This is a genomic window from Treponema sp. UBA7567, assembly GCF_002476655.1.
Classification (GTDB): domain Bacteria; phylum Spirochaetota; class Spirochaetia; order Treponematales; family Treponemataceae; genus Treponema_D.
The window spans coordinates 1-57,671 of record NZ_DLLH01000027.1; the positions used below are offsets into that span (position 1 = coordinate 1).

Below are 57,671 nucleotides of genomic sequence, written 5' to 3' on the forward strand. Positions count from 1 at the left end.
CTTGCTTACCGAGTTTTCCCTGCGGAAAACTCGCGCATATTATTTCTCAACCTCAGTACATTTTAGATGCAAGTCGTCCAATTGGCTTTGGTCAACTGCGCTTGGACACTCGTCCATAGGAGAAGCCGCCAGATTGTTCTTCGGGAAGGCGATTACCTCGTGGATGCTTTCCTCGTGGCACATGAGCATGATAAGGCGGTCGAGTCCCGGTGCGATTCCTCCGTGCGGCGGCGCGCCGAACTTGAATGCCTGTACCAAGAAGCCGAACGCTTTTTCTGCGCGCTCGCGGCTGTAGCCTACGATTTCAAAAATGCGCTCCTGCAATGCAGGGTCGTTGATACGCATTGAGCCTGAAGCAAGCTCGTAGCCGTTCAAAACAAGGTCGTAAAGGTCGCCTTTTACAGCTCCCGGGTCGCTTTCCAAAGAGTCCCAGTATTTTTTCTGCGGAAGCGTGAACATGTGGTGCTCTGTTTCCCACTTGTTTTCTTCCTCGTTCCATGCAAAGTACGGGAAGTCGATAATCCAGGCAAAGTGGAACTCGTCCTTTGGATTGTAAAGGTTCAAGTCTTTTCCAAGCTGCTTGCGCACTGCTCCGAGCGCGACGCACGCTGTCTGCCATTTTTCGTCGCTTACAAACAGAAGAAGGTCGTTCTTTTCTGCTCCGAGCTTTGAGCAGATTTCCGCTTCTTTTCCGGCAAAGAACTTAGAGATTCCGCCTTCAAATTTTCCTTCCGCGTCAACCTTCATCCAGGCAAGGCCTTTCGCATGGTTGATTTTTGCGACTGCTTCCAAAGCTTCAATGTGCTTTCTTGAATATTTGTCCGCCGCGTTCTTTACAACAAGGGCTTTGAGTCCACTTCTCTTGTGGCGTTCGATGTTCTTGTCTGCGTTTGCGGCTCCTGCCTTGAATGCGTTAAAGTCGCTCAAATCCGCCATAAATGCCGCATCCTGCATCTTCATGTCAAAGCGCAAGTCCGGCTTGTCGCTTCCGTAAAGGTCAAAAGCGTCGTCCCAGCTGATTCTGTCAAAGTGAACTGGAAGTTCGTAGTTCAAGGTTTTCTTGAAAATATGGCGCATAAGCTCTTCGGTTGTCTCAAGAACTTCCTCGCGGTTTGTGAATGACATTTCCATATCAATCTGAGTGAATTCCGGCTGGCGGTCTCCGCGTGCGTCCTCATCGCGGTAGCAGCGCGCAATCTGAAAATACTTGTCAAAGCCCGAAACCATCAGAAGCTGCTTGTAAAGCTGTGGCGACTGCGGCAAGGAATAGAATTTTCCCGGGTGAACACGGCTTGGAACAAGGTAGTCGCGCGCGCCTTCCGGAGTTGATTTAATAAAAGTAGGAGTTTCAATTTCCAAAAATCCCTTTGAAGTCAAGAATTCGCGTGTCGCAAAAGTTACCGCTGAGCGCAAAATAATGTTGTGCTGCATAGGCTCGCGGCGAAGGTCAAGGTAGCGGTATTTTAGGCGCAAATCCTCGTTTGGAAGAACAACTGTTCCGTCCTTCTGGCGAACTTCCTCAATAGAAAAAGGAAGCTCCTGCGATGTTGTGAAGATTTCAATGTCGCTTGCCTCAACTTCAATCTCGCCGGTCGCCATGTCCTTGTTCACGTCTTTTTCCGCGCGGGCCGCAACAATTCCTTCAACAGCGATACAATATTCTGACTTTAATGAAGCGGCGATTTTTTTTACCTCGTCCGAAGCATTGTCGCCGACCATCACCTGTGTGATTCCATAGCGGTCGCGAAGACGGATAAAAACAAGTCCGCCCAAGTCGCGCGTGCGGCTGACCCAGCCGTTCAATACAACTTTCTTGCCGACGTCAGCCTTAGTAAGCTCGCCGCAAGTTACTGTTCTTTTACTGTTTTCCATAAATATGCCTTTCGCGCCAAAAAAACAGCGCACATTTTAAGATTTTTTTATTTTAATGACTAAACCATTTTTGAGCAATTCAAAAACACGGGTGGCTCGCCAACAAGTTGCCGCCGGCAGTTCCGCAGTTCGCTCACGCTCTAAGTCCTCACCGTGCAAAAAAACACGGTTGCGGTCTTCGGCTTTGGCTGTTAAAACAACCGTCGCCGCTGCTCCATTGCCTGCCACAAAACCTAGCCCCGATTGGAACAGCGCCGGAGGCGTTCGGCTTTGCCGAATGCAGCGTATAGCGGAACTGTGGAAAGCGGGTTTGCGGGCAAATTGCGCTCCGGCCTCTTAAAACAAAATTTTTTTGAGTTTTTTATATTAAATTAACGGCTTTTTTGCTATAACTTTTGTTAATATTCGTTTTTTGAGTTAGTTTTATGAAATTCGTTAAACAATTCGCAATTTTTGTAACAATCTGCTTTATTGGCGAGGTTTTGCACAAAATTATTCCGCTGCCTGTCCCGGCTTCGATTTACGGCCTTGTGCTCATGTTCTGCGCGTTAAAGTTTAAAATTATGCCGTTGCAGGAAGTCGAAGTTTTTTCTGATTTTCTTTTGGAAATTATGCCTCTTCTTTTTATTCCTTCGACCGTTGGTTTAATCGTTGCCTGGCCAATTATTCAAAAACACTGGGTTCCGATTTTAATTATAACTTTGCTCGGCACAACTTTTATTTTTTTTGTTGTCGGCCACGTAACTCAATTTTTTGCAAAACTTGCGCGTTCCCGAAATAACAAAAAATCTTCCGGCAATTTAGAATCTCAGCCGTCAAATTCTATGGCAGACAATAAGGATTAAAAAATGGAGCATATTTCAACTTTTTTAACAAATTCTGTTTCGTTTGGATTTTCAATAACGCTTATAAGTTTTTTGGCGGCAACCTGGCTTTATAAAAAAACACATTTTGTTCTTTTTTCGCCGCTTTTTGTTTCCAGCGCAATTGTAATCGCTGTTTTGATTATTTTTAAAATTCCTTATTCCGAATACTTAAAAAGCGCCAATTTTTTGTATTATCTTATGACGCCGGTAACAGTCGCTCTCGCAATTCCTCTTTACCGTCAATTCCAAAAACTTCGTGAAAATGCGCTTGCAATCGTGCTTGGAATAGTAAGCGGAATTATTTCCAACGCTTTTTTTGTTCTTGGAGTTTGCCTTATTTTTAAAATCGGGCACGAAGAATACGTTTCTCTTCTTCCAAAATCAATTACAACGCCAATCGCAATTGCAATCACCGAACAGAACGGCGGCCTTGCAGCCCTTACAATTATGATGGTCAGCGTGGCAGGAATTTTTTGCAACACTTTTGCCCTAATTCTCTGCCGTCTTTTTAAAATTGCAGAACCTGTAGCCCGCGGTGTCGCATGCGGAACTTGCGGGCACGCAATGGGAACTTCAAAAGCTCTGGAAATGGGCGATGTTGAAGGCGCAATGAGCGGTCTGAGCATTGCTGTCTGCGGAGTTCTTTCCGTAATAATTCTTCCGTTTTTTATGGGATTGAATTAGTTTTTTGGCAAACTTCGGTTCATTATTTTTATAAATTTTTCTATAAAAAATGCTCATTGTAGTGCTATAATAGAAAAACTATGAACCAAGGAATTGCAAAACGCCGCGCTTTTTTAACTCAACGCAAAAATCAGGGAAACCGTGTTACTGTCGGTTTTACAGGAATTGCCGATTTCCGTTCATTTATCGGTCAAGAATACATTGCCGGCATGATGAAGGCCGCCTCTGATTACGATTTAAATTTCATCAACTTTGCAGGAGCAATCAAATATTCGCTTTTTGACGATATTGATTTTATTTCACACTATCTGAAAACTTTCCGTTTTATGAAAGCTCCTCTCGTTGACGGACTTGTAACCTGGACTTCTTCGCTCTGCTCTTTTTTAGACACAAAAACCATAGTTCAAACTTTTAATGCTTTAAAACCGCTTCCAATGGTAGACATCGGTTATCTTGATATTGAAGGAATTCCGTGTATCCGCATAGACAACAATTCTTCAATCGCGCTGATAATGGATCATCTTATAAATAAGCACGGCTACAAGCACTTTGTCTTTATTGGTTCAAAAATTTCAGAACCACATATCCGCCGTCTTAACGCTTTTCAAAACGAACTTAAAAAATACGGAATTTCAGAACTGCCTGATTCAATCTATATGACAAAAACGATGGATTCGATCGACATTGCCATGGCAGTTAACAAACTTTGTTCTGCTTACAACTTAAAAGACCGCTCAGAAATCGACTGCATTATAACGTCTTCGGACATTATTGCGGCCACTGTAATCGAAGAATTAGACAAACAAAATATCTGCGTTCCGAAAGATGTTGCCGTAACAGGCTTTAACAACCAATACAATGGAATTACCGCGCGGTCTCCAGTTACAACGATGAATCTTGAGTATTTTAAGCGCGGTTATGCTGCTGTTGAACTTTTAATCGACAGAATTATGGCTCCGGAAGAAAAATTCAAGACGCGTCTTGTTCCTACAACCCTTCTTATCCGCCAGTCGTGCGGTTGTTTTGAACAGAGCATTGAAGATGCCGGCGAAGAAATAAACACATCGAACTCTATGCATGGCTCAAATCTGTCCGAAGAAGAAGTTAGAAACTATCTTTTTAAATTAACCCGAAATATTTTTTCAGGACGCTCGGAAGCAGAAATCAAAAATCTTATTGATGCTATTTTTGATGATATTTATGAACAAAAAAGTCCTAGCTCAATATTGCGATGGTTTCAAAATCTCTTGCAAAATATCCGGAAAGATTCTGTCCTTGTAAATAGCGAGCTCCAGCAAAATATTACAAACTTGCGAAAAATCATTCTTCCAATGGTAAAAGACGATGAAAAACAGTTTTCTCATATCGAAAATATTTTTCATCAGCTACGTTCACTTGTTTCAGTTTTTATTGAATACGACACTCTCTCAACCCGCGAAAATTCTTATTTAATGAACAATTTGTCTCAAATTGCCATGAATTTTGCAAGCGCGACGACTGGAAAACAAATTCAAGACGTTTTGCGTTATCAGCTTTCAGAAATGGAAATTCCTGGAATTGTGCTTTGCCTTTCCGACAATATGACAATTGATTTGACTTCTTCAAACATCGAATTGATTTTGCCGGAGCCGCCTCTCGACATAAAGGAAAAACTGCCTTTCAAAGTTTACGATCCAGCCTGTATTCCAAAAACTTTTTTTCCGCATGGCAGACGCTACAGTCTTATGCTCGAAATTCTTTATCACGCTGACAGATACTTTGGCTATGCTTTTTTGGAAATCGGCACTCAGAACATTTCTGTTTACGACACTGTGCGAATGCTTTTGAGCAATGCGCTTCATTCTGTCTACTTAAAAGAAGGCCGCACAAAAGAACGGTCAATGCTGCTTTCAAGCGAGCAGCTTGTTGGAATTTTGCATTTAAAATCCGAAAATTCGCAGGAAAACCGGAATGGAATTACTGTCCGGCAAATTACAAATTATCTGGTTGAACATCTAAGTGAAATGACAAATCTCGACAAAATGGCAGATGAGCTTATGGTAAGTAAATCTCATCTTGTACGCAGAGCAAAGGAACTGACGGGCTTTACAATTCAAACCTTGCACGAAAAATTAAAAATTGAGCAGGCAAAAAATCTTCTCCAGGTTGAATCTATAAAACTTGCAGAAATTGCTTCGCGCCTTGGTTTTCAAAATCAGAATTACTTTAGCTCAGTATTCAAAAAAAATACCGGCATGAGCCCGCGCGCATGGGCACACCGGTATCATTAAAAACTAAAATCCTGCTTTTAATCCGACGTAAGCGGCAAAACCTGTTACGCCGAAACTTCTTGAAAAGTCCGCGCCCCGAGTTTGAACTCCGGCGTCAATTTCAAGAATATGGGCATTTATTATAAAGCCCATAGAATGTTTGAAGATAAGATTTTCGTATCCTGTTGCAAATTTCAAGCCAACAACGTTCAGCAACCTGAAGTCTGCGGATAAATTGTATTCACCGTAAACCATGCAGTCGCTTGAATAAGGATTCCGCACTGCAAGATCAACTTTCGGACAAATTTCGCACCACGCTCCAAAAGGTCTCCAGGTAGCTTCCAAACCGAAAATAAACGGCCTGTGCACTTTTTTTGTTTCCTTGCTGTAAACGGTATCATCTTCACCATAATCTTTTGTATAAGAATTTGTCTCGTCAAAAATACCAAAGGCATTCTGCTGCTCAAAAACTCCCCAGAAGCGTTTATAAGCCTTGTATTTTAAGCGTCCTGGAACAACTGGTATTCTTGTAAAAATTCCAAGATCAAGTCTTTTTCCAAACGATTTTTCAACTTCGCCCGAAAAGTCAAAACCGGCGCTTTTTACAAGTTCAGAGAGAGATTCCTGAATAAATGCAGAATCAATTGTCTTGTCGTCAATTCCATCCAAATCAATTGCAGAATAAACATTTAACGGCAAATCTGCTTCTGCGCGCATTAAACCGTCTTCGTTCGATGTGTATTTTGCTGTTCCTTTTGTTTCCATAATATGAATTACAGGAGCAAAAATTGCCGGCGTAAAATGCACTCCATAATCTTTTATCTTTGTCTTGAATGTTGCTCCAGTCTGAACATAAACATCGCTAAAAATCTTTAGATCAATCGTTTCGCTCGAATTTACTTCAAAACCTTTGCAAAAAAGATCAAAAAAGTTTTTTGAAATGCCTGTATATCCTGAGCCGCCAATTCCCCAGAAAAAATTAAGCCTGAACTTTTCGTTAAAATTAAGCGCAAACCAGCTTTTTACGTTGGCATTAAAATCTATTATAAAACCGTCATCGGAAAGCTCATTTGAAAATTCGTCCAAGTCGATAACAAGGTCTTTTACAAGCAAGTCCGTTAAGCGGACAAAATTGTTAGAAGCTCCGGCTTCTGTTTCAATCCCAAGTTCAATTTTACGGTCGTAACGTTTCAATTCTGCAAACGAAAGAGAAGCGCAAATAAAAGTCAAAAAACAAACAAGAAGTTTTTTCATTTTAGTTTTCCTCCTTTTCGTTTTTGTTCCAGATTTCAACCTGCCCGCTAAGTTTTACTTGAACATATCCTGACATTCCAAACTCCGCATTGCGAGGAATTTGCCTTAACTGTCCGTCAGCCTTTATTTTGACCGGAATTTTTGGTGTAAAAGGATAATTGTCAAAAACATTTTTTATTTCTTCGCCAGTCAGTCCAATTTTTTTGAACTTTGCGCCTGGTTCGCTTTGTTCAAACGAAAGAGTTTTTTCTTCTATAAGATTTCTGTCATCTTTTATACTTCCCGAAATTTCCAGCTGAGTAGAATTTGTTGTCTTGTAATAAATCGAAACCGAATCTACAAGATCAAAATAATCTGTAACATCCTCAAAATCTTCTTCACTGTCGCGTTTTAAGAGGTCTTCGTTTTCGTCAAAGTCATCGTCGCCGTTTATTGTATTTATAAGATGACGAATGTCAGAAACCGTCACATAACCGTCTGCTTCATGATAATCAAGCGGAAAATCAACCTTGTCTGTCAAAGTAAACTGCAGCGGAACTTTAAGAAGAATAAAAATCTGAACCGACTTTAATTCAGTCAATTTTTCAAAATCTTCGCCAGTTAATTCGAGTTCATTTGTCGCATTTGAAAAACCGCTCAATTCGTATTTGATTTTTAAACTGTCCGGCATATCGTTCAAAAGCTCGCAAACCGCAGAATCTTTCGTCTTTACAGAATAGTTTTCTGGAGAAAAAATCGAAGAATCTGTAATCATATAATCTTCGTCGGCAAGCGCATCCAAATCAATTTGAGTTTCTTTAAGGCCAAGACTGCCATTTACAAGCTCTGAAGTTTTACTAATTCCGTCAGTTTCGTAAACAGCTTCCAGTTTACAGTTCGAATAATTGACTCCGTTAAAAACCTTAATTCCCGGCTGAATCGCAAAAACATAGCCTTCAACTCCAGAAAACTGAATATTTTTTATAAGGTCGCTCGCATCTCCAAGATTGTCCTTTAACAAATTGGAGAAATTCAAACCGGTGTCAACTTCGCCAGTCAAATCCGAAGCCTCGCTCAAAGCGGAAATGTCGACTTTAAGGCTTTTGATTTTATCAATCTTACAAGAACCGCCGATTTCTACTTCGGGATTGGCAGTTGCTTCATCAAAAATAAGGGTTGCATTTTCAAAACTGACAGAAACCTGTCCGCTTACCTTGACGTTTCCTGCATCATCGGAAGGTTTTATAGTCTGATTTTCGAGAATTGCGGTTTTATTGAAAAGATATTTTGCGGCGTCTTCGGCAGATAATGTTTCGTCAGAAAATTCATTTTCAGAAACCTTAAAACCGTCTCCCTGCGAAACATTTATTTTTTCAATGCCGGCAGTAATTCCGCTCCAGCCATCTGGAATTGTGCTGAACACGTTCAATTTTCCAGATTCGATTTCCGCGCTGATTAAATAATCGTTTATACCGCTAAAATCAAAGTCGCTCTCAAAAGAAACACAGCCGTCAGGAGTCTCTGGATTATCGTCCAAGTCTCCAATTTCTTCGGCAGTCATGGTTAAACCAGCAACCTGCTTTATCTTGAAAGAATCTGCCTGCATAGAAACTTTAAAATTATGAACGGTGCCTGCTGTTCCGCCCTTCATTGTTCCAGAAAGCTTAAATCTCATTTCAGGCTGCAAAATTTTTCCGCTCAGGTCGAGCACAAGGGGAGAATCTCCTGTTCCAGAAGCAATATTGCGCTCTTCGCTCGAAGCAATTTCATTTCCAATTTCGTCACACAAAATTACTTTTGCGTTCAATTCAAAATCTTCGGAAACAGCGTTTTCTGGATTTACAGAGATTTTAAAACTTCCGGCAGAAAGCTTAATTCTTGAAAAAGAAGGTGCCGTAATATTAAAAGGGATTCCCTTGTTTTCTGGAATTACCGAATCAGTGCCAGTTTCTATAATTGGATAAGATTTTTCTTCGATTTTGAGGGCCTCTCCGATATTTTCGTTCAAATTTGAAATTTCAATTTTTGTCGAAAAATTCATATCGTTTGTGCCGTCAGCAGAAAGCCCAAGAGATACTTCCTTAATCGGATATTTTATTAAATATTGAAGCACATCGTCGTCGCATTTGGTCGGATTGTAATCGTAAACTTTTATTTCTTCCGAACCTTCTGAAAGATTTTCGCTAAAATTCTTGCGCAGCTCGCTTGCGCTCATCTTGTCGCGAATCAAAAAAGAGCCGCTGCCAAGCGGAAATTCGTAATTTGTTCCGCTCGTCTTTATGGAAATTCTTTCTGGAGCTTCCAAGTCGCATGAGAAAAAATTAAAACCTGCAAATAGTCCGCTAAGGACTAAAAAAAATTGCCATTTCTGTTTCATACCACAAGTATAAAGCAAAAATGGCAAATTCCAATAATTTTAGCGTTATTTTCCTATAAAATAACGCTTTTTTCGATTATTTCTGATTATTGAAGAACGCTGCAAACGGATTGTATGACAAGCCGTCATCGCTTCCACGGTTTGCGCCCGGACGCTTAGAACCGGCAAATGTGGCTTCGCGAGGTTTTTCGCCTCCCTTTTTAACAACGACAACCTTGCGTCTTGGAGCGCTTCCGTCCATAGCCTTTGGCTTTTTGCCTTCATTTGTCTGTCCAAGACGAGTGTGAGCGTCGCTCTTTAACGAAAGAGAAATGCGCTTGCGGTCTTTGTCCAGGTCGATAATCGTAAATTCTTTTACATCGCCAACTTTTACAACGTCCATTGGGTCAGAAACAAAATTGTCGCTCAATTCAGAAACGTGAATCAAAGCTGTTTCGTGCAAGCCAATGTCAACAAATGCACCAAAGTCAACAACATTCTTGATTTTTCCGGTAACTTTCATTCCGACGGTCAAATCTTCAAAATTTACAACGCCCTTCTGCATGATTGGAGCCGGATAGCCGTCGCGAGGGTCGCGGTTTGGTTTTCCAAGTTCTTCTATTATATCGTTCAAAGTTGTTTCGCCGACGCTGTATTTTTCGCAGAGAGATTTTTTTACATCTGCAGGAACTGTCTTTTTCTGCTGAACGTAAGACAATACTTCGCGGGCAACTTCGTAGTTTTCCGGGTGAACCCAAGTATTGTCGAGCGGATCGGAACTTTCTGCAATTTTAAGGAAGCCTGCGCACTGCTCAAAAGCCTTCGGTCCAATTCCAGGAACTTTTTTAAGCTCTTCGCGGCTCTTGATTTTTCCGTTTGTGTCGCGATAAGCAACGATTTTTTTTGCTGTTGAAAGGTTGATTCCAGAAACGTATTTTAAAAGCATATAAGAGGCAGTGTTCAGATTAACACCGACATTGTTTACAACTGACGAAACTACTTCATCAAGCTGTTCAGCAAGTTTTTTCTGATTTACGTCGTGCTGATAAAGTCCAACGCCAATTGCTTTTGGATCGATCTTTACAAGTTCGGCAAGAGGATCCTGAAGACGGCGGCCCATCGAAATTGCGCCACGAACCATAACATCAAGTTCCGGAAATTCCTCTGTCGCAACAGGAGAAGCAGAATAAACAGAAGCTCCGCTTTCATCAACAACAGTGTATTTTACATCAGAATCAGAATAATTCTCAGAAAGAACTTTAGAAACAATCGCCTGTACTTCCTGAGAACCAGTTCCGTTACCAACTGCAATTACCTGAATGTCGTATTTGTCGATTGCATTGTTAATTTGCTCGTAAGCGTCCTGCGGATTCTGCTCCTGAAAGATTTTGAAAAATCCGAGGAATTTTCCAGTTTCGTCGAGAGCGGCGCATTTTGTTCCGTTTCTGTAGCCAGGGTCAACGCCAAGAACGCGGCTTCCCTTGATTGGCTGTGTCATAAGAAGATTTTTTAAGTTTTCTGAGAAAAGCTCGATTCCGTGGTCGTCAGCTTCGTCAGTCTCGTTGCTGCGAATTTCGCGGACTACGGCAGGAGAAAGAAGGCGGACAAGTCCATCTTCAACCGCATCATTGTGGTACTTATTAGAAGGTTTTGCTTTTTTCTGCAAAAGAGCGATTGCACCGTCAACCGGCACATTGATATTTACAGAAAGCGCGCCTTCACGCTCTGCGCGGTTCATTGCAAGAATTCTGTGCGGCTTAACCTGATTCAAACTTTCGGAATAATCCCAGTACATTTTATATGTAGAAGTTTTTTCCGCAGTTTCGGCATCAGCTCCTTCAGGAACAATTCCTTTTGTTTCGATTGCGCCTTCCGCCATGTAAAGATCATGGACATCCGAGCGGTTCTGAGGATTTTGGGAAGTTCTCTCGGCAATAATATCCTGCGCTCCGGCAATTGCGTCCATAAACGACTCAACATTCAAAGCGGCATCTTCGTTATCAGTCTTGATGAATTTTTGCGCTTCGGCTTCGACTGCGGCATCGTCGTTCTGTCCTTCAATAAAATCTGCCAAAGGCTCAAGACCTTTTTCTATTGCAACCATTCCGCGGGTTTTCTTTTTTTTCTTGAACGGCGCCCACAAATCTTCAAGCTCTGTCAAAGTTTTTGCGCCCATAACAGCATTGTAAAGGCTTTCGGTTAGTTTTCCCTGGCCAAAAATTCCGCGGACAATTTCCAGACGGCGTTCTTCAAGATTTTTATATGATTTAAACTTGTGATCACATTCAGCAACTTCAACTTCGTTAAGATTGTCAGTTTTGTCTTTGCGGTAACGCGAAATAAAGGCAATTGTACAGTCTTCGTTAATCAAACTTATAACAGCGCTAACCTGACTTACACGGATATTAAGCTCTTCCGCAATTTTTTTCATAATGTCCACTTCGTTGACAACGAGGGCGTCGATAGATTCTTGTGTAAATTCCATAGTTTTTTTATTTTACAAAAAAAAAGGCTCATATTCAATTTAATTTTTTTCCAGACAGATGAACTCAAATTCTTTTCATAAAATTTAATTATAACCTTGAAAAGTTACCGATTGTTCGATATATTTTAGTTACCGATTGTTCGGTAGTTTTTTTTACAAGGAAGTTGTCGTGTCTCAAAAAACTTCAACAAAGCAGCTTATTTTAGACGCAGCATTCTCTTTTTACGAACAGCCATATTTTAAGGATTTTTCGATGAGCCAGCTAGCGGCAAAAGTCGGAATTTCAAAAACGGCAATCTATCGTCATTTTAAAAACAGAGATGCTATTGTAGAAAGTATGCAGAAACAGTTTTTTGATATTCTTTACTCTCAGCTATCGGCAATTCAAAACAAAAATTCTGATTCAGAAAACCTAAATGAACAAATTGCAAGAATAATCAGCTTTTTTACAGAAAATTCTCAATATATAAACTACTTTATAATTATTCATGCGCAGATAAAAGATTTTGAAAAAAAAGTTTGTGATGAATTTCGTTCAAGAGGCCTGAAAAACGATTTTGACAAATCTTATCAAAAAAACACGCTGGCAAAATATTCACGCATTTATTTTTGCGCAGTTACAATTTTGTATTTTATAAAATTACGTGAAAAAGCAATTATCTGCGAAAAAAAAACGGATTCACCCGGTGATTTTTCAAAAAAAATGGTGAATTTTATTCAAAAAGGAATTGTCGGTACAATCGGAGAATCTAATCAGACTTCAAAAATTTCAAAAGAGCGTTTTGCGCAACTCGATGAAATTTGCAAAATTAACGAAGAAGATTTGCCAAAAGAAGATAAAATTTTTACCGCTTTTTCAAATGTGATTGCAAAATATGGAATAAACAACGTTACAGTCGAACATATTGCCGACGAGCTCAACTTGGCAAAAAGCAGCCTGTATTTTTATTTTGAAAACAAAAACAAAATGCTTCTTCATCTTGTTGCAAAGGAAATTTCGCTTTTAGGAACAATTTGCGAAGAAAACTGCGCCGAAGCCAAAACTTACACGGAATTCATCTATATCAATATGAAAACCGAGATTTCGTATTTTTCCACACGGTCTTCGATTTTGTCACTTTGCTGCTGGCTTTTGCAAAATGGAGCAGAACACACTGTCGATGACGAAAAAGAGTTTTTAGGCCCAAATAATGTCTGGGAAACGAGAATGACCGAGATTGCCCAAAAAGTTGACCTTGGATTTTCGGTTCGTCCGGAACATATTACGATTTGGTCAGGTCTTTTGCCTGTTTCGCTTATAATTCTAAAAATAAAACACGAGTTTTCGGACGAAGAAACTAACCAGGCCTTGAATTATATGTTTGATTTTTTGATGTATGGAGCAAAATTTTAAACTAAGGAACTGAAATTTGGACTAAAAAATGAAGCCTTTCAGGATTTTGAATTTTTTGACAGTCCTAAAATAAAAGTAAAAAATATTGGAGGTAAAGAAACAAAATGAAAAAATTACTTGTTGCATTCAGTTTAACTCTTTTTATTTCTGCTGGTTTTGCCCAGGAACAAAAAGAAAAAACCGTTACTTTAACGATAGACCAGGCTGTTGAATACGCATTAAAAAACAGCCGCACCTTAAAAAGCAACGACATTGATTTAGAAATGAAAAAACGCGCTTCGGACGTAAGCTGGAACGTTTTTTTGCCAAATGTTTCTGTAAACGGAACAATGAAACGCTCAAACGAAATCAGTCCTTCTTACGCCCAATATGGCATCACAGATTATCCAGATGAGGAATCTCGCTGGGATGTAATCGGAGGCGCTTCTGTAAGCTGGAATTTTACACCTGCATACATTGCAAAAATTCAAATTGCAAAGGCAAATTACGAGGCAGGAAAAATAAGCTGGGAACAAAGCCAGAATGAAACTCTCGTAAATGTCAAAAAAATTTATTACGGGCTTCTTCTTCAGCAGGAAAGCTTAAAAATTCAAAAAACGACTCTCGAAAATGCTCGTCGGCGAATGATTCAGGCGGAAGCAAACTTTAAAAGCGGCCTTGTTCCAGAAATCAGCCTTTTGCAAACTCAGGTAAACTACGAAAATACAAAACCGACAGTTGATTCTGCAGAACAGACTTTGAACCAGCAGTTCGACACTTTTGCTTTTTTAATCGGACTTCCAGTCGGCACAAAAATTGAGCTTACAAGTTCTATCGAGCCGCAATATGTCGATGTAACGACAGAAGGCTTGCTAAATGAATACGCAGACAACGACCTTCAGATTCAGTCAATGAAGAAAAATATGGAAACCGCAAAATTAGGAATTACCGCCCTCGACCTTTCAACCTGGGTTCCGACATTTGCATTAAGCTATGGCTGGACTCCGATGTACACAGACGGTTCTGCGCTGGGACTTCCACAAAACGCTAAGGCATTCGGTTTTGCAGGAGATTTGGGAAAAAATGACAAATGGTACGATTCAGGAAGTTTAACCTTAACGCTTGCCTGGAACCTTACAAATATGCTCCCGTGGTCTTCAAACAGACAGCAGGTAAAAGATTACCGACAGCAGCTTGCCCAGCTTGAACTTGCAGTTGAAAGCCTTAAAGAAAACCAGAAGGTTCAGGTTCGCAAAGCCGTGGATACGTTAAACCAGGCAAAACAGCAGATTGAAAATATGAACCGCTCAGTTCAGCTTGCTCAAAAAGCCTATGATATGCAGCTGCGCTCTTACCGCAGCGGAACTACAGAACTCCTGGACTTGCGCGATTCTGAAAATTCTTTGAATCAGGCAAAGCTTGGCCAGTTGAACCAAAAATACCAGTATATTTCCGCTCTTATGGATTTGGAAAATACTCTGAATGTAAAACTAACAGGCGGATCTAATTCTGCCATAACAAAATAAATATCATATCTAAAACTGGAGGAAACTTATGAAACTTAAAAAATTGATTTTTACAATTGGCGCTCTTGCAATAACATTACCTTTGGCAATAAGTTGCGGAGGCAAAAAAAACGACGCTGCCGCAGAAGCAAACTCGGAAGCTGAACAGGTTTTTGCAGTAAGCACTTTGACAACCGCAGCCGGAAATCTCGACGATTATCTTGAATTTGGCGGAGACATCAGTTCTGTAAACTCAGTTGCCGTTTTGCCGGATCAGGGAGGAAAAATTACAAATATTCTCGTAAACGTTGGCGACATGGTAAATAAAGGTCAGGTAATCGCTTATGTAAACCCGCTTCGCGCAGGAGCAGTTTACAACGACAGCCCGGTTCACTCACCAATTACAGGAAGAATCACTTCTCTTCCAACTACAATCGGCTCGACAGTAAGCCAGTCTTCTCCTATTGCAAATGTTGCGCGCACAGACGACCTCGAAATCAAAATCAACATTGCAGAACGCTTTATCAGCAGAATTTCTGACAAGCAAAAAGCAACTGTAACTTTCGATGCTTATCCAAATGTTGTATTTCCGGCAACTGTTTTTGAAATCAGCCCGGTTCTCGACACAGCAACACGCACAATGGGCGTAAAGCTTCATTTTGACAAAAAAGACAGCCGCGTAAAAGTCGGAATGTACGGCCGCGTAAGGCTCGTAACAGAATCTGTAAAAGACGCAATCGTAATTCCTTCGACAGCAGTTGTAACACGCGATTCAGCAAATTACGTTTTCGTAGTTGAGCCTCATTCAGACAAACGCTCAACCGTAAAACTTGTTCCTGTAACAGCCGGACTTTCTGTCGATAACAAAACTGAAATTGCAAAAGGCCTTAAAGCCGGAGATGAAATCGTAATAAAAGGCATGTCGCTTTTGAATGATGGCGTAAAAGTAAACATCACTTCAAATTCAACTTCAAACTAAGCCGAAAAAAACAGTATCTGGAGATTTATATGACATTTTCTGAAAAGTGTGTAAATAAACCCGTAACAACCCAACTTCTTTTTGTACTGGCAGTTATTCTTGGAATTTTCTGTACAACCCAGCTTCCAATTGATATGTTCCCGGAAATGGATTTGCCGTACATGATTGTATTTACTTCTTACGACAATGCAGGTCCGGAAGAAGTTGAGCAAAGCGTTACATCAACCCTCGAAACTTCCCTTTCCGGTCTTTCGGGCTTAAAAAAGATGCAGTCCCGCTCAATGTCAGGACTTTCTATCGTATTCCTCGAATTCAATTACGGTACAAATCTTGACGCCGCAGGAGGAGATGTCCGGGACAAAATCGATATGGTGCGCGGTTATTTGCCAGATGATGCCGATTCACCTATTACAATCAAAATGGATCCTTCAATGATGCCAATTTTGAATCTGGCAGTGCGAGGAAACCGTACTCCAGAAGAATTGAGGACTATGGCCGAAGACGTAATCAAACCCCGCCTTGAACAGCTTGACGGAATCGCTTCCGCAACAGTTTCTGGCGGACGAGAAGAATCAATCAACGTAGACATTCCGCGAGACCGGCTTGAAGCCTATGGGCTTACAATCAGCACAGTTGCGCAGATGATTGGAGTTCAGAACATTCAGTCTTCTGGCGGTACAATCACTTCTGGAGATATAAATTATACAATCAAAAACGATGGTAAATACAAAAGCATAGAAGACCTTAAAAACACTGTAATTTCTTACAAAGCAGGCTCAGACTACGAAGTTCGTACAATCCGTCTCCGCGACATTGCAGACGTTTACGATGGATACAAGGACGAATCCACACTTGCATATCTTGACGGCAGTCCTTGTGTAATGATTATGCTTACAAAACAGTCAGGCAAAAACTCTGTTCAGGCTGCAAAAAACGTACGCAAACAGCTTCCAAAGATTCAGACGGAACTTCCTGCAGACGTTGAAATTCTCGAAACTTCAAACACTGTAGACATCATCTCTCAGACAATCAACGAAGTTGTAAATTCGGTAGTTCAGGGTGCTTTGCTAGCAATTGCAGTCCTTTTCATCTTCCTTCGAAGCTTAAAATCAACGCTTATCGTAGGACTTTCAATTCCGCTTTCTGTTTTGATTACACTCGTCTGTATGTACTTAAAAGGAATTACAATCAATATGATTTCTATGGCAGGACTTTTGCTAGGTATTGGTATGCTTGTAGATAACTCGATTGTAGTTCTTGAAAATATTTACTCTTATATTCAGCGCGATGCAAAACCAAAGGTTGCAGCGATTCTTGGTTCACAGGAAATGGTTACTTCAATCATGGGTTCAACCTTGACTTCTGTTTGTATCTTCCTTCCAATGCTTGTTTTTCAGAAAAAATTGGGCATGATGGGACAGATGTTCAACGATTTGGCATACACAATCATTTTCTCGCTTATGTCTTCTCTTGTCGTTGCCATTGCCTTGGTTCCGGTTTTGTGTTCAAAATATGTATCTAAAGTCGGCGGAACAAGAAACGAAGGCAGAGGTTTTGCTTATGCCATAAACAAGTTTTTTAACAACTTCTTTGACAAACTTGATGAAAAATATGCGTCAGGAGTTGCATTTGTACTTCACCACAGAAAAACATTTATTGCGGCAATTGTTGTTCTCTTCTTTGTTTCAATGGGCGCAATTAAACTAGTTGGATTCGTCTTTATGCCGGCCTCTGCTGCTAACAGCGTTGAAGTGGACTTTAAACTTGCGCAAGGAACAAAACTTTCAATTACGGAAGATGTTATCCGCGAATTTGAAACAATGGCTCTCGAAGAATTAAAAGGCATTAAATATTCAAGCGTAACAGTCGGCGGAACAAGCATGATTTCTTCATCATCAGAAACAAATACAGGTTCTGTAACATTCAGCTTGTACGAACCAAAAGACCGTCTGCCAGGATACGACAACGAAAAAACAGCAAAAGCAAAGCTCAGAAAATACTTTACAATGTTCCCAGGAGCAACCTTGAGTTTTGCCGCAAATGCAAACAGCGCTTCAAGTTCTTCCGGTGTATCTGTAAACATTAAATCAGACGATCTGGATCTTGTAATGGAAACTTCACGCCAAGTTCGCAAAGTTCTCGAAGAAAAAGGAAAAGACTGGGTAAGCGAAGTAGATTCAGACCTTGAAGACGGACTTCCACAGGCAAATATTATTTTTGACCGCGACAGAATGCAGGAATTCGGACTTAACGTTTATACAGTCGGTTCAGAAATAGCAGGCGTAATCAACGGAAAAACCGCAAGCCGGTTTACAAAAAACGGAGACGATATTGATGTTGTTGTCCGCGTTTCGGAAAAAGACCGCGAACGACTTGGCGATCTCGACTCAATTTCCATGGTAACTTCAAGCGGAAAGAGAATTCCTCTTTCAAGTTTTGCGCATTATGAAGAATCAACCGCTCCTGTTACAATTTTCCGCGAAAATCAGTCGCGAATCATTCACGTAACTGCAAAGCCAAACGAAGGACTTTCTATCGGCGATGTTCAAAAAGAAGTTGTAAAACTTATCGAACAGAACATTACAAAAGAAGACGGCGTAATTATCAGTTATTCTGGCGACCTCGAAGACATGATGGAAGCAGTGTTTAACTTCGGCCTTGTTATCATTCTTGCAGCCTTCCTCGTATTCGTAGTAATGGCATCTCAGTTTGAATCAATGCTCGACCCGTTCATTGTAATTCTTACAATTCCATTGTCGTTTATCGGCGTAATGACAATTTATGCGCTCACTGGAAACCAACTTAACGTAATTACAATCATGGGCGTTCTGGTTCTTGTCGGAACAATTGTAAACAACGGTATTGTTCTTGTTGACTACACAAACCTTCTTAGAAAACGTGGCTACGAACTCGAAGAAGCATGTATTCAGGCAGCACGCAACCGCCTGCGCCCAATTCTTATGTCAACATTGACAACCGTAATCTCGCTTGCTCCAATGGCATTCTTCCCAGGAGAAGGCTCGTCTTCAATGCAACCAATTTCACTCACAGTATTCGGAGGAATGACATTCGGTTCGTTAATGACGCTCTTTATTATGCCGTCAATTTACTATATCTTTAATAGCCGACGGCTTAAAAAGGCCGCAAAAAAAGCCGCAAAGCAAAAGGCAATTGAAACAAAACAGTCCGGCAATAAATAAAAACAAAAGTCGGAGAGGAGGTCTTTATGGAGAATAAAATGTCATATATCGAAAATATCAGAAAACACGCCGGAAAATTGACACGGCTGGAAATTATTACTTCCCAGGCGCTCGAAGAAGACTTTATGGAAGAATTTAAGGAACAGAAAGTCGCCGCCCGTTACACAAAACTGGCAAACGTAATGGGAGCCGGCTATTCAAATCCACGCCTCGGAGACGCAATTTGGCCACAGCTCAACATAATGTACATAATTTACTGTCAGGAAGAAGAGGCTGAAAAAATAATCGCAATCTGCCAAAAGCTCCGCGAAAAATACATGGCCGAAGGCATTGCCTGCTTTAAGAGCAGCGCCGAAGAAGTCTAACTGTCCGCTAGCAACCAGCTAACAATTTGCAGCCACAAAATATAATTTTCTAAAAAGCGATGGATAATAAATCTGTCGCTTTTTTTATTTTGGGCGTTTCCTGTAACTGCTCAAAAAAATCAAAAACGGCATTGCCCGCCAGCCAAATGGCGGCAAAAACATAAAAAAAACACAATTCCGCACTAAAAAACACACAGGCCGCGCTTTCCGTGGCTACGGCGTCTAACGCGCCTCCGGTGCTTCGCACTTGCCAGACAACCACTGCAATCGCTAACGCATAAAATATCTGTTTTGCATTTAAATTTTTCATAAAAAAACCCTTCGATTGCAAAACCGAAGGGCTTTTCAAATTATTGCATTACTGCTTACTTAGGCTGTTTTCCGATGTATGCAAGGATTCCGCCGTCTACGTAAAGGATGTGTCCGTTTACTGCGTTTGAAGCGTCAGAAGCCAAGAATACAGCTGGTCCTGCGAGTTCCTCTGCGTCAAGCCAGCGTCCAGCCGGTGTGCGTCCGCAGATGAACTGGTCGAACGGATGGCGTGAGCCGTCAGGCTGCTTCTCGCGGAGAGGAGCTGTCTGCGGTGTCGCAATGTATCCAGGTCCGATTCCGTTGCACTGGATGTTGTCTGCGCCGTACTCAGAACAGATGTTCTTTGTGAGCATTTTAAGTCCGCCCTTTGCAGCAGCGTATGCAGATACAGTCTCGCGTCCAAGTTCAGACATCATAGAACAGATGTTGATGATTTTTCCGTGTCCCTTTTTAATCATTCCAGGAATTACTGCTTTTGAAACGATGAATGGAGCGTTAAGGTCTACATCGATTACAGCGCGGAAGTCCTCTGCAGACATTTCTGTCATCGGGATTCTCTTGATAATTCCAGCATTGTTTACAAGAATATCTACAACGCCAACATCTTTTTCGATTTTTTTAACAGTTTCAATAACCTGATCTTCTTTTGTAACATCGCAGATATATCCGTGTACGTCGTTGATTCCGTTTTCTTTGTAGTTTGCAAAACCTTTTTCCAACTGTTCCTGTCCACGGTCGTTAAAAACGATTTTTGCGCCAGCAGCATGGAATGCTTTTGCAATTGCAAAACCGATGCCATAAGAAGCGCCTGTAATCCAAGCTACTTTGCCAGTAAGGTCAAAGTCTTTCATTTCAAATGCTTTTGCCATTTTTTTATAGCCTCCAATAATTATTACTTTAAAGATATAAAAATGACTTTGTAAGGTCAATAAAATTACGCCGTCATATTTAACAAAATTATTTCGCCTTAAAAAGCGCTCGTTGAATTCTGACAAATTATTTACAAATCTTCAAGACCAAGAATAAAAATATTTTTATCTTCGAATTTCAAGATTTTTTTAATATTTTCTTTAGGGATTGAACTTTTGCATTTTGACTCAACATCATCTTCTTCTTCAAGATTCTGCACGTCCAAAACTTGGTCTGCAACCAAACCATAAAGCGTTATTTTTTCGCTCTCTTCTTCCTCTTTTTTTACGGAAATAACGATAATTTTAGTACTTTTGTCCGGCTCTTTTTCTTTTAAGCCGAATTTTTTTCTCAAATTGATAACCGTAATTCCCTGCTCGCGAGAATAAATCAGTCCTTCAATATAATTTTTTGCACCAGGAATTATCGTAAAATTTCCATAATTCAGAACTTCGAGAACATTTGTAATTTCTACTGCGCAAATATTTGAATCTAATAAAAACGTTAAAAATGAATTTTTCATCTGCGTTTAAAATTCCTCAAAATCTGCGTCTTTTATTAAATCGGCAGTTGTTTTTCGAACAACAGTTCCCGAAATCGGATTGTCTTTCGGTTTTTCAGAAATTTTTTCTTCTTTTTTTTCTTCAACTACCTTTTTTTCAGCAGAATTTTCAAATTCAGTTTTGTCTTCCTTTTTCTGTTTTTTTTGCTCTTCCGTTTTTTCTACAGAATTTTTAAGTATTTCTTCGGTTTCTGCCACATTTTGATTAAACTCGTCCGGAGTTTTAAAGAATGCAATCGTCTGAACAAGTTTATGCGCTTCAGAACTGAGTTCTTCCGCCATAGCAGCCATTTCTTCGGCAGCACTTGCATTTTGCTGAACAACGCTGTCAAGCTGAACAATTGCCGTAGAAACCTGCTGCGCTCCGTTATCCTGCTCACGGCTTGCTGTAGCAATTTCCTGAATAAGCATTGAAGTTTCTTCGATTGAAGGAACCAGCCCGCCAATCATTTTTCCTGCGTTTTCTGCAGTTGCCAAAGTATGAACAGAAATTTCACTGATTTCTGCAGCAGATGCCTGTGTGCGTTCTGCAAGCTTTCTAACCTCGCTTGCAACAACCGCAAAGCCTTTTCCAGCATCTCCTGCTCTAGCAGCTTCAATTGCAGCGTTAAGAGCAAGCATATTTGTCTGTCCGGCAATGTCTTCGATTACCCCGATTTTTTCAGAAATTGTTTTTACAGCTTCTACAGCCTCGTTTACGGCAAGACCTCCAGCCTCACTGTCTGCATTCGTTTTTGCGGCAATTTGGCTTGTTTTTGTCGCGTTATCAGCCGTCTGACGAATATTGCTCGTCATCTGCTCCATTGTTGCGCTCATTTCTTCAGTAGAAGCGGCCTGTTCACTTGCCCCGGAAGAAACAGCCTGGCTCGAAGAAGAAAGCTGTTCACCGCCTGCACGAACGTTCATTGCGGCTTCGCGCACAGACTGAATAGTTTTTATAAGCGAGGTAACCATGTTCGAAAGCGCAATGCTCATATCACAAAGTTCATCTTTACGCTTTCTGAGTTTTTCAACAAGCTTTAAATCTTTTTCCTTTATAACAAGATCTCCGTTCGAAATGCTTGCAAGCGCATCACGTATGCTATTGAGCGGTTTTGAAATTGATGAGGCGTAAATCCATGAAATAACCACTGAACCTACAACAAAAATCAGAGTTACTACAAACATAAGGATTTTCATCATATCAACGGAACTCATAAACGCTTTTTCTGGAACCATAATTGAAAATGCCCAGTCTGTCGAAATTTTTTCATCTCCAATTGAAGAGTAAGCGGTGTAATACTTTTGGCCGTGAAATTTTATTTTTTCAATATCAGATTCACCATTCATCATCTTTTTGCTAATAGTGGCAAGACTTTTAAAAATGTTATTTTCCACTGAAAGCGCTTCGAAAGTTGAGTTGCTGCCTTTTGCGGCCGCAATGGTATTTGCAATCAAAATTCCGTCTTTTCTGTTGATTATAAAAGATTCTGTCCCCTTAACAAAATCCATATCTTCCGTAAACTCGTCCAAAAGACTTGTATCTGTCTTCATTGCAAGAATTCCAGAAATATTGTCTTTTTCGTCACGCAGAGGAACTGCAAAATAAAGCGCAAGCGCGCCCGTCGTTTTTGCAATTACAGGACCGTCAACTGAAGGCTTTCCGTTTATAGCCTGTTTAAAATACTCGCGTTCACTAATCTCGCATCTGTTTCCGTTCGATGTATATCCGTGTCCATCCTTGTCTGCCAAAACAAAATAATTTGCCCCAGAAAAATTCTTTTCAGAACCTTTTAAAATAAGAGCTTTTTCCCTTATAGAGAGGTTTGAGCGTAAATCTTCGCGGGTTGCAAGAGCCTTTACAACATCAAGATTTGCTTGAATTTCTTCAACTATAAGTTCTTTTGTCGTATAAATAAGAGCGCTTATTCCATGATTTGATGTAATATCTACTGCATCGCTGGCAAAAAATATTGAAATTCCAGCTAACGAAATTCCTAAAAATACTGAAACAAGTGCTACAAATCCGGTAACTGCATGGCGAATACTTTTCATAAAGACCTCTCACTAAAAGACATTTTCTATCCGATTATTTTTTTGACTATGGCAATAAGTTTTTCTGAAGTAAATGGCTTTACAATCCAGCCTGTAGCTCCTGCAGCCTTGCCTTCTTCCATTTTTGACGATTGATTTTCTGTTGTAAGGGCGATTATCGGCGTAAATTTATAACCGTTGGTATTTCTGAGTTCTTTTGTAAACTCAATTCCGTCCATATTCGGCATATTTATATCTGTGATGATTAAATTGAATTTATCAGCCTTTGCTTTTGCCAGTCCGTCAACTCCATCCTCGGCTTCTACAATTTCATAGCCTTCCTGACCCAAAATAAAAGAAATACTCTTCCTTATAGAAACAGAATCATCAACTGCAAGAATTTTTTTCGACATATTTAGTTCATCTCCTTAAGTTGCAATACAAACTTATTTACATTCTACCATTTAATTACTCATTTTCTGTTTTAATAACACGTTTTTATATGATTAAAATTCATATGCATAATTTTTGCTTTTGTGCAGACTTCTTCCGCGATTTTGTCCAAAGGCAGCACTTTATCGACGGCTCCGGCTTTTACGGCTTCGCCCGGCATTCCCCAGACAATGCTTGTTTTTTCGTCCTGGGCAATATTGTAGGCTCCGGCGTCGTGCATTTCCTTCATTCCGTGAGAACCATCGTCTCCCATTCCGGTCATTATTACGCCGATTGCATTTTTTCCGGCATATCGCGCAGCAGAACGAAAAAGAACATCGACAGAAGGCCTGTGCCTTGTTACAAGGGGACCATCTTTTATTTCAACAAAGTATGAATTTCCTTCTCTCTTTAAAAGCAGATGACTGTTTCCTGGAGCAATCAAAACCGTTCCAACTTTTACAACATCGCCGTTTGCAGCTTCTTTTACGGTGACTTTTGAAAGTCTGTCCAATCTTTCGGCAAAAGCCTGTGTAAAGTGCTCTGGCATATGCTGAACAACGACCATTCCAGGACAATCTTCCGGCAAAGCGCCCAAAAAGTCTTTTAAAGCCTCAGTTCCGCCTGTACTTGCGCCAACCACGACAACTGGCTCAGAAACTCCGAGAGAATTTGCAATCTGAATATCAGGCTTTTTCATAATAACATCGGCAGTATACTTCGGTTCAACAGACCGCCTTTGAATGTCGTTTTCTGCAAGGTTAAAAACTTCCTCGTTTTTTTGAACAGATGATTTTTTTACAGCAGAAGAATGTGACATCGCCTGAGAAGGAATCAGCTGCTTGATTTTTCCAGTGCAGCTGTATGCAGATTTTACCGCATCGCAAAGACGAATTTTTGACTCTTCGAGAAACTGTTTTGTTTGAAAAGACGGCTTTAAAATAACTTTGCATGCACCTAGATCATAGGCCTTTAACTCTTCCGGAGAATTATTTTTTACGAGTGCAGAACAGATTACGATTGGAATCGGGTCAATTGTTTCATTCATCTTTCGCAAAAAAGTAAGTCCGTCCATCCGGGCCATTTCAATGTCGGAAATAATTACGTCTGGGCGTTCATTTTGAAGCATGTGAACAGCAACAATCGGATCAGTAGCTGTTCCAATTACATGAATTTCTGGATCTGTTTCAAGAACCTGCGACAAGGTCTGTCTTACGAGCGAAGAATCGTCAATTACCAAAACTTTTATAATCATTTTTTTTGTCCGTTTTTTGTCAGGAAAAAATTCAAATTCTGCGCTTATTCACAAAACCGAATTTAAGCCCGCCTATTTTTACTTTTTTTACTCTTTTTTAAAAATTGTCGGTCCAACCGTTTTTAACGGCAACTCCATTCCGAAAACCGTCTCCGAATGTCCGAGAAATAAGTATCCTCCCGGAACTAAATGCTGCAAAAGTTTGCGGATTACGCTCTCCTGAGTTGCTTTGTCAAAATAAATCAACACATTCCGGCAGAAAATCGCATTTTTTTGAGTGGTTTTTGGATAAACCGAATCCATAAAATTCAGCCTTTCAAAAACAACTTTTTCACGAATTTGCGGTTTTAAACGCACGCAAGGATTTGTTAAATCTTTGCTTTTAAAAAAATATCGTTTTTTTAAGTCATAGCTCAAACTTTCTACTTCCGACATCGGATAAACCGCATCAAGCGCCTTATCCAAAACTTTTGACGAAATATCCGTTGCAAGAATTGAATAATCTTCTATTTTGCCTGGATTTTTTCTCATAAACTCCTGCAAAACAATAGAAAGCGTGTAAGGTTCCTGTCCGCTTGAACATCCCGCCGACCAAAGTTCAATTTTTTTTTCATTTTTTTGTGCAAGTTCTGGAAGAACAACATTGGTTAAATACTCAAAATGCACATTTTCCCTAAAAAAATTTGTCAGGTTCGTCGTAACCGCATTTATCATAAGAGCAATTTCTTCATTTCCTTCCGGAGTGTTTGAAAAAGCAAATTTTAAATAGTCGTCAAAATTGTTCATTTTTAGGCTTTTTAAGCGGCTTGCAAGGCGGGACTGAACCATAAGCCGTTTTTCGTCCGGCATTTTTATCCCAACATTTGTATGAATAAATTTGGAAAGTTTATGAAACTGAGAATCTGTCAGCTCTGCAGGAGCAAAAAATCCAATTTCGCACATTATTTTTTTCCTGTTTCTTTTGAATTGACTAAATCAGCCAATTTATAGACATCGAGAATTAGAGCTACAGAACCATCTCCCAAAATTGTCGAATTGCTTATTCCAAGACAATTCTGGTAAAGTTTTCCAAGAGGCTTGATTACGGTCTGATGACTTCCCAAAATTTTATCGACAATAATTCCGACCTGCCCTTCTTGAGAATTTATTGTAACAACTTCTTTCTTCTTTAAATATGATTCTGGAATCTTAAAAAATTTCCGCAAATCAATGCAAGGAATGTCTTTTCCGTGAACAAGCGTATGAGGAAAAAGAGTTTCGGCTTTTTTGCCAGTCTGTTCAAAAAAAAGACATTCAGAAATCGTACTTACAGGAATTATATACTTTGTGTTTCCTACTTGAGTGAGCATTCCGTCGATAATTGCAAGCGTAAGCGGAATTTTTAGAATAAAACTTGTGCCTTTGTTCGGTTTTGACTCAATCGAAACAGAGCCTCCAAGCGAGAGCACGTCTTTTTTTACAACATCAAGGCCGACGCCACGGCCTGATATATTTGAAACCTGTTTTGCAGTCGAAAATCCCGGCTGAAAAATAAGATGAAAAATTTCCGATTCAGAGATTTTCTCCTCTTCCGAAATCAATTTTTTTTCTATTGCTTTTTTCCTGATCGCCTCTTTATCCAGGCCTTTTCCATCGTCAGAAATAGTAATTACTACCGCTCCAGTCTGATGTTTTGCTGAAAGAGTTACAGTTCCCTTAGGATTTTTTTTGTTTGCAATTCTCTCAACAGGAAGTTCAATTCCGTGGTCTACAGAATTTCGGATTAAATGAAGAAGCGGATCGTTGAGTTTTTCAACAACAGTCTTATCAAGTTCAGTTTCTGCTCCTTCAATAACCAAATCAATCTGTTTTCCGAGCTGTTCAGCAAGATCACGAACAGTGCGGCGGAATCTTGTAAAGAGCGTTCCAATTGGCAGCATCCGAATCTCGAGGGAAGTGTCTCGCAAAGAAACCGCAAGCCGCGAGCTCTGCTCGCTCAAATTTTTTAAAACAGGCAAATCTTTTTCTATTGCAAGCTGCTCAAGACGCGCATTAAAAGTTACAAGTTCGCCAATTAAATCTACGAGAGAATCCAGTTTTTCAGAACTTACACGAATTGAACTCTGAGAAGGCGATGAGCCTGACACAGGATTTTCGCCGTTCATTGCCTTAAAATGCTGCTGTTCTGCCAAAGCCGACTTAATCTGCTGGTTAGAAACAAGCTGCTTTTCTACGAGAATCTGCCCAAGCTGCTTGTGTTCCTGCATAACCGAATCAATCTGGTTTTTAGAAACATCGTTTCGGTCAATGAGAATTTCACCAATTCTGTGATTTTCGCCCGGATTCAATTCGATTTTTTCGACGGTGAATGAAGATTCATTGTCCAAAAAAATAAAAACATCTTTAATATCATTTTCCGTTTTTTGTGTCGTAAGAATTATATCCCACGAAAAATAACATTCTTCTGCGTTAAGCTTTGAAAGTTCCGGCAAAGAATCATAAAAAGAAACGACAGTCGCATTTCCCATTTCTGAAAGTTCTTTGACCAAAAGCTCAGGGCGAGTTCCGTTCTGCATAACTTTTTTGCTTGGTCTAAATTTTATTCGGTAAGTCGAATCCGGTTCTTTTGGTTTTGCGGCAGGATTTTGCTTTTGGGAAGGATTTCCGGTCAAATTTGCCGCATCTTCTGAAACAGTTCCGCCATTTCTAGCAACGTAAGTTTTAAAAGCAAGAATTAAAGTTTGCGAGGTCTGCATGATTTCCGGCGTAATTTCCTGACCGGCATCGAGCATAAAGCGAATATGATCGCGAGCTTTGAGCAGCAAATCTATAAGTTCATTTGAAACAGGAACAATCCCGTTTCGAACCTGATCCATTGCGGACTCGGCTTCGTGCGTAAATTCAGAAATTGAATTAAATCCGAACATTGCCGATGAGCCTTTTATTGTGTGCATCGCCCTAAAAACAGCGCTTATTGTTTCTGAATCGGCAGGATTTTCCTCAAGCGTCAAAAGCTGTTCTTCGAGATTGTCCAAAAGTTCATTTGCCTCTTCAAGAAAAACTGAGCTGATTTGTTCAAGCATTTTTACTCTCCTCCGATTTTGATTCTGTTTTGTCGATTAAATCTTCAAAAGAAACTCCGCAGCCACAAACGTATTCTAAAATTGCAGGAGGAATATTGTCCTTTAACAAAAATTTTTTCTTCTTGGCATCAGCTTCTTTTTTTGCGGCCAAAATCAATTGAATTCCCGAAAGATCAATATCTTCAAGCTCACTTAAATCAATAAAAACAAGCGGATTTTCGTCTATCGCTTTTTGCAGTTCGATCTTTAGCTTCTCAGCAGATTCAATTCCGGCGGTTTCCGTCCATTTTATAATATTTGATTTTTTTTCTTTTTTTGCAGCCAAACTAAGCTCCCCAAAGCAATTTCTATCATTTGCAAGAGAATTCTAAAAATTTCAAATTTTGCAAATTTTCTTGTATAATAATTCTATCGTCAGTTTTAGGAGACGTCAAATTATGAATGAAAGTCATTTTTCTACAGAATCGTTTTTTTCGTTCAATTTAAAAGATGAAATGTTTTCTCTTCCAGTCAAGTATGTAAAAGAAGTTTTTGAATTTGAAACAATCACTCCAATTCCAAATTCCTTGCCTTACTTAAAAGGCGTGATGAATGTGCGTGGCGGAGTGGTTTCAATTGCCGATTTGCGTAAGTTATTTGGTTTTGAAGTTTCTGACGATTTAACGGGAACTCAGGTAATCATAATGGAAATTCCTCAAAAAAACGAAAAACCGGTCTTGCTTGGAATTCTCGCCGACAAAGTTGATGTCGTGAGCCGGCTCAACATAATTCAAGCCGACTCAAAAGACTATGGAATAAAAGAAGGGCAGGATTTTGTAAAATCGGTTGCGCGCCGTGAAGAATCTTTTATTTTGATTTTAAATCCAGAAAAAATTCTTTCATATATCGAGGCCGATGTCGAAAAAGCATTTGAAGAAGTTTCTAAAAAAGCTAATTTTTAGCTTTAAAATTTTACAAGCCTTTTGCAAGACGGTTTAATTCTGCAAGGTATTCTAGATATTTTTGCTCTTTAGATTTTATGGAATCCTCATCGTCCGGATTGTGCGAATCTATGTGCTTTAAAAATACTTTTGAGTTAACCGGATCAAAAAAAATCTTCCGTGGCAAATTTCCGCCAGTGTCAGAACTTTTTATCTCAACGTTGTGAGATTTTAAATATTCGAATGCAAAATCAATATTTGCAGCCCCGACAAGAGATCTTCCGCTCTGAGGCTCAGAAGAATTAAATATATTTCCTCCGCCAAATACTTTTGCAAAGCATCTTTTTAACAATGCGCCTTTTTTTTCCATGTCGGCAACAAGCATCTCAACTGCGTATTCTCCAAAACGGCCCAAACGTCTGTCCTGAGAACCGTCAATATCCAAATTAGAGTCCCTTGCAAGCATAAAATGATTCATTCCGCCGACTTTTGCAATCGGATCAAAAAGGGCAATGCTTACACATGACCCCAAAACAGTGGAGATCATCTCAGGGCCTGTCGAAGACCAATATTCTCCAGGATAAAGAGTAACAATATTTCTATTAAAATGAAGGTCAAAATAGCGGTTCATGTAAAAAATTAGAAGAAAGTGATTTCTCCCTGCTCTGCTCCATGTTCAATTTCAAAACCGCCGATCTTTCCGGCTGTTTCTTTATGAGCCGTAATCGTAAAATGATTTATAATTTCGCTAAATTTTGAATTTTTTATGTTCCATTCAGAAATATTTTTCGCTGCAAAAAGTCTTGAACGCACAGACGAAAGCTCTTTTACCTGCTCAGACAAATCGTCGCGGCATTTTTTTAATTTAAGGTTCAGATTGTTTATTCCAGAAAGATCTTCCGCCACGAGTCTGCATTTTTCGTCAAAACCTTCAGGGAAAACATCAAAATGAGCGATTATTTCGTAAAGATTTTTCTGTGTAATCTGAAGCTCATCAAAAAACTCAGTTTTTTCTTTGCGCAAATCCATCATGCTCTGATTGTCTTTTGTAATAGAATTGTTAAATTCAACAAGAAGATTCGATGCTTCGTGAATAAATACAGACAAAAGTTTTTCCATAGAATCGAGAGACAAGTTTGAAGAGTTAATCAAGTTGTCCATGTCCGTTACAGAATCTTTTACCTGTTTTATCGCTTCGTTTTTTGCAACTTCAATCTGCTGCAAAATGCGCACGTGATGCAGTCTGCTCATAACAGGGCGAAGATTTCCAAAAACCGTGTACATTGTGCGAGCTTTTTCGTTTATGCTCTGAGTTACGTGGAGCAAATCTTTCTGAACAAGATGATAACTGTTAAAACCGTCCATCATCTCCTTAAACCTGCCGATTACCGCAGAAAGGCGAGCTGCAATATTTTCTTCGCTTCCAGAAGTTTCGTCCAAAAAACGGGCCGAAAAATTATTTTTTTGAGATTTAATTGATTCAAGTTTTTCTGTTACATCGTTCCATTTTTCGTCAAACTCGACAAAGCCTTTAGAAACATAATTTATAATATCGCTCAAAACATCGACGCAAAGTTCATAAAGCGCAATGTTAAAGCAAACCGAATCAAGTTCTTCATCGCTTCCAGGAACTTCTGTCTGAGTTTTTACTTCCTTAAGGCAGGCTGTCACGTGTTCAAGTCCCTGGCGAATAATATCCTGAAGCTGCAAATTTTCCATCGCTTTCTGAATCGGAGGATAAATCAACTCAATGTCGCCGTCCATTGCCGAAAGAGGAGCAGAAATCGAACTGATGATTGACTCAATTTTCTGAGAACCTGCGTTTCCGCTTGTCGAAACATTTTCCTGCGAAGCCAAAATTCCAGAAAAAATATCCTTAAGTTTATTTATGTGTTCAATAAGCTGTTTTTCTTCCGCCAAAAGCTGGTCAGAATACTGGAACATATCGTTAGAAAGACGCTGCAAATTTTCCGTAATACGGCTGAATGCCTGGCCTTTTTCGCCTGATTTTATCGAAATTACCATTGCATTCAAGGCAATAAGCTCCATTTGTTCAGAATCTTCTTTTACGCCGGCAATAAATTTGTCGAGCTCCGAGAGAGTTTCGATTTTGCTGTTGAGCTGGTCGAGAAAAGGTTTGTATTTATCTTGTGAATTGCTAAAAACTTCTTTTTCTGCCGCAGTCGATTTTTCGTTATTTTCGCTTAATTCTTTAATAACCGCCTGTAAATTTCTAAGCGAAGGGCTTATTTCTTTATTCAAAAGCGATGGAAATAAATTTCCCAAATCCAAAAAATATTTTTGAGATAAATCGCTGGTTTCTTTTACTGAATCTAAAATAAGCTGTAAATCCATTTGTTTTGCTCCCATTAAAATTACCGCGTCAGCATCTATTTTTCTGCCGATGCAGCCGTAAATTCTTTATCAAGAATCTTTAAATCCTTATCTTTCGAAATATCATCTGCTTCAAAACCGTTGAGTTCGTTGTATCTGTAAGAGTGAATCATAATTCTTTCCGCAGAAGTTTCAATTCCCCTCACAAAACCAGAACCCGGATTTGCAAGTGCCAGAGGCTTTCTCAAGGCAACTGAAAAACTCACCTGTTCGTCTTTTGGCAAAAAACCGACAAAATCCATATTTATGCCAAGTTTTTTTTGAATAAGCGAACGCAATCTCTTTGCCATTTCTAAATCGGCAGAATTTTGTCCTTGGTTGAATATAACTTGCGGTCTATATTTTAAAAGCTCTGTTTTTGCAGATTTTCCGGTCTCTGGAAAATTTTTGCAGATTTTTTTGACAAGTTCAACAAAATCCGCATCGCTGCCAGTTTCCGCACTTTTCAAATACCCGTTTATAAATTCCCTTTCCGGACTCTTTGCCTTAAACTGCCTCATAAAGAACCGGAAAACCGCCGCCTTCAAAAAACTGTACGCATTCAAAATCGAAGTCAATTCGGGCGTTGTTACCAAAAGCGAATTATATGTGAGCAGAAAAAAGTCCAGAGTGTTATAAGTTGTTCCAGCTCCCAAATCCAAAATTACATAATCTGCTTCCTGAGCGTTAAGAGCCTTTATGATCCTGCGTTTTGACGAATTGTCCATATTTGCAGTTCCTGGATACATACAGTCGCCCGCAATAAACTTCAAACCGGGAATCTGCGTTCCTTGCAAAAGAGAAGAAAAATCTTCAGTCTGACGATAAATAAAATTGCCAAGACCGGCGCGATTGTTTTTTAAGCCGAGCAAAGTATGCAAATTCGCTCCGCCAAAATCCAAATCCGCAAGAATAACATTTTTTCCTTTTTGAGCCAGAACTGTCGCAAGGTTTACAGCATAGGAACTTTTTCCGACACCACCTTTTCCGCTGGCAATTGGTAACAAATTAGTCATTTCATTCAATTATAAAGTGCCGATGTTGATTTTACAATTGCAAAACTGTTATTCTTACCTTATGTTAAAAAAATTAAGAAAAATTTTTATTTCAAGCGCTATTCTTTTTAGTCCTGTTTTATTTTTTTCGTGCACAAAGCCTGGAGATTCAAGCGTACAGCAGGCAGTCACCGCTTACGGAGCCGGAAAATATGACCAGGCGCTCGAACTTTTTAACGAAGCTCTCGAAAAACAGACCCGCTATTCCGATGAATTGATTTTTGCCTTTATTTCAAACATTTATTCAGCTAAAGAGGATTTTGAGAACGCGGCAATCTGGATGGAAAAATCACTCGAAAAAAAACCGGATTACCGGAATTACGTTACACTCGGAATGGACTGGCAAACCTTAAAAAATTACCAAAAAGCCGAAGAAGCCTACAAAAACGCCATCAAAATGAACGAACAAAAAGGCGAAGGATGGGCAAGTCTGGGCATGCTCTACCTCGAAGAAGGAAACTCCCTCGAAAAATCAATCGAAAGCCTTAAAAAAGGCGCAGAGTTCGCGCCGAAAATCGCCGTAATCCACGCATATCTCGGAGTCGCATACTTAAAAAACGGCCAAAATGACCTTGCCGAACAAGAATTTGCCCTCGCCAAGGAGCTAAAATGCGAAAATATCGAGCAGATAAAAGAAAAATTTCTAAAATAAGGGCGGCTTTTTGCTTTGCAAAAACCAGGCTTTCCGCAGTTCCGCTCTTCGCTACATCCGGCAAAAGCCGGACGCTTCGCGCTGCTCCAATCCTTGCCGCAAAATTAAAATTACAAAATTCCAATTCCATTGATGAAATTTTTCATTTTTTTTGTTAGACTCAATCTGTTATAAAAAAATTGTGAGGTTCAATATGAAAATTGCTCTTATCAACGAAAATTCTCAGGCTGCAAAAAACGCAGTTATTTTTAATGCGCTCAAAAAAGTTGCCGACGCACATGGTTTTGAAGTTGTAAACTACGGAATGTACAGTGCAGACGACAAAGCACAGCTCACTTACGTTCAAAACGGAATTCTGGCAGCAACACTCCTCAACTCAAAGGCAGCTGATTTTGTCGTAACAGGATGTGGCACTGGCGAAGGAGCAATGCTCGCGCTTAACAGTTTTCCTGGCGTAATCTGCGGACACGTTGCAAGCCCTCTCGATGCCTACACTTTTGCACAAATTAACGACGGAAACGCAATTTCACTTCCATTTGCGCTCGGTTTTGGCTGGGGCGGAGATTTAAATCTCGAATATATTTTTGAAAAACTTTTTTCAGAAAATTTCGGCGGCGGTTATCCAAAAGAACGCGCAGTTCCAGAACAGCGCAACAAAAAAATTCTTGACGGCGTGCGCGAAGCCGCATTCAAGCCATTTACAGAAATTCTCGAATCTCTCGACAAAGAACTCGTAAAAGGAGCATTTGCCGGCGAAAAATTCAGCGACCTCTTCTTCAAAGACTGCAAGGACGACAAAATCGCCGAAACAGTAAAAAAATTTTTAAACTAAAACCCAGCCTACTAATCCGGCAAACAGACGTAAATCTTGCAGACATTCTGTTTGGACTCTATTTTTAAAGCATGATTTACGTCAACAAAAACCTGTTATTCTTTTCAAAATTTGACATTCAACAAACTAAATTATTCCAAAACAAATCTGCCGCTGTTATAGAGCATTTCCAAAACTTTAGCTGTCGTAATGTAAATGTCCATTTCGCCGTGCTGCCAAATTCGCTTTATGGTCGAGTCAACACGAAGAATAACAAGCTCTCCATCTTCCGCCTTTGCAATTTTGCAGGCAAAAGCCGCCTTTATCCGCTGAGCAGAATACTGGCTGGCAAGTTCGGTTTGATTAGACGAATTTAGAGCTTCAAGCTGATTAACATAAAAAAAATCCGCCGGAGCGTTCATTGCGTGGTCAACAAGCGACAAGTCAATCGGCAAAAAATCCTTTGTGCGCGACAGCTTATGAACTTTTTCAAAATAGATTTTATCGCCTTTTTGAATACAAATATGATCAGCCATAAAGTACGAACTCAAAAAATTAAAGAGCATTTTTATGCCTGTATCCAGTTTTTCAATTTTCGTAAGCATTCTAAACACGTTAAAATGCAGATACATTGAGCTTTGCGAGCGATCTTTTTCGGTTTTCAGTTCAATATTTGCGTGTTTTTCCGGCAGATAGATTATAAAACAGTTTCTGCCTTTGTTTTTTCCGCGATACAAAGCCTTGTCGGCAGTTTCCAGCAAGCCTTCGTAAGTTGAATCATCTTCAGGAAAGCGGCTTATCCCCATAGTTATTGTCACATAAAGCCCAAGAAAATCCTTGATTTCGTTTGAATTCATAAAATTCATGAGCTTGTGGGCATTTTCCCAAACTTCCTTATAATCGGTTATTTCTGGAAAAACAATTAAAAATTCATCTCCGCCAAAGCGTCCTACAAAACCTTTACCTTCAATAACTTTTTTAATTCTTTCTGCAACTTCAATCAGAACTTTGTCGCCTGTAATATGCCCGTAAGTGTCGTTTACGTATTTAAAATTATCAATATCTACGATTGCAAGAGAAAACGGGATTCCCTCTGCAACCATAAAATTTACGTAATCAACGACTACATCCCGCGTATAAAGCTTTGTAAGGCTGTCGGAAGATTTTTCGTCTTCAAATAAAAAGTTAGGCCTCATATTTATCTTATTATAATGCAGTTTCTTTTTAACGCAAAAACATTTTATTAAATTTTCTGACGATAAACTTCATACAAAAGCACACCAGCCGCAACAGAAACATTCAGACTGTCAATTTTTCCGCAAGTTGGAATCGAAACAACTGAATCGCACTGCTCTTCCAAAAGACGTGCAATTCCTTTTCCTTCGCTTCCCATTACAATGCAGGTTTTTGCAGGAAAATTTAATTTTGTAATATTTTCTCCGCCAGCATCTGCCCCGTAAACCCAAAATCCAGCGTCTTTTAACTGCTGAACCGCACGGACAAGATTTGTTACAACGCTGACAGGAACGTAAGCACTGGCGCCAGCAGAAGAACGGGCGATAATTTCGTTATCAGAAAAATCGTTTGCGCTGTGACGGGCAGGCATTACGACAAGACTTGCACCAAACTGGTCGCAGGAACGAATTATTGCGCCAACATTGTGCGGATCGGTTACACTGTCCAAAACAATTACAGTCTGTTTTTCATTTTCCAGGGCTTTTGAAGAAGCAATCCAGCTGTCAAAATCAACATCATTTTCAGCTTTTTCAGAAGCGCCTTCGACAACCATTACGATTCCACGATGATCACGCGCAACTTCCGGCAAAACTTTTACCAGCGAGTCGAGAGCATTTTTGTCGGTATTTATAACCGGAATTCCGGCTTTTTTTGCGCTTTCGAGAATTTTTTTTATGCGCGGGCCAGTCTTTGCAAGCTGAAGAGAAAGCCCGTCGATTTTTCCGCTGTCAAGAGCACGGCGAACTTTTTCTTCAATCGCATGAAAACCCGTAACAATCTGTGCCATTCTATCTTCCTTCTACGACAAAAGAACCGCCCAATAAGCTCTAAATGCCATTGCCGTGCTTGACGCTGCGATGTTTCTGAAAAAAACTCGGCTAACAATCTCTAAATGATTGTAAATATTTAGATTTTCAGACAAGCCCGAAAATAGCAGAAAAAATACTTTTGGGACATTCCTTTTAGCGGCCGCAACATTTCTTATATTTTTTTCCACTTCCGCATGGACAAGGGTCATTGCGGCCGATTTTTTTTCCTTCGCGGACCACCGTCATAGGTTTTACATCGCCTACTTCGTAAAGCCATTTTCCATTCACTTTTTTAAAGTAAGCATTTTCGTGATGAATTTCGTTCAAATGATTTTTGTCAGTATAAGATGCTTCAAATTCTACAAGACCCTCGTCATCAGCTTCCTGACCTTTCTGAGTGTTAAGAATTTTTAAACCGTGCCATGTAGATTCTTTTGACCACTGTTCAGTAGCCTTGCGGTCAATTTCAGCAATTTTTTCGCCTTCTTCGCAAGAATTAATAATAAAGTCAATTTCGTGCTTTACGTAAGAAGCATAGCGGGCGCGCATCAAACTTTCAGCAGTGGGAGCGTCTTTGCTTCCTTTAATAATAGGCTCACAACATTCAGCGTAAGTTTTACCAGAACCACAAGGGCACAAATCTTTATCGGCCATTAAAAAACTCCGTCGCCACAAAAATGCAGCGCAAAATAATTAAAATATAGAAAAGTATACCAAAAATTCCCCGCCGCTGTCGAGATTTTAAGGTTTCTTCTAATGTTTTTGGAGCGCAAACCGCCGTCAATCCGTCCACTGCGCAGTTCCGCTTTTCGCTCCATCCGCCAAGGCCGGACGCTTCGCGCTGCTCCGGCACGGGCTAGTTTTTTCCGGACAAAATTGCATTCAGCATTTTTTTATTCAAAAAGTTTTTTGCCGCAATTGCCGGAAAAACGTCATTTGACAGGCTTTATCCCGAAAGTTAAAATACAGTTATGAACGTTTTTTTAGGTGCTTCGGCTTCGTCTGGAATTGGCATTGGCAAGGCTTTTGTTGTTCCTGAAACCGTCAAGAGAGTTATTCCGCGCAAAAAAATAGAAGAATCTGACCACAACCAGCAATGGGCTCGTTTTGAAAAATCGCTTGCAAATGTTTCGACAGATATTTCTAAAAAAATCACCGAATCTAAAGACAATAAAATTCAAAATCAACTTTACGAAACTTATTTTTTAATGCTAAATGATCCTGAATTCATCAAAGAACTAAAAAAAGCGTTTTATTCACATTCGCTCAATATTGAATTCGTTCTCGACCGCCAGACAGCAAAATACGCAAAACAGCTTCGCTCAAGCGGAAACGACTATCTGGCAGAACGCGCCCTGGATATTTATGACATTTTTGGAAAAGTTTTGGACGATATGCTGGACTTTCATCCTTTTAACATCGAAACCGTTCCAAATGGAGCTGTAATTGTTGCAACTCAATTAAATCCGAGCGACACAATCATTCTTTCAAAACGAAAAATTGCCGGTCTTGCGCTGACCGAAGGCGGAATTTCAAGCCACGTTGGAATTTTGGCACGAAATTACGGAATTCCTGCTGTTTTTGCATTGGACAACATTGCCTCTCAAATCGAAAACGGCGAAACTGTCGTTGTTGACGGCAACAATGCGGAAGTTTTTGCAAATCCGGACAATACTTCCCTTGAAAATTTTCAGAAAAAAATCGACGAAGAAAAAGCTCACAGGCTTATGCTCGAAAAATTCCGCAACATCGAAGCTCAGACAAAAGACGGCGTAAAATTTCACATTTACGCAAATATCGGAACTGTCGAAGAAGCAAAGCTCGCGCTTGAAGAAGGCGCGGACGGAATCGGCCTTTTTAGGACAGAATTTCTTTTTATGAGCGAAACAAACGGCGGGCGTTCAAGCCTTTTTGATGAAGAAGAGCAGTTCAAAGCGTACAAGCAGGTTTTGCAGATAATGAACGACAAGCCAGTTACAATTCGCACACTGGACGCAGGGGGCGACAAGCTTATAAATTCGCCGGAAATTCACATTAACGAAGAAAAAAACCCGCTCATGGGACTTCGGGCAATCCGTCTCAGCCTTGAAAATCCAATGCAGCTAAAAACCCAGTTGCGCGCGCTTTACAGAGCAAGCGTTTTCGGAAATTTAAAAATTATGCTTCCGCTCATAACAGACGTTGAACAGGTAAAAAAAACTTTGGAAATTGCAGAATCAGTCCGAAATGAGCTTTCTGCCGAAAAAATCGAATTCAACCCGAAAGTTCCAATTGGAATTATGGTCGAAACCGCAGCGGCCGCTCTGACAGCAGACTGCCTTGCAAAAGTGAGCGACTTTTTTTCAATCGGCACAAACGACCTTACTCAATACACAATAGGCGTTGACCGCGAAAATGCTTCTGTTGCTCCGCTTTATGACGAATTTCATCTTGCTGTTCTCAGAATGATTCAAAACACAATAAGCGAAGCGGAAAAAGCCGGGATTGATGTTTCTGTCTGCGGCGAAATGGCGAGCCGAAAAACAAGTGCCCTTGTTCTTGCAGGAATGGGAATCCGAAATTTGAGCATGAGCCCAGCAATGATTTGCAAAATCAAAGAACTTCTCTCAAAATATACGATAAAAGAATTAAAAAGCATCTCGTCAAAACAACTTAATTCGTTGTAAAATAACGGTCTATGAAAAAAGCTAAAAAATCAAAGCCGGACTTTTCAAAACCAAAGCCTCAGAAAATTGTGTCCGACGAACAAATTTTTAACGAAAACAACGATTTTTATTCATCAGAAAACGACTCTATTCAAAAAAACGAGGAAATTTCGGATTCAGAAACAGGCGATGAATTTGGTCAAAAAGATGAAAATGCAACCGAAGAATTAAAATTTTTTCCAGATAAATCATACATTAACCTTCCGACAGTCGCTATTGCCGGACGTCCAAACGTAGGAAAATCGACTCTCTTTAACCGTTTTATGCACAAGCGGCTTGCGATTGTCGATCCAACTCCAGGCGTAACCAGAGATCCTGTTGAAGGAACTGCCTTTATTGGCGGAAAACCTGTTCACCTTGTTGACACCGGCGGTTTTAAGCTTGACCGCGATTTAAAAAGCCGGGAATCCGAAATGGACGAACTTGTCGTTGAAAAATCACTTTCTGTAATAAAACGCGCAGACTTGATTCTTCTTTTGCTCGAAGCCGGAAAAATCACCGGAGAAGACGAGGAATTTATTCACCTTTTGCGGCCATATTGGAACAAAGTTGTAGTTGCCGTGAACAAATGCGAAGGCGGTTCTGGCGAAAACATCAGCTGGAATTATCTTCAGTACGGTTTTAATGAACTGCTTTTTATTTCGGCAGACCACGGCGACCACATAACAGAACTTGCAAAGGCAATTACAAGCCGCCTCGATTTTTCTGAGGTAAAAGAAGGAATCGAAGAGCCTGTAATCAAAATCGCAATCGTCGGAAAACCAAACACTGGAAAATCAACGCTTTCAAACCGCCTTACGAACACTCAAAATTCAATTGTTTCTGACTATGCAGGAACGACACGCGATGTTGTTGAAGGAAGTTTTACCTGGGGCAAACGAAAATTTGAAGTTCTTGATACAGCAGGAATCCGGCGAAAAGCAAAAGTAAAGCAAAACGTTGAATATTATTCTGTAAACCGCGCAATAAAAACTCTGGACGAATGCGACATTGTTTTTTTGATGATTGACGCTGAACAGGGACTCGCTGACCAGGACAAAAAAATCTGTTCACTCGCATACGAACGCGGCCGTGGAATTATCTTTGTTTTGAATAAATGGGACTTAAAAGAGCAGACAAAAAAAGTCTACAAGGATACTGTTGATTACATTCAATATATGTTCGGACAAATGCAGTTTGCTCCAATTCTGCGCCTTTCCGCTTTAACCGGCGATGGAATTAAAGAGTTGATGGAAACAACAGTACGCCTTTATAAGCAGCTTACGACAAAAATCGAAACTTCTGCCCTGAACAAGGCTTTGGACGACTGGCTTTTCCGTTATCCGCCTCCGGCAAGCAAGGCAATCCACTTTAAAATCCGCTATATGACGCAAACAGGAACAAATCCGGTTTCGTTCAGAATTTTTGCAACAAGTCCGGACAACGTTCCGGAAAGCTACGTAACTTACTTAAAAAACAGGATTCGTGAAGATTTAGGTTTTGACCAGATTCCAGTCATGCTCGAAATGAAATCTAGCCGAAAACGCTGGGAAAATCGGTTTGAATAAAAATCAAAGGAAAGTTTGTGACATATTCAATCGGCGAAGCTGAGGAGCTTACAGGCATAAAATCTCATATTCTGCGTTATTGGGAAGAAGTAATTCCCGGCTTTGCTCCAAAAAAAGATTTGGGCGGACGAAGGATTTACACAGAACGAGATATTGACTTGATTCTCCGGTTAAAATATCTCATAAACGAACGAAAATTTACAATTGAAGGCGCTCGGGATGAAATTTTGCGGGAAACAATGGATTACGACTCAAAAGCCGAAATTCTCGATTCAATCCGGCAAATTCGTTCCGAATTAAGTCAAATGTATATGATTATCCGAAAATACAGAAAATAACCGGGCAAAAAAAATCAAAATCAGGAAGATTTTATGAAAAAAGAAGAAGCAAAATGGTATGAAAAAGCTTCCGGCAAAAAACAGCATAAAGCCGAAAATTCTGCAAAATTCGCCGCAAAAAATGAATTAAAAAAACAGCGCAAAGAAGAAAAGGCGCAGAAAAACGACGCGAAAACTGAAGATAAAAAAAATCCGCAAAAAAAAGCGAATATTGAAAACCGCAGAAAAAACAATTTTTCTCAAAATAAAAGTTCAAAAACCGTTTCAATGTTTGAATTAAAAAATATTCCAGAAGATTCACTCGAAATTCTTAAAAATTTCGGAAAAATCGTTGCTGATACCAGAAATCTTTCGCCAAAACAGCAGGTTCTTCTTCCAAAACAGATAAAAAATTTAAGCCACCAGCTTACCGACGACAGAAACAGCCGCCGTCTCGGATACATGAACGACGCTTCGCAGCTTTCTGCGTATATTTCTTATTTTATGTGGTGGAATTTAATTCGCCTTACAAGACTTTTTGCAAATTTTCCAAAAAACGCTTTCAACCTAAAAGAAGAAGATGTTTGTCTTGACCTTGGTTCCGGGCCTCTAACTGTTCCTTGCGCGCTTTGGCTTGCAAGGCCGGAACTGCGCTCAAAAAAACTGACTTTTTATGTTTTGGATTTAAGCCAGGGCGCTCTTTCTGCCGGAGAAGAAATTTTTCTTTCGATTGCGGCAAAAACCCTGACAGAAGACCAAAATCCGTGGAAAATTGTCCGCGTCAAAGGCGCAGTTGGGACTCAAATAAAACAAAAACCTTCCCTTATAACCTGCGGAAACGTATTCAATGAACTTGCCCAGACAAACGAAATGCCTCTGGATTTTCTTGCAAAAAACTATACAAACGACATACTAAAGTATTTTGATAAAGAAACAAATTCGGCTCAGACAGTTTTGCTTATTGAACCGGGCGATCCACGCTCGGCAAGGCTTGTAAGCTTGATGCGCGATTCGTTTATCCGAAAAAATTTTATGCCTTTAAGTCCATGTCCGCATATTCACGTATGCCCAATGGCAGGAAGGACTTCTTCCAATCCTGGCGGAAAATGGTGCAACTTTGCTTTTGACACAGCAGACGCCCCGGAAGAGCTTTTACGATTTTCTAAAAATGCAAATTTGAAAAAAGAGCGTGCTTCTTTGAGCTATGTTTTGGTCAGCAAAGAAAAAAATCCAATGGCAGAAGAAAAACCGTCTCAAAATGATTCTGAAAATCTAAAACTGAGAATTGCCTCGGACTTTATAAAACTCCCCGAAATCCGCAAATCCGCATATTACTGCTGTTCAGAAATTGGACTTGTTCTTGCGGTTGATAAAACAAATATCCGCCCAAAAAACGGAGATTTGCTTTCTGTAAAACGGCCAAAATCTTTAGAAAATGCAGATTATGATAAAAAATCTGGAGCGATAATTCTAGAAATTTAAAAAGTTTTTTTAGTACACGAATTGCGGTTCAGTCAAAACTCCAAAAATCATTTTTTTTCCAGAGATTCGACCCATTTTTGCATAAGAATTCCAAAAGCAACTCCAACATTCAAACTGGCTTTAAGACCTTTCATTGGAATTGTCACCCGGCCGTACGATGCTTTTTTGAGCGCTTCCGGGCTTACTCCAAGCTCTTCCGAACCGATTATGCAAATTCCCTTTTTGGGAAATTTAAATTCTTCGAGCGGAGTTCCGCCAGTTTCGAGGACAAAAATCGGAATATCGTTTTTTTTGGAATACTCGTCGAGTTCATCAAGGCTTTTTTTCTGCCAGCCGAGAGTTTCAATACAGCCCATGCCGCTTCGCACTGCTTTTGGATGGTCAGGCGGAACGCACATTGGACTTACAAAAACATTTTCCGCACCCATTGCCTCTGCCGTTCTAAAAATTGAACCAAGATTGAACGGAGAACGAATATCTTCCGCATAAACGCTCACGCCCTCAAAAAAATCTCTCTGCTTTACAATTCCATTTTCGTCAAAAACTTCAGAATGGGGCGCAATAATCAAATCCCACTCTGCCGGAAAAGTTCCAATTATTTTAAGCATTGTGTTGCGGGCAAGATTGCAAGAGCGTTTTTCATTAAAAGGAATTTCTTTGAGCGCATTTTCTAAGATTTTTGCGTCATCAGAAGGCATTTGCGGATCTTTTAAGCAAATTTCGACAATTTTTTTTACGTAGTCTGCGCGGGCAATAGACTTATAAGAATATTCGTTGCCTTTTTCAGGAACTCCATCAATATCGCGTTCCAAAGCGCCGAGAGTGAGCGCAAGTTTTCTGCGTTTTTGTCCGCCTTCAAGCTGTGTTAATTTTCCAGGATCAATCATTTTTTTCCTATTGTGTGAATATTTTTTTTGTCAAAAATCGTAAAAATCAGTAAGCCGACTTTAAAATTTCAAAAAGAGTGTCGCTTGTCATTGAACACGGCATAAAATTTATCCAGTCGGTCGAAGCCGCATCTTCGGCAACAGCGGCAAGCTGCTCAATTGTTACAGAAAGCTCTTTTAAACGAAGCGGCAGATTTTCTTTTGCGAGACGTTCACGGATATTGTCTGCAAAAGCCTGGGCCTGCTCTGCCTCAGAATCTTTTTTTTCAATTCCAAAGAAGTTCGCAAATTTTGCAACACGGTCAGCCTTGAATTTTGCGCAAAATTCAATCACGTATGGAAAAATAACCGAGGCAACAAGAGGACGGCTTATCTTAAATCTAGCATTTACCGCAAGAGCCAGAAGTCCTGCCGGTCCAAAAGACGATGCGCTAGACGCAAGACTTGCCAGACATCCTCCTTCAAAAAGCAATTCTTCTTTTGACGTCGTAATATTCAGAGAATTTGAACCATCGAGAGCCAAACGCAAAAGTTCTGCCGATTTTTCTGCGGTCATATCGCTAAAAAAGTTCGCTTTTTGAGAAAAATAACTTTCCGCCGCAAGACAGACGCTTTCGACAGCCATTGAAAAAGTCTGATTTTCGGTCAGCGTAACAGACATTGCAGGGTCAAAAACTGTAGTTTTGCAAAGCGCATTCTGAACTTTTAAAAGTTTTAAACCGTTCGTCCGAGAATCACAAATTGCAATTCTATCTGTAAAAACACCCGGACACCTGCAAGTCGTGCTCAGCACAACAAGCGGAAGCGGAGATTTTGAAGGGAGCACACCATCCGCAAAGTCATAGATACTTTTTTCTTCGTAAAAAAATGCAGCGACACAGCGGGCGATTTCTATGGTTTTTCCGCCGCCAACTGCAATCACCGCCTGAATATGAGAATTTTTTGCAAGATTGAGAGCAGAAGCCGCAGCCTTTGTATCTGCCGACTCCGCAATTTCGTCAAAAATAAAAAAATCAACTCCACGGTCAGAAAGAGCCTGTGTAATTTTGTCCGCAGCGCCCACAGAACGCAAGACAGGATCCAAAACAAGCATAAACCTTTTTCCAAACTCGCAGGCAAACTGTCCAATCCGGCTTGCAGCATAAGAAGAAATAATCACATTAGGCGAAACTCTAAACACAAAATCTGTCATACGCAGCCAGTCCTCCAAACTAAACAAAAAAAGCAGAACAAAATGTTCTGCTTCTAAAGTAATCAATAAACGGTTAAGTTAAAAACCCCAGGAATCCAAAATACGATCTGCGGCTGAACCAATTGTTACAGAATTTAAATAATTTGGATCTTTTATTTTTTCTTTAACAGAGGCAACAAGGTCAGAACGAACATCTGGAGTTTCTTCTGCAACCTGGCTCAAAAAATATGCTCTTGCAGCTTCTTTTGCTTCGTCAGAAACGTTGATTGAATCAGAAGTATCTGTAATAGAAGTTCTTTCCATGCCATTAGTACGGCGAGAGTTCTGTACATTGTTGATTGGATTGATTCCATTAATGTTCTGTACCATCATTTTAAACCTACCTTACTTCTTAATTATCGGCATTATCTTCCGAAAGTTGAGCATTTTTATTGCCCGAAATAAAAACTGCGAATTCTCCCAAAACCTTAGCTCTTGAAGAAAATTCGACACGCATCTCTTCTGCCGTACCGCCAATAATTTCTTCGTGCATTTTTGTCAGCTCGCGACCAACAACAACGCGCCGTGTACTATCAATATCGGCTATATCAGTCAAAAGTTTAACAATTCTAAACGGAGATTCATATAAAACAACAGCATCTCCAGTTGCCAAAAGCTCTCTAAGCCTTGAACGCCTTCTTCCCGGCTTGGGAGAAAGAAAGCCTTCAAAAACCAGCGTTTTTCCGCCAGCACCAGCAACACTCACCAACGTTGCAAAAGCGCTAGGCCCCGGAATCGGAACGACATTGTGTCCGCTTTCCCTTGCAAGACCTGCCAAGACAGCACCCGGATCACTTATTCCAGGAGTTCCTGCATCACTGGCATACGCAACCGACTGTCCTTCATCAAGCAGCTTGATAATTTTTTGACCGGCAATCGCTTCATTCTGCGAACGACAGGAAATCAGCGGCTTATGAATTTCAAAATGGTTCAAAAGCTGCAAAGTATGCCTTGTATCTTCGGCCGCAATTACATCAACATTTTTAAAAGTTTCAATAGCGCGAAAAGTAATGTCGCCCAAATTTCCAATCGGCGTACCAACTATATATAGCGTAGACACAACTCAATAATAATCTGAAAAACACTAAAAATCAATATTTTATTTTTACAGACCACATCCACCGTCAAGCCGGCTGCTCCGGGTTCGCTCACGCTCATCGTCCTCGGCAAGCCTGCGGTCGACTGCGCCCTGCGCATCCGGGGTAAGTTTTTTTTTACAAAGCAGGCATTTTTTGCTCAAGACAACAACCTTTTTTAGATTCTTTTTATAGAAAATTTTGAAAATCTGTTATAAACTTTTATTCACATTTTTATGAATTATTCAGACTCTGCAAATTTTGACGAAAATCCCGAATTTCTTACTACTCAAATAATCACATATCTTGGAAACAAACGGCGTCTTCTTGAGCACATAGAAAAAGAAATTCTTCTGATTGCAGAAAAACTCAACTGTCAAAAACTTGTCTGCGCCGACCTTTTTTCAGGTTCTGGAATCGTTGCCCGGATGTTAAAAAAATATTCATCAAATTTAATCGTGAACGACCTTGAAAATTATTCCGCGGTCATAAACGGCTGCTATCTTATAAATAAAAAAGATTTTCCCATTCATGAATATTCGGCTTTAAAAAACAAAATCGAAGAACTCTGTTCTATAGAAAAAATTCCCGGCATAATTTCGCAAAATTACGCTCCAAAAAACGACAAAGACATTCAAAAAGGCGAACGCGTGTTTTACACACAACAAAATGCACTTTTAATCGACACATACCGAAAACTCATCGACGATGTTATCAAAAAAGAATCCTTAAAAAAATTCTTTCTTGCGCCCTTAATCACAGAAGCGTCAATTCACGTAAACACAAGCGGGGTTTTTAAAGGTTTTTATAAAGACAAAAACACCGGGATCGGTTGCTTTGGCGCAAGCGGAAAAAATGCGCTTTCAAGAATTTTTGGAAAAATCGAATTAAAGACGCCTGTTTTTAGCAATTTTGAGTCCGGCCTGGAAATTTTTCAAAAAGATGCAGTCGCGCTCTCAAAAGAATTAAAAAGTCTCGACATAACGTATCTCGATCCGCCTTACAATCAGCATCCTTACGGTTCAAACTATTTTATGCTCAATCTTATTTTAAAAAACAAACTCGATGCAAACATAAGCAAAGTAAGCGGAATCGTTCAAAACTGGAACCGTTCGGTTTTTAACAAGCCGTATGCCGCCTTAAATTCAATGGAAGAAATTATTTCAAGCATTTCAAGCAAGTATGTAATAATTTCATACAATTCTGAAGGTTTTATAAGTTTTGACGAAATGTCCGGAATGCTAAAAAAATACGGAAACCTAAAAACCGTAGAAATCAAATACAACGCTTTTCGAGGAAGCCGCAACCTTAAAAACCGCGACATTCACGTCCGCGAGTATCTTTTTGTTTTAGAAAAATAATTTTAGCAGAAAAAACCTCTCTTTCTGCTTTTTTGAGCAACCAGGTCTAAAAAGTTGACAAATCGCCAGCCGCTCATTAAACTAACATTTGTTAGTTTGTTAGGTTTTTATTATGGAGAAAAGTTAATGCCGGCTGAAAAAATCACCCATGAAAAAATTATTCACGCGGTTTTAGACTGTGCATTTATAAAAAGCGTAGGCGGAACTTCACTTGCAGATATTGCTGGCAAACTAGGAATCAAAAAAGCAAGTCTTTACAATCATTATGAATCACGCGAAGCTATTCTCGATGATACAATTCGTTTTTGCGGTGAATATCTAAAAAAAACAGCTCTAATTCCTTCCGAAATGACAGCAACAGCACAAAAATACACAGCAGAAGCAGTTTTAAAAGGAATTGTTCATCGCTGGATTAAAATAAACGAAAAAGAACCTCTTCTTCAGATTTATTCTTTTATCGAAAGCGAAAAATATTTTTCACCAGAAGCGGCGGCCATTTCAAAAGAATCCAGAACAAAACTTTTAAACCAGACAATAATCGCCTTAAATAGTTTAATTAAAGCAAAAAAAATTTCACCGGCTACAAAAAATGCAATTTCGATTCATGCAGAAATTTTTACAAATATGCTTTTTAGCCTGCTTGATAAATATATTGTAGAAAAAAAAATTTACATACGTTCAAATCCCCAGTCAGGCGATGGAGAACTTTTTAGCGCGCTTCCATTTGAACCAGATTTTACCCAAATCGACCCTCTTTTAGAAGAATTCTGCAAAATCCTGTAAAAATCAAAATAAAATTTTAAACAGTGGAAAATAAATTTTTTTAGTAATATAATTAACCCTATGACATTTTAACAAATTGTGTCATTTTGGTGCTATTGCAATTTGGAGGCAATATGGAAAAAACTCTGCCAAGGATGTTCAGAGAAACTGCAAAAAAATATCCTGAATTAACTGCTCAAATGTCGCGTCTCAGCGAAGGCGTTTGGGACAGCATTTCTTATAAAAACGCATTCGAAATCTCAAAAAATTTTGCCGGCGGTCTTCTTTCAATTGGAATAAAACGTGGCGATCACATCGGCATGGTTTCCGACAACCGAAAAGAATGGCAGCAGATAGACATGGGGCTTCTTTCAATCGGTGCAATTGACGTTCCTCGCGGTTGCGACGCAACAATTGGCGATCTTGAATATATTCTGTCATTTGCAAAAACTCAGACCGTAATTGTCGAAAATAAATCTCAGATTTCTAAAATTCTTGGAATTAAAGATAAACTTCCGCTTTTAAAAACTTTTATCGCAATCGAAGATCAGGACGAAAAAACTTTTGAAGAATGTAAAAATTCTGGAATAACACTTTTTACTTTTAATCAGATTGAAGAAAAAGGTGAGGAATTCAATCAAAAAAATCCGGAGACTGTCGATGAAGAAATCAATAAAGGACAGTGGGACGACCTGGCTTCGATTATCTTTACTTCAGGAACAACAGGACAGCCAAAGGGCGTAATGCTCACTCACGGAAACTTTTTATCGCAGCTCGAAGATATTGACGAAAGAATTTGGCTTAATCCGGGCGACCGCGGAATTCTTGTGCTTCCAGTCTGGCACGCCTTTGAACGCTCTGTTGAATATGTAGTTTTTTCCCAGGCGGCAACCTTGTGCTATTCAAAACCAATCGGTCAAATTCTTTTGCAGGACTTTAAGTCTCTCGACCCGCAGGTTTTGCCGGCAGTTCCACGCGTAATCGAAGCAATTTACGATGGAATTTACAGAAAAATGCGAAAAACAGGAGGAATAACTCTCAAAGTTTTCAATTTCTTTGTAACAGTTGCGCTTTTCCATTCAAAACTCGACCGTGTTCTTTTTGATAGAACCACACGCTACGGAATGGACAAGAGATGGCTGCAGTGGCCGGCATTTGTTATTCCATGGCTTTTGCTCTATCCAATAAAATTGCTCGGCGGAGCAATCGTTTTCCGTAAAATCCGTGCAATGCTCGGAAAACACTTCCGCGGAGCAGTTGCAGGTGGAGGCGCTCTTCCTCCAGCAATTGACAAATTTTTCTGGGCAATCGGAGTTCCTCTCGTGGAAGGTTACGGCCTTACAGAAACTTCTCCGATTATTTCGGTTCGGCCGTTTAACAGGCCGGTTCTTGGCAATGTTGGCCGTCCAATCCGTGAGCTTGCGGCAAAAGTTGTTGATCCTGCAACAGGAAAAGAAGTTCCACGTGGCAAAAAAGGCGTATTGCTTGTAAAAGGTCCGACAGTAATGAAAGGTTACTACGAACGTCCAGACCTTACAAAAGAAGTTATTGACGAAAACGGATGGTTCAATACAGGCGACTTGGCTCGTCTTACGGCAAACGGTGAAATCGTTTTGTGCGGACGCATAAAAGACACGATTGTTCAGCTTGGCGGCGAAAATATTGAACCTGTTCCTATCGAAATGAAAATTCAGGAATCGCGTTACATAAAAACAGCAGTTGTTGTAGGTCAGGACCAGCGGTATCTGGCAGCGCTCATAGTTCCAGAAAAATCCGAAATCGAACAGTTTGCACAGGACGCAAAAATTTCGTACAAAAAATACGAAGATTTAGCAAAAAGCCTGGAAATAAAGCGGCTGCTCGAAAGCGAGGTAAGCCAGCGTGTAAATTCCAAAAATGGATTTAAAATGTTTGAAAGAATCAACAAAATTGCAGTTCTTCCAAAAGAATTTGAAGTTGGCGTTGAGCTTTCAGCAAAACAGGAAATAAGCCGCTATAAAATAAACGCAATTTACGCTTCTGAAATAAAAAAACTATTTAAAGACTAAAAAAAACAGCCCGGTTGTAAAAATCGGGCTGTTTTTCTTTCTAATTTTGTAAAAAAAAGCACTGTATCCAAATTTATTTTTTTATTAAAATAATTGTATGGATTTTTTACAGTTTGATGATGTTACATTTTCTTATCCGCCAATTGATGGCGATGTTGATTCCAATGGAAAACAGATTGTTCCAGCCCCAGTTTTTGAGCATTTTTCGGGAAGCTTGCCGGGGGGCGGTTTTATAAGCCTTGTAGGTCAGAACGGATGCGGAAAATCTACTTTTTTAATGCTTGCGTCTGGAAGGCTTTTGCCAGACAGCGGAAATATAAAACTTTTGGGAAAGAATCCTGCAAAACTTAATCAGGAAGAAAAAAATCTTCTTGCAAGCGTTATCTACCAGAATGTTGAATTTGACACTGAAGACAAAACTGGAGAGCTTCTTGCTCAGGTTTATTCTGCAGGAGCATTAAAGAACAACGCAAAAGCAATACGTTCTGACGGTGATTTGCTTGCAGAAATTATCGGGATTTTTGAACTCGGCTCGCTTTTGGAACGTCCGCTTACACATTTGAGCAAAGGCGAAAAACAGCGAGTAATTCTTGCATTCAGTCTGTTGTACGGAAGCGCCTCTGTTTTTATGGACGAGCCAATGTTTGCAATGGAAGACCGCCAAAAAGAAAACGCCCTCGCCTATCTTAAAGAATTTGTAGAAAAGACCGGGACTACAATTTATTGTTCCATGCACGAGCTCGACCTTTCTAAAAAATATTCCGACTACGTTTTATTGTTCTATCCTGGAAGAGAAATGGCTTTTGGAACGCCGGAAGAAGTTTTGACACCAAAAGATTTGGAAAAAGCATATCAAATTCCTGCGGAAATGCTCAAACACAAAGAAGATATGACCCGCGAACAGTTAAGAGCCGTTGCAAAGACAATTGACGAGCAATTTTCCAAAAAAAACTAGGAAGTGGCGCAAAACCCGTTCTTTTTACCTGTGCGCTAAAGCGCACGTCCGGGCTTGTAGCCCGGATGCTTGCATGCTTCGCATGCTGCGGCTTTTGCTTACGCAAAACCCGTTCTTTTTACCTGTGCGCTAAAGCGCACGTCCGGGCTTGCAGCCCGGATTGGAAGGGTGCGGAGCATCCGCGTTAGCGGATGTAGCGAAAGCGGAACCCTGGAAAGCCGGTTTTTGCGACAACTGGACGGTTCTGTCTGGCAAATATTCCTTTTGCAAAAAATGCGCTCCAAAATATAAAAATCCTTGATTATTTTTTTTATATCGTTTAATTTTTGCTATCAGAATTCTTGGAGTTTTTATGAATTATATAAATCTTGATATGCCAAAAGCCGGCGATACTGTTGTTGTCGGAATGTCGGGCGGTGTTGATTCAACTTTGACCGCTCTTTTGCTCAAAAACAATGGGTGTAAAGTAATTGGAGCAACAATGTCCATTTGGGACGGAAGATTGCCAGAAGTAAAGACTGACAAACCGGTTCGGGAAGCCTGCTATGGTCCTGGAGAAGAAGAAAATATTGCCGAGTGCGAAAAATTCTGCAAAGAACACGACATTGAGTATCACGTTATCGACGTAAAAGAAACTTACAGAAAAGTCGTTCTTGAATATTTTAAAAGCGAATATCGTGCCGGCCGCACTCCAAATCCGTGTATTCGCTGCAACCGTTTTATAAAATTTGATGCGCTGCTTGCCGGATTAAAAGAACTTAAAATCAATTTTGACTATTTTTGCACTGGTCATTATGCGCGCGTTGTCCGTCCGGAAACCGGAATCTTTGGGACAGACGCAAAGCCTGCTATGATTGCCGGAGCCGCCGATTCAACAAAAGACCAGACTTATTTTCTTTACCGCCTGCCGTCGGAACTTCTCGAAAAAGTAAGGTTTCCGCTCGCATCTATGAAGAAAAAAGAGGTTTTTGAACTTGCAAAACAGGCAAACCTTGAAGCGGCAAAACGCGAAGAAAGCCAGGATTTTATTCCGCCTGAATATTTTGAAATGCTTTTTAACGACAAACCGAGCGTTCCTGGCGACATCATCGATTTGGACGGTCATGTTCTTGGACGGCACAAAGGAATCGAACACTACACAATCGGTCAGAGAAAAGGTCTTGGCGTTGCATTGAATTATCCGGCTTACGTTCAGCACATTGACGCAAAAAATAATTTGGTTGTTCTGGCAAAAAATGACGACTTAAATTCAAATGCCCTGATTGCAGACGATTTTGTCTGGCCGGCAGGAATTGAACCATCAGAACCTGTCGAAGCGCTAGTGAAAATTCGGCTTGCAAGCAGACCAGCGGCAGCAGTTGTAGAAAAATATATTCCTTCTGAAGACGACAAAACGGTTTATTCTGGAACTCCGTGGAAAATCACTTTTAAGGAACCTCAGCGCGCAGTTGCTCCAGGACAGTCGGCCGTTCTTTATATTGACGGTGTAATTCGTGGCGGTGGCGTAATAAGCCGTACAATTGAATAATAAAAACGAGTGTAATAGTAATTGAAAAAAAAGCAAAAAAAAATGCTGGAAAACTGAACATTTGTTCTAATTCCAGCATTTTTTGTTTATTTGCAAAACCAGCCATTAAAAGCCAATTCTACGTTTTTTACAAATCAAAAAAATTATTTTGCGTCCGAATTTGCAGAAGATGAATTTCCGTAAGTGTAAGAATATTCATTTATGTCGATGAGTTCGTTTACAGTTGTTCCGAATTTCTGAGAAACGGCATAAGTTGTAGTTCTTGCAACATTTCCTTTGTCATCGTATTTATAAATAATTCTCTTTACAAGTTTGTTTGATTCGTTGTAAGTCTGCTCTTCTGTAACCGAATATTTTTCGTCAAAACGGAATACTACTTTCTGAGTAACAGTTCCATCAGAAAGAGGATAAGAAATTTCAGAAAGTTTTCCGGCATCGTTGTAAGTGTAAACGCGTTTTTGCTGCAAAGAACCGTCTGCGTTGTAAGAACAAACTTCGCTGTCGCGTCCTGCATCGTCAAATTTTACAATTGTTTTTCCGAGAAGTGCTCCGTCCGCATTGTAATATGCTTCTTCGCTTTGTTTTTCTGGGCTTATTTTCCAGATACTTTTGTTAACGAGCATATCGCTTGCATTGTATTCAGATTCTTCGGTTTTGTTTCCGTTTGAATCGTAAACTGTAACTGTTTTCCAGCTTATTTTTCCGTCAGAATCAAATCCTGTCGTTGATGTTAAATTTCCAGCAGCATCGTAAGCAAAAACTAAACGGTCAACAACTGCGCCCTTTGCCGTAAATTCAGAAGTTTCTGTCTGTCTTCCGTTTGCGTCAAAGACATGAAGGTATTTTGCCTTTGGAGAACGATAATACTCACCAAATTTTTCAGTAATCGTATAAGTGGTTTTTGTATAATCCTTAACAGGTGCAGAAAGAGAAACAGCAGCGGCAGGATCAAAAGCATAAATATTGAATGATAAAGCGGCAACTGTCATAGCGATAAATGTTTTTTTCATTTTTAATTCCTCCGGATTCTGTTTTATTATCGGCAATTTTTATATATTATTGTAACTAATTGTATAAAAAACCTTTAAAAATTTCAATTTTAAGGTTTTTGAGGTTGAATTATGGACTTTTTTGAACTGAATGCTTTTTTAACTCTTTCAAAAACTCTTCACTTTGCAAAAACCGCCGAAAAAATAAATTTAAGTCCTTCTGCCCTCAGCCGTTTGATTACAAGGCTAGAAGACGAAACTTCCTGTCAGCTTTTTGAACGCAATAACCGCGAAGCCGCGTTAACAGAAAAAGGAAAGAAATTTGCCGAATTTGCGGAAAAGTGCCTGCAACAGAAGGAAGATGTTTTTGCAAAATTGAATTCATCAAAATCTCTCATAACCGGAACCTTAAAAGTTTATGCTTCTGTAACGGCCTGCTATTCAATTATGCCGCCGTTTTTGCAGAAAGTTGCGGAGCGTTTTCCAGACTTGCATTTAAATGTTCAAACGGGAGATCCTGCTGGTGCAATTCAAGCTGTAAAAAACGGAGAAGCCGATGTAGCCGTTGCGGCAATTCCAGAAACGGGGCTGAGCGGAATAGATTGTATTCCTGTAAGAAGCACACCTCTTGTCTTTGCAGCAAGCACTGGAGGTCCGTACGAAAAAGTGAGCGGCAGCCCTCAGGACATTGTCTCTTCAGTACCGCTAATTTTGCCAAAAACAGGATTGGCCCGCGAACGTTTTGACCGCTGGATAGAATCACGCAACGTCAAAGCTCAAATCGCCGCCGAAACCGAAGGAAACGAAGCAATCATGGCATTGGTTCAGCTCGGACTAGGAATCGGACTTGTGCCTCACATTGTGCTTACAAACGGGCCTTATGAAAAAGGATTTACCTGCCACGCTGCCGGAAACGCGCTCGGCTCTTACGAAGTCGGATTTATTCAAAAAATACAGTATTCCGGAAGCGAATCTTATAAAAAGATGCGGCAGGCAATCGATAAAATTTTACATGAATGACTACTTAAACTGCTTATCAAGCCAGTCAAAAGCCGCTTTTTGCTGTTCTGCCGGGAAAGCGTGTTCCATGCCAGGCACAATTTCGGTCTTTAACTTGTCGCCGGCATTTGCAGCAGTCCAAATTTTATGAACTTTTTCGTATGCCTCTTCAGTTCCTGCATTTGGATTTACAGCGTCCTTATCTCCGCCAATAAAATACATTGGTTTTGGAGCAGCAAGCCCAGCGATGTCTGGATAATCCAGGAATTTTGCTATTGTCGGGTGCAACATTGAATATGCAGAATTTCCCTTCAACTGACCATCTTTTTCTACGATATGACCTTTCATCGTACCAAACCAGCAAACAGAGACCCCAGCCTTAATGTCGTCGCTGATTGCGGCAAGCTGCCAAGAACGGAAACCGCCCATGCTAAAACCGATGCAGGCAACGCGCTCTTTATCTACCTGAGGCAAACTTGCCAAAAATTTTGCAGCCCGGCAGTCTTCCTGGGCAATAAGTCCTGCAAAACTTGTTCCCATGTTGAACATATTTGAAGCCAAAGACTGCTGGCTTCCTGTGCTGAAATTTTTAACTGAACGGTCGCCCCAGCCAAGCGCATCAAAGCTCAAAACAACATAACCGCGCTTTGCAAGTTCGTCGCCAGGATAAAGGTCGGAAAAGTATTGATTTGCCCAGGCTTTTGAATTCTTGATTTTTTCGTACAAATCCTTGCTTTCTGGAGAAAGTTTTGCAGCTTCAATGCTGGCTTCCTTGTTGCTCTTGATTTTTAGAATTTTTTCTACTGCCTTGTCTGAAGAAAAAGCCCTTACCATTTTTTCTTTACCAATGGCAAAATTTGAACCGTGGTCGTGGAGCATAAGGGCGGCAGGAAAAGTCTGTCCTTTTTTCCCATTAGGAAGCAAAAGATATGCAAGAACACGGCTGTCCTGAGAAATATTAAAAACCACTTTCTGGGCAGTGTAGCCGTCACGCTTTTCTGATTCCAAAACAACCATATCGAACGGCGTTTTGTCATCTTCCTGAATAATAAGTTCTCGTGCTTTTTCGAGTCCTTCTTTTTTCCACTGGTTAAAATCAACGCCATCTTTGTAACCCATTTTAAAAGTCCAGCGAGATTTTATGTTTTCATAAAAAACAGGCAGACAGCGCTCCGAAGCATTAATTTCCTGAGTCACGTACTCTTTACTCCCTTTTGCAAACACACTGAATGCAAAAAAAGCAGCAAATACTGCAAAAAATGATTTTTTTAGAAGTCTTTTCAAGCGAACCTCCATGCGAAAAGTTCCGCAACTTTTTAGAATTTCCGCGAATTTCAAAAATTCACTATTAAAGAATACGATGAGATTTTGAATAAAAATATATAAAATATGCTAAAAATGTGTAAAAAATAAAAATATTACGCTTTTTTACCGATTGGCTGGCCGTATTTTACTGTTATTTCCTTGCCATTTGCAGTCTGAGCAAAAATTTCTTCATCAAGTTTTATCGTATTTTTTCTAAAAAGCATGACGATTGTTGAACCGTGAAGGTCAAAATAACCTTTTTCTTCACCTTTAGAAAAAGTGTAATTTTCGTGATGATTTTTTATTCCGCCTACGCTAAATGCGCCTACTTCAACCTGGGCGACATCTCCAAAATTCTGCGTATGCAAAATCGTCCAGCTGCGCCGGTTTTTTGTATAAACTTTAAAAGTCCGGCAGCAAACCGGCTGAACCGAATACAATTTTCCTTTTAAAAAATGATTTTTTTCAAGCGAGCCTGAATCAATGTAGCAATAGCGGTGATAATCAGTTGCAGCAAGCCGAAAAATAAGCGCATTTCCGTCAGAAAAAGTTTTGTCAAATTCATCTGTTTCAAAAAAATCCTTAAGCGCATAGTCAAAGCCTTTTATTTTAAAAGTTGAATTTTCTTCTATATTGAATACGCTAAGAGCGCTGTCACAAGGCGAAACCAAAGTTTCTGGCGATAATTCCGGCTTACGAGAATTATCTTTTCTTGTAAAAAAATCATTAAACGACTTGAATTTAACACCGGCAAAAGCCGACATATCAATATTATTTTTTTTTATAAAGCCTTTTATAAAAAATTTGCTCAAAGGTGAACGTAAAAATGCTCCTATAATTTTAGGAATTTGCAAAAAAAGCGTCAAATTATACAAAAAACGTCCAAAAGAAGAACTGCACAAAAATACGACAGATTTACTGTTTCCCGGTTCGTTGCCATAAAAATCAATTGCACTCATAATCACATTCTAACAAATAAAAAAAAATTTGTCCGCCAGAGACTTTTTTGCCTGCACAATTTTTATTCAACTTTTATATTTTTTTGTGTTTCATTATAATTTTATTCTATGAATGACAATCTTATTTCGCTAAAAGACGTGCGTGTTCAGGATTTGCACGGAACAAAAATTGAATCACTTGACTGGCAGATGCAAGCTGGAGAAGCATGGCTTGTTATCGGGCCGAATGGCGGCGGAAAAGCAGATTTTTTACAGGCTCTTGCCGGTGAAAAACAGTTTATAAACAACAAGACAAATAAAGTCGAAGACACGATTTTTGAAAAATCAACAGAAACAGTTTCTCTTGAACGTGCGGCTCTTTTAATTCAGGAAGAACGCGATTTGGATGAATCTGAATATATCAATAAAATTGATGAAGGCCGTTCCGGAAGACGATTTATCTGCGAAGTTTTGGGTGGTCCTGACGCAAAGCACAGACATCTCCCTTTGCCAGCAATCGGCGAACGGCTGGAAACTTTGCCGGAAGTAAAACTGTGCGGAGTCGAAAAAATTCTTGACCGCGGACTAAAATTTATGTCGACAGGCGAAATTCGCAGGACACTTTTATGCCGCGCGCTGCTTTCTGGAAAAAAATTGCTGATTTTGAGCGACCCGTTTGCTGGTCTTGACGCACAGAGCCGTTCAATTCTTTTGGAATTTTTCCAGACAATGGTAGGCAGACAAAACAGCGGGAGTTTGAACGGAACTTCCATCATCATGGCAATGGAACGTTACCACGAAATTCCTCGGACAATTACAAATGTTTTGGAATTTACGGACAAAAAAAATTCATTCTGCGGAACAAAGGCTGAATACGAAAAGCTCATAGAACAGCGCAATATTCAAAAAAATGCGAACCGAAAGTCAGAAAAAGAGGCGTTTTTGAGCGAGCTTTCCGAAGCACAGAATTCGATTTCTCAGCAAAATACGGTTTCTGCGGAACATTCTCTTGTATATATGAATCAGGTAAATGTTGGCTGGGACGGACATGAAGTTTTAAAGGATTTCTCATGGGAAGTTCTTCCAGGCGAGCACTGGTTTATTCGCGGTCCGAACGGTTCAGGAAAAACAACGCTCTTGGAACTCATAACTGGCGACAACAAGCAAGTTTTCTGCAACGACATCTGGCTTTTTGGACGAAAACGAGGAACTGGAGAATCAATTTGGGACATCAAAAAAAATCTCGGAATCGTAAGTTACCGTCTTCATGTTGAATACAGAATGGTAGGTGGCACAGAGCTCGAAAACGTAATAATTTCAGGCTTTCACGATTCAATCGGTTTGTACGAAAAAAAGACAGACATGGAAATCGCCGCGGCAAAAAAATGGTTAAAACTGGCAGGTTTTGAAGGACGCGAACACGAATCTTTCGGAAACTTGAGCTATGGAGAACAGAGGGCAATTCTTATAATCCGCGCAGCTGTAAAATCTCCAAAAATTATGATTCTTGATGAACCATGCCACGGCCTCGACGAACAATATCGCCAAAAAATTCTCGATCTGCTCGAAACAGTTGCAAATTCTGGAACAACAACTCTTTTGCACGTGACCCATGATCCGACAGAAGTTCTCGAAGCTGAAAAACATATTTTGGAACTGTGCCCGGGCGAAAAACCGATGTACAAAATCATTGTAAAAAAATAATATATGTTTTTTTCATAACTACTACGCTAAAGGCTCAAGTTTTTCGTAAAAACTTGAGTTTTAGACCTTTTTTGCCGATAATAGACAATATGGATTCATTAGCCCTTGTTATAGCAATCGCCATTGCAATCGGTTTTGCAGCAATTTTGGTCGCCTTTGGAACAAGAAAAACCGGAAGCAAAAAAGGCAAGACAAAAAAACGTGCTCAAATTATACGTGAAGCAACCCGGAAACTTGCTCAGGATCCTCATAATCCCGATGGACTGATTG

Annotated in this window: 50 protein-coding genes (1 of these 50 running past the window's edge); 23 read left to right on the plus strand and 27 right to left on the minus strand. The window is 40.0% G+C overall.

Annotated elements, in window-relative coordinates:
- Positions 1-39 precede the first annotated feature (39 nt).
- Both aspS and B3Y13_RS02840 read right to left on the minus strand, forming a co-directional pair.
- Complete coding sequence (aspS, locus tag B3Y13_RS02835) at positions 40-1,872, minus strand: aspartate--tRNA ligase (RefSeq protein ID WP_296692615.1); 1,833 nt, start codon at positions 1,870-1,872, stop codon at positions 40-42.
- Between the two features lie 36 nt (positions 1,873-1,908).
- Complete coding sequence (locus B3Y13_RS02840; protein ID WP_296692618.1) at positions 1,909-2,100, minus strand: hypothetical protein; 192 nt, start codon at positions 2,098-2,100, stop codon at positions 1,909-1,911.
- A 197-nt stretch (positions 2,101-2,297) separates the two neighbouring features.
- Between B3Y13_RS02840 and B3Y13_RS02845 the strand changes: the two genes are divergently transcribed.
- From B3Y13_RS02845 to B3Y13_RS02855, 3 genes are all read left to right on the plus strand, one after another.
- The gene (locus tag B3Y13_RS02845) at positions 2,298-2,717 is read left to right on the plus strand and encodes a CidA/LrgA family protein (RefSeq protein WP_296019017.1); all 420 of its coding nucleotides are present in this window, start codon (positions 2,298-2,300) and stop codon (positions 2,715-2,717) included.
- A 3-nt stretch (positions 2,718-2,720) separates the two neighbouring features.
- Positions 2,721-3,422: an LrgB family protein gene (locus B3Y13_RS02850; RefSeq protein ID WP_296019024.1), complete on the plus strand. Its 702-nt coding sequence runs from the start codon at positions 2,721-2,723 to the stop codon at positions 3,420-3,422.
- An 80-nt stretch (positions 3,423-3,502) separates the two neighbouring features.
- Positions 3,503-5,692, plus strand: coding sequence for a substrate-binding domain-containing protein (locus tag B3Y13_RS02855; RefSeq protein WP_296692621.1), 2,190 nt, complete (start codon positions 3,503-3,505; stop codon positions 5,690-5,692).
- Positions 5,693-5,695: 3 nt separating this feature from the next.
- Here the strand turns inward: B3Y13_RS02855 and B3Y13_RS02860 are convergent, their stop codons facing one another.
- From B3Y13_RS02860 to B3Y13_RS02870, 3 genes are all read right to left on the minus strand, one after another.
- Complete coding sequence (locus B3Y13_RS02860) at positions 5,696-6,925, minus strand: hypothetical protein (protein WP_296692623.1); 1,230 nt, start codon at positions 6,923-6,925, stop codon at positions 5,696-5,698.
- Position 6,926: 1 nt separating this feature from the next.
- Positions 6,927-9,281, minus strand: coding sequence for a hypothetical protein (locus B3Y13_RS02865; RefSeq protein ID WP_296668486.1), 2,355 nt, complete (start codon positions 9,279-9,281; stop codon positions 6,927-6,929).
- 76 nt (positions 9,282-9,357) lie between these two features.
- Positions 9,358-11,745, minus strand: coding sequence for a helix-hairpin-helix domain-containing protein (locus B3Y13_RS02870; protein ID WP_296692625.1), 2,388 nt, complete (start codon positions 11,743-11,745; stop codon positions 9,358-9,360).
- Positions 11,746-11,881: 136 nt separating this feature from the next.
- Here B3Y13_RS02870 and B3Y13_RS02875 point away from each other — a divergent pair, with 136 nt between their 5' ends.
- The 5 genes from B3Y13_RS02875 to B3Y13_RS02895 all read left to right on the plus strand — a co-directional run bounded on the left by B3Y13_RS02875 (position 11,882) and on the right by B3Y13_RS02895 (position 19,166).
- On the plus strand, positions 11,882-13,138 hold the full coding sequence (locus B3Y13_RS02875; protein WP_296692628.1) for a TetR/AcrR family transcriptional regulator: 1,257 nt from the start codon (positions 11,882-11,884) through the stop codon (positions 13,136-13,138).
- Positions 13,139-13,242: 104 nt separating this feature from the next.
- Positions 13,243-14,643 (plus strand): TolC family protein, encoded by a 1,401-nt coding sequence (locus tag B3Y13_RS02880; RefSeq protein WP_296668481.1) that lies wholly within the window; start codon positions 13,243-13,245, stop codon positions 14,641-14,643.
- A gap of 28 nt (positions 14,644-14,671) precedes the next feature.
- On the plus strand, positions 14,672-15,601 hold the full coding sequence (locus tag B3Y13_RS02885) for an efflux RND transporter periplasmic adaptor subunit (protein WP_296019072.1): 930 nt from the start codon (positions 14,672-14,674) through the stop codon (positions 15,599-15,601).
- A gap of 29 nt (positions 15,602-15,630) precedes the next feature.
- Positions 15,631-18,801, plus strand: a complete 3,171-nt coding sequence (locus tag B3Y13_RS02890; RefSeq protein WP_296019080.1) for an efflux RND transporter permease subunit — start codon at positions 15,631-15,633, stop codon at positions 18,799-18,801.
- Positions 18,802-18,827: 26 nt separating this feature from the next.
- Complete coding sequence (locus tag B3Y13_RS02895) at positions 18,828-19,166, plus strand: PG0541 family transporter-associated protein (RefSeq protein WP_296019088.1); 339 nt, start codon at positions 18,828-18,830, stop codon at positions 19,164-19,166.
- 49 nt (positions 19,167-19,215) lie between these two features.
- Here B3Y13_RS02895 and B3Y13_RS02900 read toward each other — a convergent pair whose 3' ends face one another.
- From B3Y13_RS02900 to B3Y13_RS02940, 9 genes are all read right to left on the minus strand, one after another.
- Complete coding sequence (locus B3Y13_RS02900; RefSeq protein WP_296692630.1) at positions 19,216-19,476, minus strand: hypothetical protein; 261 nt, start codon at positions 19,474-19,476, stop codon at positions 19,216-19,218.
- A gap of 55 nt (positions 19,477-19,531) precedes the next feature.
- The gene (locus B3Y13_RS02905) at positions 19,532-20,347 is read right to left on the minus strand and encodes a gluconate 5-dehydrogenase (RefSeq protein WP_296667267.1); all 816 of its coding nucleotides are present in this window, start codon (positions 20,345-20,347) and stop codon (positions 19,532-19,534) included.
- 131 nt (positions 20,348-20,478) lie between these two features.
- Positions 20,479-20,910 (minus strand): chemotaxis protein CheW, encoded by a 432-nt coding sequence (locus tag B3Y13_RS02910; RefSeq protein WP_296692633.1) that lies wholly within the window; start codon positions 20,908-20,910, stop codon positions 20,479-20,481.
- A 6-nt stretch (positions 20,911-20,916) separates the two neighbouring features.
- Positions 20,917-22,983, minus strand: a complete 2,067-nt coding sequence (locus B3Y13_RS02915; RefSeq protein WP_296692635.1) for a methyl-accepting chemotaxis protein — start codon at positions 22,981-22,983, stop codon at positions 20,917-20,919.
- Positions 22,984-23,009: 26 nt separating this feature from the next.
- Complete coding sequence (locus tag B3Y13_RS02920) at positions 23,010-23,375, minus strand: response regulator (protein WP_296019127.1); 366 nt, start codon at positions 23,373-23,375, stop codon at positions 23,010-23,012.
- A gap of 71 nt (positions 23,376-23,446) precedes the next feature.
- Positions 23,447-24,649 carry a protein-glutamate methylesterase/protein-glutamine glutaminase gene (locus B3Y13_RS02925; protein WP_296692638.1) on the minus strand — a complete coding sequence of 401 codons (1,203 nt, stop codon included), beginning with the start codon at positions 24,647-24,649 and terminating at the stop codon, positions 23,447-23,449.
- An 87-nt stretch (positions 24,650-24,736) separates the two neighbouring features.
- Positions 24,737-25,591: a CheR family methyltransferase gene (locus tag B3Y13_RS02930; protein ID WP_296019142.1), complete on the minus strand. Its 855-nt coding sequence runs from the start codon at positions 25,589-25,591 to the stop codon at positions 24,737-24,739.
- The gene (locus tag B3Y13_RS02935; RefSeq protein ID WP_296667262.1) at positions 25,591-27,711 is read right to left on the minus strand and encodes a chemotaxis protein CheA; all 2,121 of its coding nucleotides are present in this window, start codon (positions 27,709-27,711) and stop codon (positions 25,591-25,593) included. The genes B3Y13_RS02930 and B3Y13_RS02935 overlap by 1 nt, the downstream gene beginning before the upstream one ends.
- Entirely contained in the window at positions 27,704-28,036 is a 333-nt protein-coding gene (locus B3Y13_RS02940) for an STAS domain-containing protein (RefSeq protein ID WP_296019159.1), read from the minus strand. Before B3Y13_RS02940 ends, B3Y13_RS02935 begins: the two co-directional genes overlap by 8 nt.
- A 112-nt stretch (positions 28,037-28,148) precedes the next feature.
- Between B3Y13_RS02940 and B3Y13_RS02945 the strand changes: the two genes are divergently transcribed.
- Positions 28,149-28,652, plus strand: a complete 504-nt coding sequence (locus tag B3Y13_RS02945) for a chemotaxis protein CheW (protein ID WP_296019169.1) — start codon at positions 28,149-28,151, stop codon at positions 28,650-28,652.
- 10 nt (positions 28,653-28,662) lie between these two features.
- On the opposite strand, the gene B3Y13_RS02950 is transcribed toward B3Y13_RS02945, so the two are convergent.
- From B3Y13_RS02950 to B3Y13_RS02960, 3 genes are read right to left on the minus strand one after another with little or no spacing between them, the layout of a single operon-like run.
- On the minus strand, positions 28,663-29,262 hold the full coding sequence (locus B3Y13_RS02950; RefSeq protein ID WP_296692641.1) for a chemotaxis protein CheD: 600 nt from the start codon (positions 29,260-29,262) through the stop codon (positions 28,663-28,665).
- A gap of 8 nt (positions 29,263-29,270) precedes the next feature.
- Positions 29,271-30,986 carry a hypothetical protein gene (locus B3Y13_RS02955; protein WP_296692645.1) on the minus strand — a complete coding sequence of 572 codons (1,716 nt, stop codon included), beginning with the start codon at positions 30,984-30,986 and terminating at the stop codon, positions 29,271-29,273.
- A gap of 35 nt (positions 30,987-31,021) precedes the next feature.
- Positions 31,022-32,020 (minus strand): P-loop NTPase, encoded by a 999-nt coding sequence (locus tag B3Y13_RS02960; RefSeq protein ID WP_296692647.1) that lies wholly within the window; start codon positions 32,018-32,020, stop codon positions 31,022-31,024.
- A gap of 61 nt (positions 32,021-32,081) precedes the next feature.
- On the opposite strand from B3Y13_RS02960, the gene B3Y13_RS02965 reads away from it, so the two are divergent.
- Entirely contained in the window at positions 32,082-32,711 is a 630-nt protein-coding gene (locus B3Y13_RS02965; RefSeq protein ID WP_296667254.1) for a tetratricopeptide repeat protein, read from the plus strand.
- Between the two features lie 193 nt (positions 32,712-32,904).
- The gene (locus tag B3Y13_RS02970; protein WP_296019197.1) at positions 32,905-33,543 is read left to right on the plus strand and encodes an RpiB/LacA/LacB family sugar-phosphate isomerase; all 639 of its coding nucleotides are present in this window, start codon (positions 32,905-32,907) and stop codon (positions 33,541-33,543) included.
- A 131-nt stretch (positions 33,544-33,674) separates the two neighbouring features.
- Here the strand turns inward: B3Y13_RS02970 and B3Y13_RS02975 are convergent, their stop codons facing one another.
- The 3 genes from B3Y13_RS02975 to B3Y13_RS02985 all read right to left on the minus strand — a co-directional run bounded on the left by B3Y13_RS02975 (position 33,675) and on the right by B3Y13_RS02985 (position 36,221).
- Positions 33,675-34,718: a GGDEF domain-containing protein gene (locus B3Y13_RS02975; RefSeq protein ID WP_296019200.1), complete on the minus strand. Its 1,044-nt coding sequence runs from the start codon at positions 34,716-34,718 to the stop codon at positions 33,675-33,677.
- A gap of 47 nt (positions 34,719-34,765) precedes the next feature.
- Positions 34,766-35,545: a 23S rRNA (guanosine(2251)-2'-O)-methyltransferase RlmB gene (gene rlmB / locus B3Y13_RS02980; protein ID WP_296667252.1), complete on the minus strand. Its 780-nt coding sequence runs from the start codon at positions 35,543-35,545 to the stop codon at positions 34,766-34,768.
- Positions 35,546-35,720: 175 nt separating this feature from the next.
- On the minus strand, positions 35,721-36,221 hold the full coding sequence (locus B3Y13_RS02985) for a YchJ family protein (protein WP_296667250.1): 501 nt from the start codon (positions 36,219-36,221) through the stop codon (positions 35,721-35,723).
- A gap of 317 nt (positions 36,222-36,538) precedes the next feature.
- On the opposite strand from B3Y13_RS02985, the gene ptsP reads away from it, so the two are divergent.
- From ptsP to B3Y13_RS03005, 4 genes are read left to right on the plus strand one after another with little or no spacing between them, the layout of a single operon-like run.
- On the plus strand, positions 36,539-38,233 hold the full coding sequence (ptsP, locus tag B3Y13_RS02990; RefSeq protein WP_296692649.1) for a phosphoenolpyruvate--protein phosphotransferase: 1,695 nt from the start codon (positions 36,539-36,541) through the stop codon (positions 38,231-38,233).
- Positions 38,234-38,244: 11 nt separating this feature from the next.
- On the plus strand, positions 38,245-39,819 hold the full coding sequence (gene der / locus B3Y13_RS02995; RefSeq protein ID WP_296019212.1) for a ribosome biogenesis GTPase Der: 1,575 nt from the start codon (positions 38,245-38,247) through the stop codon (positions 39,817-39,819).
- Positions 39,820-39,836: 17 nt separating this feature from the next.
- Positions 39,837-40,157: a MerR family transcriptional regulator gene (locus tag B3Y13_RS03000; RefSeq protein ID WP_296019215.1), complete on the plus strand. Its 321-nt coding sequence runs from the start codon at positions 39,837-39,839 to the stop codon at positions 40,155-40,157.
- Between the two features lie 33 nt (positions 40,158-40,190).
- On the plus strand, positions 40,191-41,618 hold the full coding sequence (locus tag B3Y13_RS03005) for a small ribosomal subunit Rsm22 family protein (protein ID WP_296692652.1): 1,428 nt from the start codon (positions 40,191-40,193) through the stop codon (positions 41,616-41,618).
- Between the two features lie 47 nt (positions 41,619-41,665).
- Here B3Y13_RS03005 and B3Y13_RS03010 read toward each other — a convergent pair whose 3' ends face one another.
- From B3Y13_RS03010 to rsmI, 4 genes are all read right to left on the minus strand, one after another.
- Positions 41,666-42,505 (minus strand): TrmH family RNA methyltransferase, encoded by an 840-nt coding sequence (locus B3Y13_RS03010; RefSeq protein ID WP_296019222.1) that lies wholly within the window; start codon positions 42,503-42,505, stop codon positions 41,666-41,668.
- 46 nt (positions 42,506-42,551) lie between these two features.
- Positions 42,552-43,697 carry an iron-containing alcohol dehydrogenase gene (locus B3Y13_RS03015; protein WP_296692655.1) on the minus strand — a complete coding sequence of 382 codons (1,146 nt, stop codon included), beginning with the start codon at positions 43,695-43,697 and terminating at the stop codon, positions 42,552-42,554.
- A 78-nt stretch (positions 43,698-43,775) separates the two neighbouring features.
- A complete protein-coding gene (locus B3Y13_RS03020) occupies positions 43,776-44,069 on the minus strand; it encodes a flagellar biosynthesis anti-sigma factor FlgM (protein WP_078930815.1) in 294 nt (97 codons plus the stop codon).
- Between the two features lie 19 nt (positions 44,070-44,088).
- On the minus strand, positions 44,089-44,796 hold the full coding sequence (gene rsmI, locus B3Y13_RS03025) for a 16S rRNA (cytidine(1402)-2'-O)-methyltransferase (RefSeq protein ID WP_296019229.1): 708 nt from the start codon (positions 44,794-44,796) through the stop codon (positions 44,089-44,091).
- 252 nt (positions 44,797-45,048) lie between these two features.
- Between rsmI and B3Y13_RS03030 the strand changes: the two genes are divergently transcribed.
- From B3Y13_RS03030 to mnmA, 5 genes are all read left to right on the plus strand, one after another.
- On the plus strand, positions 45,049-46,173 hold the full coding sequence (locus tag B3Y13_RS03030; protein ID WP_296692657.1) for a DNA adenine methylase: 1,125 nt from the start codon (positions 45,049-45,051) through the stop codon (positions 46,171-46,173).
- Between the two features lie 126 nt (positions 46,174-46,299).
- Positions 46,300-46,956 (plus strand): TetR/AcrR family transcriptional regulator, encoded by a 657-nt coding sequence (locus B3Y13_RS03035; RefSeq protein WP_296692659.1) that lies wholly within the window; start codon positions 46,300-46,302, stop codon positions 46,954-46,956.
- A 113-nt stretch (positions 46,957-47,069) separates the two neighbouring features.
- The gene (locus B3Y13_RS03040) at positions 47,070-48,983 is read left to right on the plus strand and encodes an AMP-dependent synthetase/ligase (protein ID WP_296019238.1); all 1,914 of its coding nucleotides are present in this window, start codon (positions 47,070-47,072) and stop codon (positions 48,981-48,983) included.
- A gap of 97 nt (positions 48,984-49,080) precedes the next feature.
- The gene (locus tag B3Y13_RS03045) at positions 49,081-49,938 is read left to right on the plus strand and encodes an ABC transporter ATP-binding protein (RefSeq protein WP_296667229.1); all 858 of its coding nucleotides are present in this window, start codon (positions 49,081-49,083) and stop codon (positions 49,936-49,938) included.
- Between the two features lie 352 nt (positions 49,939-50,290).
- The gene (mnmA, locus tag B3Y13_RS03050) at positions 50,291-51,466 is read left to right on the plus strand and encodes a tRNA 2-thiouridine(34) synthase MnmA (RefSeq protein WP_296692662.1); all 1,176 of its coding nucleotides are present in this window, start codon (positions 50,291-50,293) and stop codon (positions 51,464-51,466) included.
- A 143-nt stretch (positions 51,467-51,609) separates the two neighbouring features.
- Here the strand turns inward: mnmA and B3Y13_RS03055 are convergent, their stop codons facing one another.
- Positions 51,610-52,476: a hypothetical protein gene (locus tag B3Y13_RS03055; RefSeq protein ID WP_296667224.1), complete on the minus strand. Its 867-nt coding sequence runs from the start codon at positions 52,474-52,476 to the stop codon at positions 51,610-51,612.
- A gap of 111 nt (positions 52,477-52,587) precedes the next feature.
- On the opposite strand from B3Y13_RS03055, the gene ilvY reads away from it, so the two are divergent.
- A complete protein-coding gene (gene ilvY / locus B3Y13_RS03060) occupies positions 52,588-53,475 on the plus strand; it encodes an HTH-type transcriptional activator IlvY (protein WP_296019251.1) in 888 nt (295 codons plus the stop codon).
- Here the strand turns inward: ilvY and B3Y13_RS03065 are convergent, their stop codons facing one another.
- Positions 53,476-54,651, minus strand: coding sequence for a dienelactone hydrolase family protein (locus B3Y13_RS03065; RefSeq protein ID WP_296692665.1), 1,176 nt, complete (start codon positions 54,649-54,651; stop codon positions 53,476-53,478).
- A 221-nt stretch (positions 54,652-54,872) separates the two neighbouring features.
- Entirely contained in the window at positions 54,873-55,718 is an 846-nt protein-coding gene (locus tag B3Y13_RS03070; RefSeq protein WP_296692669.1) for a phosphatidylserine decarboxylase, read from the minus strand.
- A gap of 108 nt (positions 55,719-55,826) precedes the next feature.
- On the opposite strand from B3Y13_RS03070, the gene B3Y13_RS03075 reads away from it, so the two are divergent.
- Entirely contained in the window at positions 55,827-57,401 is a 1,575-nt protein-coding gene (locus B3Y13_RS03075; protein WP_296692671.1) for an ATP-binding cassette domain-containing protein, read from the plus strand.
- Between the two features lie 89 nt (positions 57,402-57,490).
- Positions 57,491-57,671 carry the 5' portion of a tetratricopeptide repeat protein gene (locus tag B3Y13_RS03080; protein ID WP_296019265.1) on the plus strand. Its footprint extends 1,160 nt past the window's final position, so 181 of the gene's 1,341 nt are visible here — the first part of the coding sequence; the start codon lies at positions 57,491-57,493; its stop codon lies beyond the right edge, outside the window.

Coding starts and splice junctions, on each gene's coding strand:
- B3Y13_RS02975 (WP_296019200.1), bottom strand. CDS start 34,718: ATGAGGCCTAACTTTTTATTTGAAGACGAAAAATCTTCCGACAGCCTT.
- B3Y13_RS02970 (WP_296019197.1), top strand. CDS start 32,905: ATGAAAATTGCTCTTATCAACGAAAATTCTCAGGCTGCAAAAAACGCA.
- B3Y13_RS02865 (WP_296668486.1), bottom strand. CDS start 9,281: ATGAAACAGAAATGGCAATTTTTTTTAGTCCTTAGCGGACTATTTGCA.
- rlmB (WP_296667252.1), bottom strand. CDS start 35,545: ATGGCACAGATTGTTACGGGTTTTCATGCGATTGAAGAAAAAGTTCGC.
- B3Y13_RS02900 (WP_296692630.1), bottom strand. CDS start 19,476: ATGAAAAATTTAAATGCAAAACAGATATTTTATGCGTTAGCGATTGCA.
- B3Y13_RS03075 (WP_296692671.1), top strand. CDS start 55,827: ATGAATGACAATCTTATTTCGCTAAAAGACGTGCGTGTTCAGGATTTG.
- B3Y13_RS02855 (WP_296692621.1), top strand. CDS start 3,503: ATGAACCAAGGAATTGCAAAACGCCGCGCTTTTTTAACTCAACGCAAA.
- B3Y13_RS03020 (WP_078930815.1), bottom strand. CDS start 44,069: ATGATGGTACAGAACATTAATGGAATCAATCCAATCAACAATGTACAG.
- B3Y13_RS03070 (WP_296692669.1), bottom strand. CDS start 55,718: ATGAGTGCAATTGATTTTTATGGCAACGAACCGGGAAACAGTAAATCT.
- B3Y13_RS03030 (WP_296692657.1), top strand. CDS start 45,049: ATGAATTATTCAGACTCTGCAAATTTTGACGAAAATCCCGAATTTCTT.
- B3Y13_RS03015 (WP_296692655.1), bottom strand. CDS start 43,697: ATGACAGATTTTGTGTTTAGAGTTTCGCCTAATGTGATTATTTCTTCT.
- B3Y13_RS02905 (WP_296667267.1), bottom strand. CDS start 20,347: ATGGCAAAAGCATTTGAAATGAAAGACTTTGACCTTACTGGCAAAGTA.
- B3Y13_RS02920 (WP_296019127.1), bottom strand. CDS start 23,375: ATGTCGAAAAAAATTCTTGCAGTTGATGATTCTGTTTCTATAAGGAAG.
- B3Y13_RS03035 (WP_296692659.1), top strand. CDS start 46,300: ATGCCGGCTGAAAAAATCACCCATGAAAAAATTATTCACGCGGTTTTA.
- B3Y13_RS02935 (WP_296667262.1), bottom strand. CDS start 27,711: ATGCTTGAACAAATCAGCTCAGTTTTTCTTGAAGAGGCAAATGAACTT.
- ilvY (WP_296019251.1), top strand. CDS start 52,588: ATGGACTTTTTTGAACTGAATGCTTTTTTAACTCTTTCAAAAACTCTT.
- B3Y13_RS02950 (WP_296692641.1), bottom strand. CDS start 29,262: ATGAACCGCTATTTTGACCTTCATTTTAATAGAAATATTGTTACTCTT.
- B3Y13_RS03045 (WP_296667229.1), top strand. CDS start 49,081: ATGGATTTTTTACAGTTTGATGATGTTACATTTTCTTATCCGCCAATT.
- B3Y13_RS02925 (WP_296692638.1), bottom strand. CDS start 24,649: ATGATTATAAAAGTTTTGGTAATTGACGATTCTTCGCTCGTAAGACAG.
- B3Y13_RS02850 (WP_296019024.1), top strand. CDS start 2,721: ATGGAGCATATTTCAACTTTTTTAACAAATTCTGTTTCGTTTGGATTT.
- B3Y13_RS02885 (WP_296019072.1), top strand. CDS start 14,672: ATGAAACTTAAAAAATTGATTTTTACAATTGGCGCTCTTGCAATAACA.
- mnmA (WP_296692662.1), top strand. CDS start 50,291: ATGAATTATATAAATCTTGATATGCCAAAAGCCGGCGATACTGTTGTT.
- B3Y13_RS02985 (WP_296667250.1), bottom strand. CDS start 36,221: ATGGCCGATAAAGATTTGTGCCCTTGTGGTTCTGGTAAAACTTACGCT.
- B3Y13_RS02870 (WP_296692625.1), bottom strand. CDS start 11,745: ATGGAATTTACACAAGAATCTATCGACGCCCTCGTTGTCAACGAAGTG.
- ptsP (WP_296692649.1), top strand. CDS start 36,539: ATGAACGTTTTTTTAGGTGCTTCGGCTTCGTCTGGAATTGGCATTGGC.
- B3Y13_RS02845 (WP_296019017.1), top strand. CDS start 2,298: ATGAAATTCGTTAAACAATTCGCAATTTTTGTAACAATCTGCTTTATT.
- B3Y13_RS02955 (WP_296692645.1), bottom strand. CDS start 30,986: ATGGATTTACAGCTTATTTTAGATTCAGTAAAAGAAACCAGCGATTTA.
- B3Y13_RS02915 (WP_296692635.1), bottom strand. CDS start 22,983: ATGAAAAGTATTCGCCATGCAGTTACCGGATTTGTAGCACTTGTTTCA.
- B3Y13_RS02930 (WP_296019142.1), bottom strand. CDS start 25,591: ATGTGCGAAATTGGATTTTTTGCTCCTGCAGAGCTGACAGATTCTCAG.
- B3Y13_RS02895 (WP_296019088.1), top strand. CDS start 18,828: ATGGAGAATAAAATGTCATATATCGAAAATATCAGAAAACACGCCGGA.
- B3Y13_RS02880 (WP_296668481.1), top strand. CDS start 13,243: ATGAAAAAATTACTTGTTGCATTCAGTTTAACTCTTTTTATTTCTGCT.
- B3Y13_RS02945 (WP_296019169.1), top strand. CDS start 28,149: ATGAATGAAAGTCATTTTTCTACAGAATCGTTTTTTTCGTTCAATTTA.
- B3Y13_RS03010 (WP_296019222.1), bottom strand. CDS start 42,505: ATGATTGATCCTGGAAAATTAACACAGCTTGAAGGCGGACAAAAACGC.
- B3Y13_RS03040 (WP_296019238.1), top strand. CDS start 47,070: ATGGAAAAAACTCTGCCAAGGATGTTCAGAGAAACTGCAAAAAAATAT.
- B3Y13_RS03005 (WP_296692652.1), top strand. CDS start 40,191: ATGAAAAAAGAAGAAGCAAAATGGTATGAAAAAGCTTCCGGCAAAAAA.
- B3Y13_RS02960 (WP_296692647.1), bottom strand. CDS start 32,020: ATGACTAATTTGTTACCAATTGCCAGCGGAAAAGGTGGTGTCGGAAAA.
- B3Y13_RS03055 (WP_296667224.1), bottom strand. CDS start 52,476: ATGAAAAAAACATTTATCGCTATGACAGTTGCCGCTTTATCATTCAAT.
- aspS (WP_296692615.1), bottom strand. CDS start 1,872: ATGGAAAACAGTAAAAGAACAGTAACTTGCGGCGAGCTTACTAAGGCT.
- B3Y13_RS02860 (WP_296692623.1), bottom strand. CDS start 6,925: ATGAAAAAACTTCTTGTTTGTTTTTTGACTTTTATTTGCGCTTCTCTT.
- der (WP_296019212.1), top strand. CDS start 38,245: ATGAAAAAAGCTAAAAAATCAAAGCCGGACTTTTCAAAACCAAAGCCT.
- B3Y13_RS02890 (WP_296019080.1), top strand. CDS start 15,631: ATGACATTTTCTGAAAAGTGTGTAAATAAACCCGTAACAACCCAACTT.
- B3Y13_RS02910 (WP_296692633.1), bottom strand. CDS start 20,910: ATGAAAAATTCATTTTTAACGTTTTTATTAGATTCAAATATTTGCGCA.
- B3Y13_RS02965 (WP_296667254.1), top strand. CDS start 32,082: ATGTTAAAAAAATTAAGAAAAATTTTTATTTCAAGCGCTATTCTTTTT.